Source organism: Halegenticoccus tardaugens, assembly GCF_004116405.1.
In the GTDB taxonomy this organism is placed as follows: Archaea; Halobacteriota; Halobacteria; order Halobacteriales; family Haloferacaceae; genus Halegenticoccus; species Halegenticoccus tardaugens.
This window is the reverse complement of sequence record NZ_SDIC01000010.1, coordinates 115,344-171,474: the sequence shown is the minus strand read 5'-3', so window position 1 is coordinate 171,474 and position 56,131 is coordinate 115,344. Positions and strand designations below refer to the sequence as shown.

At 58.5% G+C, this 56,131-nt stretch carries 53 protein-coding genes and 6 pseudogenes (1 of these 59 running past the window's edge); 36 read left to right on the top strand and 23 right to left on the bottom strand.

The features are described from left to right. Positions 1-132: 132 nt before the first annotated feature. The gene (locus C3L37_RS22200) at positions 133-366 is read right to left on the bottom strand and encodes a helix-turn-helix domain-containing protein (protein ID WP_129116722.1); all 234 of its coding nucleotides are present in this window, start codon (positions 364-366) and stop codon (positions 133-135) included. Between the two features lie 338 nt (positions 367-704). On the opposite strand from C3L37_RS22200, the gene C3L37_RS24615 reads away from it, so the two are divergent. The 5 genes from C3L37_RS24615 (at position 705) to C3L37_RS22185 (ending at position 4,823) form a co-directional block, all read left to right on the top strand. After that, on the top strand, positions 705-842 hold the full coding sequence (locus tag C3L37_RS24615) for a hypothetical protein (protein WP_164974846.1): 138 nt from the start codon (positions 705-707) through the stop codon (positions 840-842). 18 nt (positions 843-860) lie between these two features. Further along, complete coding sequence (locus C3L37_RS24610; RefSeq protein WP_146333960.1) at positions 861-1,214, top strand: hypothetical protein; 354 nt, start codon at positions 861-863, stop codon at positions 1,212-1,214. Further along, complete coding sequence (locus C3L37_RS22195) at positions 1,211-2,086, top strand: hypothetical protein (protein ID WP_129116721.1); 876 nt, start codon at positions 1,211-1,213, stop codon at positions 2,084-2,086. The genes C3L37_RS24610 and C3L37_RS22195 overlap by 4 nt, the downstream gene beginning before the upstream one ends. 1,345 nt (positions 2,087-3,431) lie before the next feature. Further along, positions 3,432-3,578: a DUF2080 family transposase-associated protein gene (locus C3L37_RS22190; protein WP_129113705.1), complete on the top strand. Its 147-nt coding sequence runs from the start codon at positions 3,432-3,434 to the stop codon at positions 3,576-3,578. Between the two features lie 9 nt (positions 3,579-3,587). Further along, positions 3,588-4,823 (top strand): RNA-guided endonuclease InsQ/TnpB family protein, encoded by a 1,236-nt coding sequence (locus tag C3L37_RS22185; RefSeq protein WP_129116720.1) that lies wholly within the window; start codon positions 3,588-3,590, stop codon positions 4,821-4,823. A 24-nt stretch (positions 4,824-4,847) separates the two neighbouring features. On the opposite strand, the gene C3L37_RS22180 is transcribed toward C3L37_RS22185, so the two are convergent. After that, the gene (locus tag C3L37_RS22180; protein WP_129116744.1) at positions 4,848-5,681 is read right to left on the bottom strand and encodes a TrmB family transcriptional regulator; all 834 of its coding nucleotides are present in this window, start codon (positions 5,679-5,681) and stop codon (positions 4,848-4,850) included. A gap of 550 nt (positions 5,682-6,231) precedes the next feature. Further along, positions 6,232-6,909: a helix-turn-helix domain-containing protein gene (locus tag C3L37_RS25950; RefSeq protein WP_129116719.1), complete on the bottom strand. Its 678-nt coding sequence runs from the start codon at positions 6,907-6,909 to the stop codon at positions 6,232-6,234. A 581-nt stretch (positions 6,910-7,490) separates the two neighbouring features. Here C3L37_RS25950 and C3L37_RS22170 point away from each other — a divergent pair. From C3L37_RS22170 to C3L37_RS22160, 3 genes are all read left to right on the top strand, one after another. After that, positions 7,491-7,985, top strand: coding sequence for an Lrp/AsnC family transcriptional regulator (locus tag C3L37_RS22170; RefSeq protein ID WP_129116718.1), 495 nt, complete (start codon positions 7,491-7,493; stop codon positions 7,983-7,985). Between the two features lie 746 nt (positions 7,986-8,731). After that, positions 8,732-9,034, top strand: a complete 303-nt coding sequence (locus C3L37_RS22165; RefSeq protein ID WP_129116717.1) for a transcriptional regulator — start codon at positions 8,732-8,734, stop codon at positions 9,032-9,034. Positions 9,035-9,535: 501 nt separating this feature from the next. Beyond that, positions 9,536-9,928, top strand: coding sequence for a hypothetical protein (locus tag C3L37_RS22160; protein WP_129116716.1), 393 nt, complete (start codon positions 9,536-9,538; stop codon positions 9,926-9,928). 8 nt (positions 9,929-9,936) lie between these two features. On the opposite strand, the gene C3L37_RS25615 is transcribed toward C3L37_RS22160, so the two are convergent. Beyond that, complete coding sequence (locus C3L37_RS25615; protein WP_323740476.1) at positions 9,937-10,131, bottom strand: PadR family transcriptional regulator; 195 nt, start codon at positions 10,129-10,131, stop codon at positions 9,937-9,939. Here C3L37_RS25615 and C3L37_RS25610 point away from each other — a divergent pair. Then, positions 10,123-10,350, top strand: a complete 228-nt coding sequence (locus C3L37_RS25610) for a hypothetical protein (RefSeq protein ID WP_323740477.1) — start codon at positions 10,123-10,125, stop codon at positions 10,348-10,350. The genes C3L37_RS25615 and C3L37_RS25610 overlap by 9 nt on opposite strands. Positions 10,351-10,564: 214 nt before the next feature. Here the strand turns inward: C3L37_RS25610 and C3L37_RS22150 are convergent, their stop codons facing one another. Next, on the bottom strand, positions 10,565-10,894 hold the full coding sequence (locus C3L37_RS22150; RefSeq protein ID WP_228546432.1) for a hypothetical protein: 330 nt from the start codon (positions 10,892-10,894) through the stop codon (positions 10,565-10,567). After that, positions 10,891-11,292, bottom strand: a complete 402-nt coding sequence (tnpA, locus tag C3L37_RS22145) for an IS200/IS605 family transposase (protein WP_129116715.1) — start codon at positions 11,290-11,292, stop codon at positions 10,891-10,893. The genes C3L37_RS22150 and tnpA (C3L37_RS22145) overlap by 4 nt, the downstream gene beginning before the upstream one ends. A 41-nt stretch (positions 11,293-11,333) precedes the next feature. On the opposite strand from tnpA (C3L37_RS22145), the gene C3L37_RS22140 reads away from it, so the two are divergent. Beyond that, entirely contained in the window at positions 11,334-12,650 is a 1,317-nt protein-coding gene (locus tag C3L37_RS22140; RefSeq protein ID WP_129116714.1) for an RNA-guided endonuclease TnpB family protein, read from the top strand. A 5-nt stretch (positions 12,651-12,655) separates the two neighbouring features. Here C3L37_RS22140 and C3L37_RS22135 read toward each other — a convergent pair whose 3' ends face one another. Then, positions 12,656-12,976, bottom strand: a complete 321-nt coding sequence (locus C3L37_RS22135; RefSeq protein ID WP_129116713.1) for an Lrp/AsnC family transcriptional regulator — start codon at positions 12,974-12,976, stop codon at positions 12,656-12,658. A 243-nt stretch (positions 12,977-13,219) separates the two neighbouring features. Between C3L37_RS22135 and C3L37_RS25205 the strand changes: the two genes are divergently transcribed. After that, entirely contained in the window at positions 13,220-13,636 is a 417-nt protein-coding gene (locus C3L37_RS25205) for a FaeA/PapI family transcriptional regulator (RefSeq protein WP_228546431.1), read from the top strand. A 7-nt stretch (positions 13,637-13,643) separates the two neighbouring features. Beyond that, a complete protein-coding gene (locus C3L37_RS22125; protein ID WP_129116712.1) occupies positions 13,644-14,033 on the top strand; it encodes a PIN domain-containing protein in 390 nt (129 codons plus the stop codon). Between the two features lie 540 nt (positions 14,034-14,573). Here C3L37_RS22125 and C3L37_RS22120 read toward each other — a convergent pair. From C3L37_RS22120 to C3L37_RS22110, 3 genes are read right to left on the bottom strand one after another with little or no spacing between them, the layout of a single operon-like run. Next, entirely contained in the window at positions 14,574-14,972 is a 399-nt protein-coding gene (locus C3L37_RS22120) for a diol dehydratase small subunit (RefSeq protein ID WP_129116711.1), read from the bottom strand. Positions 14,973-14,974: 2 nt separating this feature from the next. Next, on the bottom strand, positions 14,975-15,547 hold the full coding sequence (locus tag C3L37_RS22115; RefSeq protein ID WP_129116710.1) for a propanediol/glycerol family dehydratase medium subunit: 573 nt from the start codon (positions 15,545-15,547) through the stop codon (positions 14,975-14,977). Positions 15,548-15,553: 6 nt separating this feature from the next. Continuing rightward, positions 15,554-17,296, bottom strand: coding sequence for a propanediol/glycerol family dehydratase large subunit (locus tag C3L37_RS22110; RefSeq protein WP_129116709.1), 1,743 nt, complete (start codon positions 17,294-17,296; stop codon positions 15,554-15,556). Between the two features lie 221 nt (positions 17,297-17,517). Here C3L37_RS22110 and C3L37_RS22105 point away from each other — a divergent pair, with 221 nt between their 5' ends. Both C3L37_RS22105 and C3L37_RS22100 read left to right on the top strand, forming a co-directional pair. Further along, positions 17,518-19,422, top strand: a complete 1,905-nt coding sequence (locus tag C3L37_RS22105; protein ID WP_129116708.1) for a diol dehydratase reactivase subunit alpha — start codon at positions 17,518-17,520, stop codon at positions 19,420-19,422. Positions 19,423-19,556: 134 nt separating this feature from the next. After that, complete coding sequence (locus C3L37_RS22100; RefSeq protein ID WP_228546430.1) at positions 19,557-19,886, top strand: glycerol dehydratase reactivase beta/small subunit family protein; 330 nt, start codon at positions 19,557-19,559, stop codon at positions 19,884-19,886. A gap of 211 nt (positions 19,887-20,097) precedes the next feature. Here C3L37_RS22100 and C3L37_RS22095 read toward each other — a convergent pair whose 3' ends face one another. Further along, a complete protein-coding gene (locus tag C3L37_RS22095; RefSeq protein WP_129116706.1) occupies positions 20,098-20,508 on the bottom strand; it encodes a GlcG/HbpS family heme-binding protein in 411 nt (136 codons plus the stop codon). A gap of 713 nt (positions 20,509-21,221) precedes the next feature. Here C3L37_RS22095 and C3L37_RS22090 point away from each other — a divergent pair. Continuing rightward, entirely contained in the window at positions 21,222-22,445 is a 1,224-nt protein-coding gene (locus C3L37_RS22090; protein ID WP_129116705.1) for an RNA-guided endonuclease InsQ/TnpB family protein, read from the top strand. A gap of 119 nt (positions 22,446-22,564) precedes the next feature. On the opposite strand, the pseudogene C3L37_RS25945 reads toward C3L37_RS22090, so the two are convergent. Both C3L37_RS25945 and C3L37_RS22080 read right to left on the bottom strand, forming a co-directional pair. Then, positions 22,565-22,828, bottom strand: a pseudogene (locus C3L37_RS25945) (class I SAM-dependent methyltransferase); the annotation flags it as partial. 122 nt (positions 22,829-22,950) lie between these two features. Beyond that, entirely contained in the window at positions 22,951-23,244 is a 294-nt protein-coding gene (locus C3L37_RS22080) for a PadR family transcriptional regulator (protein ID WP_129116704.1), read from the bottom strand. 592 nt (positions 23,245-23,836) lie between these two features. On the opposite strand from C3L37_RS22080, the pseudogene C3L37_RS22075 reads away from it, so the two are divergent. Next, a pseudogene (locus C3L37_RS22075) lies at positions 23,837-24,202 on the top strand (DUF7567 family protein); the annotation flags it as partial. Further along, positions 24,189-24,428, top strand: a pseudogene (locus tag C3L37_RS22070) (hypothetical protein); the annotation flags it as partial. The pseudogenes C3L37_RS22075 and C3L37_RS22070, both read left to right, overlap by 14 nt. Positions 24,429-24,605: 177 nt before the next feature. Here the strand turns inward: C3L37_RS22070 and C3L37_RS22065 are convergent. Then, positions 24,606-25,016, bottom strand: a complete 411-nt coding sequence (locus tag C3L37_RS22065; protein ID WP_129116703.1) for a helix-turn-helix domain-containing protein — start codon at positions 25,014-25,016, stop codon at positions 24,606-24,608. A 121-nt stretch (positions 25,017-25,137) separates the two neighbouring features. Between C3L37_RS22065 and C3L37_RS22060 the strand changes: the two genes are divergently transcribed. Continuing rightward, entirely contained in the window at positions 25,138-25,728 is a 591-nt protein-coding gene (locus C3L37_RS22060; RefSeq protein WP_129116702.1) for a hypothetical protein, read from the top strand. A gap of 196 nt (positions 25,729-25,924) precedes the next feature. On the opposite strand, the pseudogene C3L37_RS22055 reads toward C3L37_RS22060, so the two are convergent. Further along, positions 25,925-26,637, bottom strand: a pseudogene (locus tag C3L37_RS22055) (RNA-guided endonuclease TnpB family protein); the annotation flags it as partial. Between the two features lie 3 nt (positions 26,638-26,640). Here C3L37_RS22055 and C3L37_RS22050 point away from each other — a divergent pair. After that, positions 26,641-26,751 (top strand): annotated as a pseudogene (locus C3L37_RS22050) (SHOCT domain-containing protein); the annotation flags it as partial. A 227-nt stretch (positions 26,752-26,978) separates the two neighbouring features. On the opposite strand, the gene C3L37_RS22045 reads toward C3L37_RS22050, so the two are convergent. Beyond that, positions 26,979-27,209, bottom strand: coding sequence for a helix-turn-helix domain-containing protein (locus tag C3L37_RS22045; protein WP_129116701.1), 231 nt, complete (start codon positions 27,207-27,209; stop codon positions 26,979-26,981). A 341-nt stretch (positions 27,210-27,550) separates the two neighbouring features. On the opposite strand from C3L37_RS22045, the gene C3L37_RS24600 reads away from it, so the two are divergent. From C3L37_RS24600 to C3L37_RS22025, 6 genes are all read left to right on the top strand, one after another. Continuing rightward, positions 27,551-27,688 carry a hypothetical protein gene (locus C3L37_RS24600; RefSeq protein WP_164974844.1) on the top strand — a complete coding sequence of 46 codons (138 nt, stop codon included), beginning with the start codon at positions 27,551-27,553 and terminating at the stop codon, positions 27,686-27,688. A 33-nt stretch (positions 27,689-27,721) separates the two neighbouring features. Continuing rightward, the gene (locus tag C3L37_RS24595; protein WP_146333962.1) at positions 27,722-28,060 is read left to right on the top strand and encodes a hypothetical protein; all 339 of its coding nucleotides are present in this window, start codon (positions 27,722-27,724) and stop codon (positions 28,058-28,060) included. After that, positions 28,057-28,908: a hypothetical protein gene (locus C3L37_RS22040; RefSeq protein ID WP_129116700.1), complete on the top strand. Its 852-nt coding sequence runs from the start codon at positions 28,057-28,059 to the stop codon at positions 28,906-28,908. Before C3L37_RS24595 ends, C3L37_RS22040 begins: the two co-directional genes overlap by 4 nt. 532 nt (positions 28,909-29,440) lie before the next feature. Then, positions 29,441-30,091 carry a helix-turn-helix domain-containing protein gene (locus tag C3L37_RS22035; RefSeq protein ID WP_129116699.1) on the top strand — a complete coding sequence of 217 codons (651 nt, stop codon included), beginning with the start codon at positions 29,441-29,443 and terminating at the stop codon, positions 30,089-30,091. A gap of 1,000 nt (positions 30,092-31,091) precedes the next feature. Next, positions 31,092-31,499, top strand: a complete 408-nt coding sequence (tnpA, locus tag C3L37_RS22030) for an IS200/IS605 family transposase (RefSeq protein ID WP_129116698.1) — start codon at positions 31,092-31,094, stop codon at positions 31,497-31,499. Further along, on the top strand, positions 31,499-32,734 hold the full coding sequence (locus tag C3L37_RS22025; RefSeq protein ID WP_129116697.1) for an RNA-guided endonuclease InsQ/TnpB family protein: 1,236 nt from the start codon (positions 31,499-31,501) through the stop codon (positions 32,732-32,734). Before tnpA (C3L37_RS22030) ends, C3L37_RS22025 begins: the two co-directional genes overlap by 1 nt. A gap of 11 nt (positions 32,735-32,745) precedes the next feature. Here C3L37_RS22025 and C3L37_RS22020 read toward each other — a convergent pair whose 3' ends face one another. Further along, complete coding sequence (locus C3L37_RS22020; RefSeq protein WP_129116696.1) at positions 32,746-33,294, bottom strand: hypothetical protein; 549 nt, start codon at positions 33,292-33,294, stop codon at positions 32,746-32,748. 297 nt (positions 33,295-33,591) lie between these two features. Here C3L37_RS22020 and C3L37_RS25940 point away from each other — a divergent pair. The 4 genes and pseudogenes from C3L37_RS25940 to C3L37_RS22005 form a co-directional block, all read left to right on the top strand. Continuing rightward, positions 33,592-33,798 (top strand): annotated as a pseudogene (locus C3L37_RS25940) (phage NrS-1 polymerase family protein); the annotation flags it as partial. Between the two features lie 260 nt (positions 33,799-34,058). Beyond that, entirely contained in the window at positions 34,059-34,367 is a 309-nt protein-coding gene (locus tag C3L37_RS22015) for a hypothetical protein (RefSeq protein ID WP_146333964.1), read from the top strand. Between the two features lie 335 nt (positions 34,368-34,702). Then, the gene (locus tag C3L37_RS22010) at positions 34,703-36,307 is read left to right on the top strand and encodes an alkaline phosphatase D family protein (protein WP_129116694.1); all 1,605 of its coding nucleotides are present in this window, start codon (positions 34,703-34,705) and stop codon (positions 36,305-36,307) included. A gap of 729 nt (positions 36,308-37,036) precedes the next feature. Then, positions 37,037-37,381 (top strand): toxin transporter, encoded by a 345-nt coding sequence (locus C3L37_RS22005; protein WP_129116693.1) that lies wholly within the window; start codon positions 37,037-37,039, stop codon positions 37,379-37,381. Positions 37,382-37,676: 295 nt separating this feature from the next. Here C3L37_RS22005 and C3L37_RS22000 read toward each other — a convergent pair whose 3' ends face one another. Continuing rightward, positions 37,677-38,051, bottom strand: coding sequence for a type II toxin-antitoxin system VapC family toxin (locus C3L37_RS22000; protein ID WP_164974843.1), 375 nt, complete (start codon positions 38,049-38,051; stop codon positions 37,677-37,679). Then, positions 38,041-38,274 (bottom strand): antitoxin VapB family protein, encoded by a 234-nt coding sequence (locus tag C3L37_RS21995; protein ID WP_129116691.1) that lies wholly within the window; start codon positions 38,272-38,274, stop codon positions 38,041-38,043. The genes C3L37_RS22000 and C3L37_RS21995 overlap by 11 nt, the downstream gene beginning before the upstream one ends. Before the next feature lie 841 nt (positions 38,275-39,115). Between C3L37_RS21995 and C3L37_RS21990 the strand changes: the two genes are divergently transcribed. Next, positions 39,116-40,375, top strand: a complete 1,260-nt coding sequence (locus tag C3L37_RS21990; protein ID WP_129116690.1) for an RNA-guided endonuclease InsQ/TnpB family protein — start codon at positions 39,116-39,118, stop codon at positions 40,373-40,375. 560 nt (positions 40,376-40,935) lie between these two features. Here C3L37_RS21990 and C3L37_RS21985 read toward each other — a convergent pair. After that, positions 40,936-41,859 carry a transcription initiation factor IIB gene (locus tag C3L37_RS21985; protein WP_129116689.1) on the bottom strand — a complete coding sequence of 308 codons (924 nt, stop codon included), beginning with the start codon at positions 41,857-41,859 and terminating at the stop codon, positions 40,936-40,938. Positions 41,860-42,077: 218 nt separating this feature from the next. Continuing rightward, positions 42,078-43,463, bottom strand: a complete 1,386-nt coding sequence (gene glmM, locus C3L37_RS21980; RefSeq protein ID WP_129116688.1) for a phosphoglucosamine mutase — start codon at positions 43,461-43,463, stop codon at positions 42,078-42,080. Positions 43,464-44,072: 609 nt separating this feature from the next. Between glmM and C3L37_RS25195 the strand changes: the two genes are divergently transcribed. Next, a complete protein-coding gene (locus tag C3L37_RS25195) occupies positions 44,073-44,636 on the top strand; it encodes a DUF7344 domain-containing protein (protein WP_394345825.1) in 564 nt (187 codons plus the stop codon). A gap of 395 nt (positions 44,637-45,031) precedes the next feature. Next, complete coding sequence (gene glmS, locus C3L37_RS21970) at positions 45,032-46,840, top strand: glutamine--fructose-6-phosphate transaminase (isomerizing) (protein ID WP_129116687.1); 1,809 nt, start codon at positions 45,032-45,034, stop codon at positions 46,838-46,840. A gap of 51 nt (positions 46,841-46,891) precedes the next feature. On the opposite strand, the gene C3L37_RS21965 is transcribed toward glmS, so the two are convergent. Next, a complete protein-coding gene (locus tag C3L37_RS21965) occupies positions 46,892-49,210 on the bottom strand; it encodes a right-handed parallel beta-helix repeat-containing protein (protein WP_129116686.1) in 2,319 nt (772 codons plus the stop codon). Positions 49,211-49,472: 262 nt separating this feature from the next. On the opposite strand from C3L37_RS21965, the gene C3L37_RS21960 reads away from it, so the two are divergent. Then, positions 49,473-51,104 (top strand): alkaline phosphatase family protein, encoded by a 1,632-nt coding sequence (locus tag C3L37_RS21960; protein WP_129116685.1) that lies wholly within the window; start codon positions 49,473-49,475, stop codon positions 51,102-51,104. A gap of 2 nt (positions 51,105-51,106) precedes the next feature. Then, complete coding sequence (locus C3L37_RS21955; RefSeq protein WP_129116684.1) at positions 51,107-52,153, top strand: lipid II:glycine glycyltransferase FemX; 1,047 nt, start codon at positions 51,107-51,109, stop codon at positions 52,151-52,153. Between the two features lie 13 nt (positions 52,154-52,166). Here C3L37_RS21955 and C3L37_RS21950 read toward each other — a convergent pair whose 3' ends face one another. After that, positions 52,167-53,801: a right-handed parallel beta-helix repeat-containing protein gene (locus tag C3L37_RS21950; protein WP_129116683.1), complete on the bottom strand. Its 1,635-nt coding sequence runs from the start codon at positions 53,799-53,801 to the stop codon at positions 52,167-52,169. 125 nt (positions 53,802-53,926) lie between these two features. Here C3L37_RS21950 and C3L37_RS21945 point away from each other — a divergent pair, with 125 nt between their 5' ends. Further along, complete coding sequence (locus C3L37_RS21945) at positions 53,927-54,625, top strand: hypothetical protein (protein ID WP_129116682.1); 699 nt, start codon at positions 53,927-53,929, stop codon at positions 54,623-54,625. Positions 54,626-54,699: 74 nt separating this feature from the next. After that, positions 54,700-56,131: the 5' portion of a hypothetical protein gene (locus tag C3L37_RS21940; protein ID WP_129116681.1), read on the top strand. Its footprint extends 395 nt past the window's final position; only the first 1,432 of its 1,827 coding nucleotides appear in the window; the start codon lies at positions 54,700-54,702; the stop codon falls past the right edge of the window.

The window sequence follows — 56,131 nt, the reverse complement described above, 5'->3', positions numbered from 1 at the left end:
GACTACTAACAGATAGTTTCAGAAAAACCCTTGTGGGGTTGCAGCAGCCGGCCGACTCCGCAGCCATCCGCAGTCGAACGTTTCAAAAGAATCTAGCGGGGTTGAATCCGGATAGAACGTTTCGTCCACTCACTATCTGTTGGTAGCTATCCGCCAGAGAAGTGCATTCCCGATTTTTCTACTGCCGAGACGACCTTCTTCTTCAAGAGCCTTTAAACGGAGATATGCAGTCCGTCGATCACACCCAATTCTCTCTGCAACTTCGGTTGTCGACGCTCCATCTAACTTCTGAACAGCAGCAACAAAGGCAGAATCATCGTACGTGTCGGTATATTTCCCCTCATCGTTTCTGTCCGCTCCCGGCATTAGCCTCAAATCGAAGACGGTTACACATACGTCTAACGGAGAACCAACTCAATTCCCCATTAGTCGTTAGTCTAATGGGAACGTTTAAGCCATTAGACTAACGACTAATGGTTGGGACAGGCCAGTTCTTTAGGACATGGAAATGTCCGAGTGCACCAACACTCGGACTGGCCTTCTCATGCAGCGCCCAAGAAGACCATGTCAACCCAAGACCGCAGCTCCCGTAAGCATAGCGCTTCGACGCACATCCAAACCCAGCTCCCTACGGGGTGCGACACCTGTGCCAAACTCGGTGCACTCCCCTGCTTCGAGTGTTTCTGTGTCATGGAGGGCCACGAATGAGCGCCCTCCACACCGAGTTCGCTCTCCCGTTCAGACGAACCCTCCGCATTGAGATCTACTTCGAAACCTCTCAGTTCCCCTCAGGGAAGCACCGCCTCTACACTGAATCAGCGCTCGAACTCCAGCGCAATTAACCCACTCCTCATACTCAAATGTCGCTTGAGCACGTACTCTGTGGCCTACACATCGACACCGGGACGACCACTACTTGCACCGAGTGTGATCGTGAACTCACCGAATGCGATCCCGTCACCATCCGCCTCCACCAGAACAAACAGGACACGCGGTGGCACCTCGCGGCGTGCTACTGTCTCGGGTGTGCGCCTACCTCCTTCGAGGAGCTCCCGCCCACTCTGGGAACGCAACTTCTGTGTGAAGGACGCATCGGGATCACCCAGGACGACCAAACGCAACAGACCTGGCCTATCCTCGTTAGTCCGACGATCATCGAGACCACCCGCCGAACACACGTCACCTACCACGCTACCCAGGAGGTGCCCGAATGAGCGCTCACTCGTCCACTGGTTACTCAAACTCGCACACCGAGGCCGATCTCCAGACGATCACAGAGCGACTCGAAGAGCTCGAAACAACGGTTGAGCACCTCCAGACCGAAAACGAACAACTACAGGCACAACTCGCCGAGAAGGACGCCCAACTCGACGCCTTCGAAGCACGCCTCGACGACCTCGAAGCACGCCAGCACGTCGAACTTCGCGACGTCGACGACGACGCCGATGCAACACTTGAGAACATCTGGATTGCCGACCAGCCTGTCGGCCGACTCCTCGATTCGAGTTGCAAGCGGTCCAAAGCGCTCTCCACTCGCGTCGATGACCTCGAAGCAGCCGATCTCGAGCAACTCACGGAGGACCTTCGACAGGAGCAGATTACACGGACGAAAGCTGACGCCCAGATCCGTGCTCGACTCTCCCAATGTGAGGATGACCTTGGCATTCAGAAGCCCGATGCACTGTCGACCGAACAGGGTGGTGAGGACGCCCAGCACCTCTCGAAATTAGAGCGGTTTATCCGCCATGGTGCAGAGGCCGTCGTCGACCGTGTCTATCCCGTGCATGAACGCGCGCGTGAGATCGCACTGCACTTCGGCGAATGGGGAACCAAGATCAGCGACGCCAACGGCAAACGTGTTCGGCTATGTTCGAAGAAGGACAAATTGAAAACGCATCTGGAGGCGGCGTTCGGCCAGCGCTTCCAGTGGGTCGAAGTGTACCGAGCAATCGAGAAGCTCGCGGAGTTTGCTCACGGCTCGCCGCTGCAGTGCAAGCGAGGTCGACAAGGCGAAGGCAAGTACGTCCTCGAACTCCGGCTGAGTGATGGTCGCGGTCCGTCGTTCGCACGGGGAGACGGCGAATGACTTCGAGGCTTACAGCTGTTGTAAGTCGGGTGCACCCTCGTGGGTGTAATCGCGGCCGGTTCGTCGGCCGCTTCACGTCACGCTAGGTTCACGATCCCTCGCAGTATGAGGACTGGGCGGGTGGGTTGGTGGGTTGGCTAGTGGTGAGTACGGCTTCTCGATCGGCAGTCGACGGCAGTCCAAGCGACAGCCACGGGAGAATGGTTGCTTACAGCAGCTGTAAGAACGAGTTACAAGGATCAGGCAATGAATCGTCTCACGAAAACGCAGGCTCGGCTTCGTCTTCACCACTAACCGAGAACGGATGGCTTCTATCTCTGTCTCCTCCGTATTTATTCTTCATGAAAGGCAGGGGTGACAAGGCCCCGTGTGGGTTTCGGACTCTCCAGATCCCGGCCATTCGAGAATGAAAGAACCAAGCCCACCCGACAAATAACGTCGAGATATGGGGCGACTGATTAGATCGCCCCTGACAACTTGAGCATGGTTAGAATCGCAACTCCAAGCTTCGCCAGCTTGAGGGCGCAATCTAACCAAACCCAGTCGTCGCCAGTGGGTTGGTTTTCATTTGGTGGAATGGTATCCACCGGTTCATAAGACGTTCTTCCCTGACTTAAAGTCTACCGATGGATTCTTTGTCCTGTGGGCTGTATCTGCGGGTACCCAGTGGGTTGGTACACTGGTGGAATGCCCGCGGGGCTGATTACCCCGCCCATTCGTTCTGAGAACCTTGTGTTGGAAAGTCCGCTCGTTCCACACACCCAGTTGCCGCTGTGTGGCGGTCTCTTGGAGATAATTAAGGACACAGGGCTTCGTCAGCAGACCGTTGGACCGCCAACTAACCCACGCTATCCTCAAAGGGCAGTCTATGGGTTAGGTAAGTGGAGCATCTCAAAAACGTAGCCGGCGTCTGGATCTTCTGTCTCTTAGGATAGAGGCTACTCGTCGGCTCTGTCGTCCTTCCAGGCCTTCTCCAGATAGGAGGCACATATTTTACCCATTCACTCACACCGCTGTGTATCTCGTAAGCTACCCACGACTTCAGTCGTGGGCTTTCCCCCACAGTGGGGTTTCGGCCCACGCTTCGTCCGCCGTCGAAGGCCCGGCTTCCTCTTACCGTCCTTGCCTCGGCGTGGGTGCATTGTTGATGCCTCCCACTCCGACCGAGGCCGGGATTGTCCCGCCGATTTACAAATCGAGGCGCTAAGTCCCCTTCCTCAACGAGCGCCGAAGGCGCGAGTAGGGATGGGATACAGCGCCGCACAGTTGTCAAATGTGTTCGGTAGCAGACCCACAGGCCCACGTACCGGCACATTTATGTCTATCCATGGTCTATACACTCGTAATGGATCGGTTCGAAATCGACGGCCACGAAGTCCTCGATGGCACCGCGAAACCATCCGGGAATAGCGCCCACGTCATCGTCCCGAAACGGTGGCGAGGTGCCGATGTGAAAGTCGTCCGTGTTTCCGAACCCCATTCAGACGAGTAGTCCACGTTCATGCAGTATAACTACAAGTACCGACTTACGCCGGATGAAGCCATCAGCAACGAGCTTTTGCGCCATATCGACGTGTGTCGGCAACTGTACAATCACTGCCTCTACGAACTCAACGAATCCACAGACGGTATCCCGTCCCGCTACGACCTTCAGGGCCAACTCCCCAACCTCAAGAAGTGGTGGTCCGACCTGAAAGGCGTTCACTCGAAAGTCCTTCAGATGGTTGTCAAGCGCGTCTACGACAACCTTTCGACGCTCAAAGCACAGAAAGACAACGGACGTACCGTCGGCATGTTGAAATGGAAACGTCCTCGGGACTACCGTTCGCTCACTTACAACCAGACCGGCTTCAAGCTCAAGAATACGAGCGGTCGGACCCAGTTGTGGTTGAGCAAAATTGGTGACGTGCCGATCCGACTCCACCGAGAGATACCCGACAGTGCGAGGATCAAGCAGGTCACGGTCAAACGCGAACCCACGGGCGAGTGGTTCGCCGTCCTCGGTATCGAAACCGAGAACGACGCATCGCCGAAACCCGAGAACCCCAAGAAGTGCGTCGGTATCGACGTAGGGATTCTCTCGTACACTCACGATTCGGACGGCTTCTCGGTCGGGTCACTCGACCTTTCCGATGAACGCGAGCGGTTGGAACGCGCACAACGGAAGCTCTCACGGAAGGAACACGAATCAGCGAACTACCGCACGCAACAGCGCGCCGTCGCCCGACGCCATGCCGACCTGAAACGGAAGCGCCGCGACTTCCTACACCGACTGTCCGCGTACTACGCTCGGGAGTACGACCTCGTAGCGGTCGAAGACCTCGACGTGAAGGGGCTGATGGAACTCCCATCGAACAGCCGTAACCGAGCGTCGGCGTCATGGGGAACGTTCTTGCGGATGCTCGAATACAAGTGCGACCGCGAAGGCACGCACTTCGTCGCGGTCGATCCGCGAGGGACGACCAAGGAGTGTTCGCAGTGTGGTGTTTCGACCGACAAACCGCTGTGGGTCCGTGAACACTCGTGTCCGTCGTGTGGGTTCGAAGCAGACAGGGACGCGAACGCGGCGCTGAACATTCGTTCTCGCGGTCTCGATCACGTAGGAGTGGTTCACTCCGATTCAATGCCTGTGGAGACTGCGCTCGCTACGGGAACCGAGTCGGTTCCTGCAAAGCGCGTCATGGAAGCAGGAAGCCCTGCCCTCACGGAGCGAACGGCGCAAGCCGTGAGCGAGTAGGGCAGGGTAGTTCACGGGTGGCCGTCAGTCTTCTAACTTCACAGGGTCAGCATTCGGTCCCAGTCCTGTTGCCATCAATCGCCGAGCAATTACTACGAGACCGTTGTCGAACCCCCTGCCGAACACTGCTTTCTCGGATTCGATCGCGCCGGTACTCGTTTCGTGAACCGAGCTCACCAGAATTGTGTTCCGGTCGATCAGCAGAAGGCGACTGATCGTCGTTTCGTCAGTGGAATCTAACGGAGAGCTATCCAGCCACTCTAATTGCGAAACGAACACCTCGACCTCGGGAAGTGCTTCTTGCAACTGTGTGCGTAGCCGTTCAGTGGTGGTTCCAATGATAACGCTGATATCCCGTTCTTGAGCACCTCGCAGGTGGTCGATCAACGGGTCGGTGACGATGTCCTCATGACCGATGACGAATATGATTTCATCGGCGGCGGCATCAATGAGTTGTTGTGTCCGATTTACGATCGGTGTGACCCCCGATAGTGCCCAGACCTCGTGCGTTACTTCCTGTTCACTGCTAGATAGTGCTGGTTCGAGCTCCTTTATTGCGCTGATGAGTGTCTCTGTCCGTGATTCGTACTCTTGACGAAGCGTCTCGGCCGCTTCAGTAATCGAAACAGCTCGAAACCGCTTGGGATTCGAGTGCTGAACTTCGACGAGTCCCTTCGTTTCTAACACTCTGATAGCATCGTAAACGCGCGTTCGGGGGACCTCGGATATCTCGCTGATCTCCTTGGCCGTCCCTTTTGGGAGCTGTGAGAGCGCCACGAAGCACTTCGATTCGTACTCTTTCAACCCGAGTTGCTGGAGCGTTTCGACCGCTCGTTGACGATTAGGTTTGTCGTTCATGGGTCCCAACCATGCTACCGGTGTACCCGGTACCGTCTCGCCTATTATGTACCCGCTCACAAGTCAGTTCCCTTCCTCCCCATCGAGATAGCCGATCGAGATTCTCTCCCATATTACGTAGTTCGTCTCAGAAACCATGAGCCTCACGTGTGGAATTTCTATCTTATTGCTGTATCCACATCGATAGGGCCACAAACTCGGGGAAATCACACTACAGAAGAGAAAACGCGCAGAATATCGGTTAATATCTGTTTATAAAGCAGAGCAAAATTATAAATTGATCTAGGGAAATTACGCATGTTTTGTACGACCAACCGCGACCCAGTTGGATACGTTGCAATGAGGCCGGATCTTCTCATCGGATCTCCGTACGCTTCTATCCGTACTCGTTCACCCAATTAATCACAGCAAGACTTTATGGGGTGCCCATCAATTAGCAGTTGGCACGCGGTTCAGATGGGTCCCAACCACTCTGTCGCCGCGTGCCACGACTACCCTATGCCCATAGGGTAGTTTCTGAGAGAGTCCTCATCATCCTATAATGTTCGTCTCAAGTCTGATAGGGACTATCGACCTTGTAGTCTCGGTACTCTGCGCCGGAATCCACGAGGGAGTTTGCTATCCCACGTCGGAGGCATTCCGACACAGCCTGACCCGAGACGTCCAATTCGCTTGCGAGATCGTTGAGGGTAGCCCGTCGCGGGATTTCGAAATATCCAGATTTCAGAGCAAGAGTCAACACGTGATGTTGTTTGGGAGTCACCCTCCGATCTGAACCCAGATCCTGGTGGGACAGTTCTCGCGAACGAATGCGACGAATAGAGAGCGGGGTGTCTGAGGCGTCGTAGTTCTCATAGAATTGCGACGCTGCGTGCCGGTTTGGAAATCGGAGGCTGAGACTCCACGAATCGTCGATGAGGATTGCCGATATGATTACGCCATTAGCATCCTGGAGACACTCAACCAGCACAGGCAGTTCTGGTCCCCACGTTACTTGGTAAATGGCTTCACCCTCAGTCTCGGTGATAAGATCAACATGGTCCACGTGAGGGTCTTTTTGAAACGCAGTTACACCTGTCGCTATGTTATTACCAGAAATCCAGACGATGGCAAAAAGGTGGCTATCGACTGGGACTGCGCTTTTGACATCAGCTCTGATTCCAGCCAGGACGCTATCTGCTTGACGAGGTAAAAGCACTCCAATTGGAGCAGTCACGTCTACGAACATATCTGTAACAACTCCTCAAAGCACTCGATAGGATGGTGCTGAACGACGGTACTGGTACGTGAAGGCGGTAAGACCCTCCCCTCAGCGATGTCACCAACGAATTTGCTGTTTCTCGTGGTTCCATTTGACTCACACACGCTATGGAGGACCCTTGGCCAGCGCAACTTGGTAGTCGGTCGAAACGTTGCGTCGAGCGAATTTGATTGTCTGTCTGTTGTTATCATTTGAATTCTCATGTTCAAGCGAGGCGAGTGGTGTGCCTAACATGTGATCCAGAGCGGAATGGGTTGGCGCGACACTAAAAGCCGGAGTATAACCTGGATAATCACACCACGGATTTGGTACTCCTCAATCGTGTATTAATGTCGTCTGTGGTCCGGCCACTGTTCCCGATATGCCCCCGATCCCCTCTGCCAACGAGCGAGCGCAATCCATCCGCAACGGGATGTTTGCTATCGTTCCCTCTCGGGGCTACAAATACCGTGTTGCTGGAATCCGGGCGTGGTGATGCGAAACGGCGTGTGATCACCGAGCCAGGTTCGTCCCCAAGACGTTTTGGCGCTGTCCCCCCTCTGAGACGCATGGTCGAACTCGACGACGTAGATCGTGGGGTCCTCCACGAACTCCAGGTAGATGCGCGAAAGAAAACAACCCAGGAGATCGCCGACAAGGTCGGCGTCTCGGCCAGCACTGTCCGCAATCGCATCGAGCACCTCGAAAACGAGGGCGTTATTGAGGGCTATTATCCCAAAATCGACTACGAAAAGGCCACTCTCCCGCTTCAGATTCTCTTCGTCTGCACAGCAGATCCCATTGAACGAACTTCGATGGTTGAGGACGTACTCGGCGTGCAAGGCGTCATCGACGTCCGCGAGATGTTGACCGGCCACCGGAACCTCTACGTCGAGGTTATCGGGACGTCGACTGAGGATATCACTCGCATCACCGACGCGATCCACGCGCTGGGCCTCGAAATCGAAAGCTCAGAAATCATGTGCCAACGCCGCGTCCAGCCATTTAACCACTTTCACTTGAGTGCCGATCACACCTCGGAGACTGAACCAGTAGACGAGTGAACTACCCCCACCTACCGCGCTCGGGGTTGCTCACCCCTCGCGTGGTGAGGTGGGGGCTTCCTCGGTCAGTGGCGCGACGTGCAGATTCACCGGGAATCCACAGCGGTCGCAGTCTCCGGAGGCGTCGATTCGGCCTGTCCCGTGCCTACGTGTCCGCACTGCGCAGTGCGTGCGAGGAGTTGAGTGTTCAACTCCTCTCCTATCACGCACGGTACCGCATTGGTGAGATAGTACACTACGCTATCGCACACGTCAGAAAGCCGAAGACGGCGAGCGTATCCCCTCCCTCCTCGCGGCTCCTTCGTCGCCGCTCGGTGAGGCAGGGGCCTTACCCACCTGCAATTCAGGTAATTATTGGATATCTATCTAATTGTAGGTGTAGCAGATTCTACCAGTCTATTTGGGATTCCCACAACTCACGTTGTGGGATTCCACAGTGAGCTGCGGGACATGCCGATAATCACAATGTGACAGAATAGTCATAGACAACGCTTTCAGTCTGGGCACTCGACTATGAGGTGATGACTACTCGTAATTGTTCAGATATTAAATTCAGTGATAAGATATTGGGTACCACCTTCGGTGTGCTGGCTCATCCACCACCGATTCTTACTGGCTCGACTCGACACGGAGGGGCGACCACTGATCATGGAGAAGGTGGTGGGGGGAGTGAACCATGGGAGGTGACTCGATCCAAGAAAGACCGCGAAATCATCGAACCATACCTCATAGAGTCGTGATCTAAAATGTCCAACAAACTAGTCAACGCGTTCCGCGCGGTATCCCAGCATCGAGTCGTGGTCGCACTCCGAGGTCACAACGCAGAGAGCGAGGCCGCTGTGCAGCGTCCGGATGACGAGCTTGTCTCGATTGAGGAGGCGGTCGTCGAAGAGGAACTAATCCGATCCACGCTTCCGACGTTGGTGGAGAGGGGTGTTGTCGACTGGGATCAAGAGACCGATACGGTTTCTGCGGGACCAACGTTCGAGGAGATTCAGCTGCTCTGGGATAGTCCATCACAGTCCAGAGATGAGCTATCAGACGAATAACCCCAGACAGAAGGGATGTGAACTGTTCCGTTTTACTTCTTTGCTCCGGTTTGTCTGTGAGGTTGAAAGTTTCGCCTGAGATCATACTGAAACCGGCTGTTGGGTTCAAAATGACTTCAAATGGGGAGAGAGCGCGTTACAACTCGGATTGGAGACGATGTAGTGGGACCGATCCCAGTGGGGTGAGTTGAACGAGTAACTACTTTCGTAATTAAATGTGAGACAAGGGCCCAACTAAGACCGGTACATTTAACACCAGGAGTGTATTACCTGCACAATAGCGAGATATGAGTTGGAGAAGTGTGGGGTATTATCGATCCCGTTGGCGGTGAGTGCTAGGCTGGGGGCACGCGCTAGCGACAAGCGATGATCGCGTAGGCAATCAGAGGCACCCAATGCGTATTCACCAAGCAACACTCGATTTTTCAGAATTCATCGGGCACGGGCACTGGCTGAGCCACCGGTTACGCTGTAAACACTGGCGTGGGCAGGAGGCCTAAGATGAGCGGACAGCGTGGCTCAGTACGAGAGACCGAACACGACCCAGACACACATGAAGACGATCTTTCGGAGATCCTAAGCGATGACCGATCACGAGCGGTAATCGAGGCGCTCGCAGCCAACGACGGCGAACTTCACGTCTCCGAACTCGTTGAGGAGGTCCTCGAAAGACAGGAGGATAGCAGCCAGCGAACAGCAGATGGAGTCGTACCTGTGGGAGTCTACACCCTTGTGAGCGGGGGCGGACTCGGAGGTATCGTCGGCTCGTACTTTGAACTCGGCGCTTTTGCGGCTCTTTCGGTTGTGGAGTGGGCAATCGGGGTCTTCGGGCTTCTTTTTGTGATCTCTGTCTATGCAACTATATCACGCAGGAGAAACCGGACCTGGTCGTGACGGGATAGTTAACCTGTAGCCGGAGGGTAGGCAAGCGCGGTCTCGTGGAGGTAGTGTGCTTTCCATTTACGGCGGTCTTTGCGGGCCTCTCGTCCGTTGTCGGTGATTTCGTAATAATTGGCTAAGCGGTCGATCTGGCTCCTCTTGACGTACCCGGTCTGGATGAGTACGTCGAGGTTGGGGTACAGCCGCCCATGGGTGATCTCTTCGTCGAGATTCTGTTCGAGGCCGGTCTTGATCTGGTGCCCGAGGGGTGGTCGTGGCCGACGGTGAGGAGGTCGCGCTGGAAGCCGCTGAGGGTGAAGAGTGTCTGGAGTTTCCTTCCGTTTCCTGTCGGCATAAGGCGTACTCCGCGGCCGCTTCTCCCGAGCCATCCGACATCGCGAATTGCGATTTTCGCAGAATTCCCCCCCCATGAGTGACATTTATGTAGCTCTATATTGTACTAGCTAGTGCGTCGCTACCCGCCCGCAGGAGCGAAAGGCATAGTGAGGTTCTCAGAGGCACCCTTTCTTCGCTCCCCGTGCCTTCGCCCCTGCGTATGGGTAGCACTGACACTTCGAGGGCCTGCACCATTAGTGTTGCGTGCTAACGCAGTGTTTTGTGTGGATATCGCAACAAATATGGCGAAAATCGCTATGTGTCGGGCTCTCGTACGTAATCGGGAGAATCGCCCTCGTCGGCTTCAGATTGAGACTGACTGTCCTCGAGGTAGTTGAACGGCTGTCTATAGGTGTTCGTGACGATCTGGGAGCTATGGATTGTTAGGTCGAGATTGCCGAGTTCTCGCGTGATCTCGGTGAGATCATGCGAATTCGCCGCGATGACCTCGATAAGGAGATTTCGTTCGCTGGTAACCATCTCCTGGACGGTGATGATGCCACCGATTTCTAAAGAAAAAGCAGCGAGAGGTCCACGGGTCACCTGACCCGTGGGTGAATCGCGTACACTGATTCGTCCGGTCATGTGTGTTTCGTTTCATCGATATACCGTTGAACAACATCCGCCGCGACGTTCCCCGTCGTTCCGACGTAGTACCCGTCCTTCCAGAGACCACTTCCCCAGAAGTATTCTTCTTTGAGTTCGGGATGTCGTTCCAGTAGTGTTCGACCCGAGTACCCTTTGAGCTGTTTGGCGACCTCTGCCGGACTCCACTTCGGGTCCACCTGAATGAACACGTGTACGTGGTCATCCGCGATTTCGAGCGAGAATATCTCATGCCCGAATCGTTTCGCCGTTTTGTGAAGCATCTCCGTGAGTTCGTCCTCGATATACTCCAACACAGAATGTCGATATTTCGGACACCAAACGAAGTGGTACTTGCACGTACTCACCGTATGCGCGTGCCTCCGGTACTCGGTCATCGAACCACAACGGTTATACAATTTCCTAATATATTAGAATTATGGGCAGCCCGCCAACCAAGACGAAGCAGTTCCGCCTTCATATCGAAGAAGGCGACCGCTCTTGGTTGAAGGACGCCCGCTTCACCTCCCGAGAGGTGTTCGTCCGGAGTATCGAACTGAAGCAACGAGGACTATCCCGAACCGACATCCAGCGGCACATCAAGCCCGACGACTACCTCGCCAATAACAAGTGCGCGGTCGTCGGGAAAGCGTTGGCAACATGGGGTTCGTACCAAAAGCTTCGGTCACAATGGCTTTCGTTAGACAATCCCGAAGACTATCCAGAACCGGGAGCGCCTTCGACGGATAGGAAAGGCGCGTTTCCGCTCGTCATGGCGCATGGCGAAGGATACCGCCTAACAGTGCGGGACGATGGTCGCGTAGGGTTCTCGATTAGTGCGAAGCCCTACAAGAAGGTCTCCGGGTTCCTCCGAGGTCGCCATTCAGACATCGGGTTGCTGAAAGACGCACTCACAGAAACGGATGGTGAATACGGATTCGGGCAAGCTGAAGTGCTGTATCGAGAGGGCGTGTACTACCTACACGTCCCGATACAGTACAATGCTGATATACCCGACAAATCGGACGCTGAAACGGTCATAGGCGTGGACATCAACGAACGGAACGTCGCACTTACCGCACTGAACCGCGAAACGCTCGCCACGAAGGGGACGCTTGTTTTCGACTACGGTCCCGTGAAGGGCGAACGTGCGCGGCTTCACGACATCAGCCGTCGGTGCCAAGAACGAGACCAACACTCGATATACCGGCGCATCGGTGACAAAGAAGAACGATACGTCAACTGGGTACTTTACCGCATATCGGCGGCAGTACTCGCGTTCGCCGAAACGTTCGACGCGCCGACAATCGTGTTCGAGGATATGAGCGGTATCCGCGACGGGATGGACTACGGGACGTTCATGAATCGACGCCTTCACCGCCTCCCGTTCCGGGCGTTGCAGGACCAAATCGAGCATAAGGCGGCGTGGAATGAAATCCCGACGTTCGAGGTTGATGCCTACTACAATTCACAGACCTGTTCGTGCTGCGGCGAACGCGGTACTCGCCGTAAGGGTCGGTTTACCTGCCGGAACGACGAGTGTTCGCTTCAGCAAGACCACGCGGACCGGAACGCGAGCGTGAACGTCGCATGGCGTGGCGTCCGGCGTATATCCAGCGACGACGAACCGGCTGATAATTACCGCACTCGCAAAACCCAACCATCGGTGAGGTTGGTGAGCCTGTGCGGGTCGGGGCGTGACGTAAACCGCCCGACCTCATCCGCGCAACTTGCGGCGCGTGGAGTGTTGAACTGAGGGAATCACAAAAGCCACGGGTCATCCGACCCGTGGTTGTTTACGGCGTTCTGAGCGGCTTGATGGCGGGTCTCCATCGATGCGGTGCAGACGAACTGCACTTGAAGCGCGAACCCAGCACGCTCGTAATCGAGTTCTGATGAGTACGCTTTGATGACGCCAGCCTCCTCAAGGGCAACGATTCGATTGCGGACAGTGCTTTGTGAGACACCGGCTGTGGCGCTGATCTCCTCGTGGGTAGTCCGTCGTGCATCACGCTGTAGCTCGTAGAGGATTGTTCGGTCGACATCGTCTAAGACGAGTGTGCCAGCGTGTTTTTTAGCCATAGCACCGAATTCGGCTCGCGATTGAAGTATGTTAGCGTGGGTGTGCCGGGAGCGAGATGATCATGGCATTGAGCGAGTAAGCTACCCACGACTACAGTCGTGGGCTTTCTCGCCCTGCAATCTTGTGATGTCCTCGACCATAGAGACGCTGGTATCCGATTCGGTGGTTTTGTCAACAGGGTTTGTCTCTACCACCTCATTCGTGTCAGATGGTAATGAAAACACCGTTCTCATACGCACGAAATGGTTAACTATCAGTGGTTCCAATTCATGCGCATGAGCCGAAGCCGCGGAGATGATGGGAGGTATATTGAGAAGGCGACGATCGATGATGTGATCGCGGTACTCACCGAGCGTGACGAGCCGCTCACCGGCAAAGAGGTTGGTGAAGAGCTCGGAATATCGAATCGATCCGCGCTCGATAAGCTCAACTCGCTCGAGGAGAAGGGCAACGTCGAACGAAAGAAGGTCGGGGCTGGTGCCGTCGTTTGGTGGCTCTCCGACGAGCAACGCGCTCGTGGCGGCCCCGTAGGTCCGCTATTCGACCTCGTCGGTCTGTTCGGAGACGACGATGAGGCGGCCGAACGCTCTCGCAAGCGTTCCGAGGAGTGGGGTGAGGAGTTTGACCAACAGATGCTGAGCGGGATCGACGAAGCGTAGGCGTTCGATGATCCTCGATTCGACCTTTGTTCATGACGTCCTTCGAGAGGATAGCGACGCAATCGAACGAGTAGTCGAGCTCCGCGATTCTGAGACTCCAGTAGCTCTCTCGGCACTCACCGTTTTCGAGGTCGGTGTCGGCCTTCGCGGGGAGAGCGCACAATACCGCGCGGAGTTCGACGAGCGTGTCGATGATCTCGTTGTTCTCCCGGTTACGGAAACAGTCGCTCGACGCGCGATCGCGATCCAGCATGACTTGCTCGACCATGGTCATCGTATCGGTGCTCGCGACGTCCTCATCGCGGGGACTGCGGTCGGCAGCCCCGATCCGCGAGTTCTTACTCGGAACGTTGATGAATTCGCGCGGGTCGATGGGCTCGACGTCCACGGATACTGAGGATGCGTAGGGTAGGGAAACAGTCGAGCTCGCCGCGCTCGGTGAGGTCGGTTGCGATGCGCCGTGTTTAACTAAATTGAGGCGCTAAGTCCCCTTCCTCAGCGACCGAGCGAAGCGAGGTCGCAGGGAGGGGAGACAGCGCTGCACGGGTCACGTTCACTGTCTGCGGCATCTGTACGACCTGCGCGGTCGAGGCGGGTAAGAAGATGCTCGCCACGGTTCCGCCGGTGTTCACACGTGGTTCGAAACGGCTTCGCCGTGTCGTGATCACGAAAGGCGCGTCGCGCCTTTCGAACGACGACGCGAAGCGTGCATCGGGTGGTATGGTCGGCGTGTCGAATCGGGAGGAGTGGGTCACTCCGACCCGCCCAGCGAGAGAACCGCCTGCGGAGTCTGGAACCGCTGTGGGAACGTTCCCTGCACGTTCCGACACAGAACCAGGAAGCCCCGACCCCAAGGACCGAGCGCCTTCGGCTCGAGGAAGTAGGTCGGGGTAGTTCACACTGAAGCCACGATATAAAAAGGCCGACGTGAGTAGCGCTAGAAGAGATCGCGCTGTTCGTAGACCTCTGCGGCTTCACGTACGTGTTCAGCGTTGATTTCTGCACCGTACTCGGTTTCGAGTTCGTCGGCGATTTCGTGGAGCTTCTCCTTTTCGGCACCGCTCGGACGAAGTGCGTTGTAGATCTCGAGGATGCGGTCGTCTGGAACGGCTGTGAGTTCGGCGGCCCGTCGAAAGTTTTGGGCAAGCTGTGGTCGCCCCGCGTTCTCTGCAATCTGAGCCTGCTTTTCGAGGGTTTCCGGCGCAATAACAAGCTCCTCGCCATCGATCTCACCCTCGACGACCTTTTCGAGTGTGATATCTGAGAGTTTTGTTCCCTTCGGCGTTTCAACTTGGTCTGGATAGTCAGCGAGTGGGTATTCGATGTTATCAGTCATAGTTATTCGAAGGCCACCTCCATCTCCATCGGTGGCTTGTCTTCGTCCTTGAGCTGCATCTCTTTGATATGCCAGAGCGCTGCGAGTGCCTGGTATTTCGGGCGTGTCATCGGATCATTCACGACTGGTACCGGCTCTGGTGTCTCACCTTTAGCGTACAGTGCGGCATTTTTGCCAATCGAACGGAATGTCTCGAGGTCGATAAGGGGAGCCTGTGGGAACAGTTCTAAGTTACTCAGTGGAACGAGATCCTCTTGATGGATCAGGGTCGTCCCCCGTGTTTGGATCCCAATCGCGATACCCGAGCCACTGAGTTTCGCCCCGCGAAGGCCGATAACACCGAGGTCGAGACTATCGGTGAAGCGAACGACACGTGATGTGAGTCCTTCTTCTTCGATGCCAGCCATCATCTCACGGAGGACATTCGCGAGTTTGACACCGGCTAACGTTTCGTCTTTCATCTCGTTGAAGCCAGCACTGATTGAGATAACTACCTCGTCAGTGTCGGTCCCCTCTTCTGCGGCCCCCATTTCAGTGAGCACCAGTTTCCGCTCCTGTTGTTGTGCTTGCGCCATGTCGAATCAGATGTCCTCCGGATCGACCGCGAATCGAACGTTCTTCTTTTCTTCCCATGCCCCGTCTTCGAGTCGGTGTCCTGTTCCGGGCCCCTGGTATTCGTTCGGGTCGTTGACGGCGCTGATGACGTCGAAGTCACCATCACCTAAGAAGACACTCGACGTCTGAATATAGTCGCCCGCAACCCGTCCCTTGAGCATGCCGAGCATGTTCTCAGCGATCCCCTCGAAGCCGTTTTGTGCTAAGATTGTCACGATATCCGCACCGGTGATCCCCTCCTCCATCATCTCTTCTGCGGCTTTGATGTCTTCGGCCGTACTCCGTTGGGGCATGTCTTTGCTACCGTCAGCATAGACTGCCGCTTCGACCTCTTCATCGGAAATCGGCGGGAAGCCAAGCTCCTCGAAGACGATCTGCAGTGCCTTCGCAGCTCGTTCCCGATGTTCGAGGACCGTTTCCTCATCGACTGGTTTCGTGCCCCCTTCGACCTGGAGATCCCGCTGCATGATGTTGTACTCGTCAAAGTCATAGGAGTCGAATGTCGATCCCGCGAACATGTTGTCGTAGTTCGGAACAGCGCTGTATCCCGAGAAAATAAAGTCTGTTCCCGCGAGGAACTGTGGCATCATGCGGGCTGTTCGACGCTTATCCGAGTGGGTAAACGTCTGGTCGTTCCCAGAGGCGACTTCGAGATCGGCCATCATTGTCACCAAGTTCTCGGCTGCGACTTCCTTCACACCGGCTGGGACCGACGTCGGAATTGCGATACAACTAATCCCCCCGTTCTGGAGTCCCTGAACACCACAGCCCTTCGTGACTAAGATACAGCGAGTCTCCAGATAGAACATCGATTTCCCTTCGGCCTGGCCCATATTGAGCTCAGACCCAGCGCCCGACGTGTACCGCATCTTCAGTCCACGCGATGCGTACCCAGACGCGAGGAACGCCTTGGACCACGGCGTGTCGTCACCATCTTTGAACACGTCTTCGGTCCCGTAGACGGAGACTGTCTCGGCGTATCCAGTCATCCCCCGCATCCCGAGTTCGAGTTCAGTTGCTTCTTCGACAGCACATTGGGTGATAACTCCGCCACGTCCACACTGTGCACCGATCTGTTGTGCGAGTGCAGTCAGCGGTGCCATCCGGGCTACACCAACCGTGTTCTCTGCTTCGTAGAAGCCACGGAGTCCGGCCTCGGCTGCGTCCGCTGCAATCTGCGCCACGTTGTCCTTAACGCTTGTGACATGACATTGATTGCCTGGTGTCTGCCGTGTTCGCATCTTCTTCATCGCCATGATGATCTCGGCCGTATCGAGATAATTGACGACGTCAACCAGTTTCGCGGGTGTCATGGCAGTCGACAACTCGACAATCTCTTCGCGAGGTACGTTAATATCGACGAGTTTCCGGGCAAACGTCTGTGAATCGACTCCAACTGCTTCCTCTGCTTTCTCAGTGTTGATTGCGTAGTCCGCGATGAACCGATCGATAAAGTCGAACTCGTCACGATCCTTTCCATCCATCTCGACAATCTGCCCATCTTCAACCGTCACACTTGGATCAGGATCGTTCGGGCTCTCCATAGCTACGAAGCCCACTTCGGGCCATTCGTTCACGAAGCCATCCTCGGTGATTGCCCGCTCATCTAACGCTTCGAATCGTTTCGAGCGTTTTGATGTCGTCTCTTCTACCTCCCCTGACCCATCGGTAAGGGTTATGTCTCTGTCTCCCGCGTCATCCTCTGACATCACACATGGTCATTCGAGGCGGATTGCATATATCTTCACATTTATTAATAGTATGTAACAATTTTGAATAAGATAGTACAAGTATGCTTGCCTTTGTTGAGTCTGGACACGCCACGTCTTCTCCACTGCACCAACGCACTCCTCCGTCCCTCTCGCTCGCTTCCGGCTCACCTTGTTGATGACTGGGAAAGGTATTTTTAACCCGCCTCAGATGCCATGTTATGGCATACATCGCAGGCGTGGACATCGGAAACTCGAGTACCGAGGTTGCGCTTTTGCGACAGTCGGACGATGGGACACACGAATTCATCTCTAGTGCACTGCACAGAACGACCGGATTGAAGGGGACACAAAAAAATGTTCCCGGGGTCGTGAACGCGCTCACACGAGCAGCGAAAAAGGCAGATATCGACATCAACCGAATCGATCGAGTCCTTCTCAATGAGGCTGCCCCCGTCATTGGTGACGTGGCGATGGAAACGATTACTGAGACCGTCATTACCGAATCAACGATGATTGGTCACGACCCCTCAACGCCAGGTGGGGTCGGGTTAGGAACCGGGACATCGATCGAGATTTCAGCGGATATGGACGACCACAATCGGACTGATCCACTTATCTTTTTAATACCCGAATCGGTCGACTTTGCGGTAGCAGCGGAACTTCTCAACGAATGGCACGAGAACGGATACGAAGTCAACGGGGCAATTGTCCAGCGTGACGATGCAGTGCTGATTCATAATCGGATCAACATCGAGATTCCAATTATCGACGAAGTTTCTCAAATCGAGCGGATCCCACGTGGCCAGCCGACCGCCGTCGAGGTCGCTCCACAAGCAACCGGAAAGACCATCGACGAGTTGTCAAACCCATACGGAATTGCGACGGTGTTTGATCTGTCTTCGGAGGAAACGCAGAAAGTCATCCCTGTCGCACGGGCCCTTGTCGGCAACAAATCTGCTGTTGTTATCAAAACACCGAAAGGTGACGTGGAGGAACGGACGATTCCAGCTGGAAGACTGCAAATCATCGATGAGCGTGGTTCCACGACCGAGGTCCCCGTCGATGAGGGCGCCGATACCATCATGGACGCTGTGATGAACAGTTGGCCTGTCTCAGATGTGCAGGGAGAGAGTGGCTCGAACATCGGTGGCATGTTGAACCGAGCACGGGATAGTATGGCAGAAGTTACTGATCAGTCTGTCGACACCATCGAAATTCGAGACATAATGGCGGTTGACACACTCATTCCGCAAGAGGTCCAAGGATCAGTCGCCGGCGAACATAGCATGGAGAGTGCGGTTGCTCTGGCAGCAATGGTCAAGACCCAACAACTGCCGATGCAACAAATCGCCGATGGGGTTGAGTCAGAACTCGATACAGAGGTTATCATTCAGGGAGTTGAGGCTAACATGGCTGTCCTCGGATCCCTTACCACTCCTGGGACGGCGACTCCCGTTGCGATTCTAGACATGGGTGGCGGATCAACCGATGCCGCATATATGGACGAAGACAAGGAGATCGAGTCGATTCATCTCTCCGGTGCAGGTGATATGGTTACCATGTTAATTGATTCTGAACTCGGACTCGAAGACCGAGATCTGGCTGAAGCAGTCAAAAAATATCCCTCTGCCAAGGTCCAAACGCTCTTTAGCATTCGTGAGGAGGACGGAACAGTCGACTTTCTTGATGAGCCTGTTGACCCGAGTCTCTTTGGTCGAACCATTCTGCTTGAAGACGATGGCGGGATGCGACCCGTTCCGGTGGACAAATCCCCCGAAGAGATCCGTCGCATCCGCCGGCAGGCTAAACGTCGAGTTTTCGTTACGAACGCAGAACGGGCGCTTAACCTGATTACTCCCACAGAGAGCATCCGTCAGATCCCGTTCGTCGTGATGGTTGGTCGCTCGTCGCTTGACTTTGAAATTCCAGAGATGATATCCGACGCACTTGCGGAGTACGGTATCGTCTGTGGTCGAGCGAACGTGCGCGGTGAGATGGGGCCGCGTAACGCAGTCGCTACCGGACTTGTCCTCTCTCACATCGGTGGCGGCGGCTACCTTGATTTCGGGATTCCTGCTGCACTGTCGACCTCACTTGAACGGGCACCCGCTAAGACTGACTGACGCGTTGCGAAACAAGGCAGCTCATTCTAGAACTGGACCGCAGGCGCGCAACCCAGCCCTTCTATTTATCGTTGTTACTGTACAACACCTCACACATGAGTGGATGCCGCGGATCAATCGACCAGGACGACAAAATGCCACGGATTCACGTTCGGTGTCTCGGTGAGGAAGAGCCGGAGTGGATCCCATCTCTCAAAAACGGACTCGAAGAAGAAGGTGTTTCATGGGTCGTTCAGTCTGGGTTCGAGGGTGATGGCATTGCGGTCGCACACGAGGCAGCAATCGAGTCATCACTAAAGATTGGTGTGAGCGTTCAGCACTCACGAATCGTCATCCACCACAAGCAACTTCCCACTGACAATCCCGTCTTCGACGTTTCTGCTGTCACCTCAGCATCTGCTCGGACGCTCGGTTCCAATTCGGCACGACTCGCGAAGGGCACACCCTTGAAGCCAGTCAATTGAGCGAGAGGGTCGAGCGAGAGGGTCCGACCAAAGTAACGGACTCCTTGTGTGACATCCTCCCCGCCGTAAGCGGCGGGGCTTCCCACACGGTGGGAATTCAGACATAGTGCGAGGCGGAACCCCACGACTGTAGTCGTGGGTAGCTTACCCGATTAGATCGCTATTCAACACGGCAAATACATCGAATACAGTGACTTTGGTCTTGGGAGGTCTACAGCGATTCGAACGCTTCGACGGCAGCCGACGCGACACTTACGTCTTCCTCCGCGCTTCCACCTGAGACACCAACAGCTCCGACCACGCGTCCGTCAACCTCAAGCGGAATTCCGCCACCGAACGTGACGATTCGACCGTCGTTTGTGTTGCCAAGCCCGTACAGTGATTCACCGGGCTGTGAGACCTCCCAGATCGTCTCTGTGTCGAGTCTGAGCGACACCGAACTGTAGGCCTTATTCTGGGCAATGTCAACACTCGCGAGCAATGCATCATCCATCCGGTGGAATGCGACGAGGTTTGCCCCCACATCCATTACTGCAATACACATCGGGACATCGATCTCCTCGGCTTTCTCTTCGGCAGTGTCCACGAGCTGTTTGGCGACGTCAAGTGTTATCTCTGTCATCTCTGCTGGTCTGATGACCGCATCTATCTATAACGAGTTAAAATTTTGTGCGCTCGAGGACCGATTGACTGTGGCGTGGACTCGTGTTCGTGGCAATGAGTGCCCACAGGGAGTGTGCTACGTACCGAGCGAAGCGTGACGCCGACGTTCGCTTCTATCACACTGCTGTACTGATTCTTTCAAGGTTATCGGTGTGTTTCTCCCCATGGTCAGCATTCTTGGCTCGATTGGCGAGAACGTCCACTCGGTGTCGCCTTTTTCATCACACCCGTTGTGATTGGCTTAGAACGAGCAAACCACTCAAACTCGTTTCATCCACCACTACTACTCCTACAACAACCAAGGCTCTCCCGAGTGCTGCGGCTAATACTACCGTACGTCCCCGCGATTGGTGTTAGTCTCCTATCGTGTTGGTGGTGGTGATTCGGCGGCTATCACGTCCTCACTGTCTCCACCACGTCACAACGTCTGTGATACTGCGGGAGTCCCCATCCATCGCCGACTCAAGTTCCGCGAACGCTTGCTCTGTGAAGACGACGCGTTTCGTTCCGCGGCGTTTCACCTAAATTGTGAGGCGGAGGCCCCTTCCTCAACGGAGTGAGCGAAGCGAACGGAGTAGGGGGGCAAGGAGCCGACAACTCCGTGACGAACTACGTTCTCAGGCAGCACCACTCCCAAACTTTAAGTAACACCACGCGGTTATGTGAAACGTCGTGGAATACCGTCGTACCGCCGTAATCAAGCTCGACGTGCCTCAAGACGCCGATGCGTCCCTCCGTGAGACGGTCGAGCAATTCAAACACTGTGCGAACACCGCGAGCGAATGGTGTTGGCACGGCGACGACGGATACCACGTTACCTCGAAGGCCAAAGCAGAACGTGCGTTGTACGACCAACTACGGGATGAAACCGACCTTACCGCGAACCTCGTGCAGAAAGGGGTTCGGCGAGCGGTCGAAGCCGTCAAGAGCGGTGTGGCAAGACTGCAACGCGGTGAACGAACGTCGCAACCCTACTTCTCCGCCGAGAGCGCGGTCTACGACAAACGCAGCGCGACGTTCCACCGTGACTATGTTTCGCTTTCGACCGTCAACGGGCGCGTCGAGTGCGACTACATCCTTCCCGATGACCCCGACCGCTATCCACGGACGTACCTCGATGACGAGGACTACGAGTTCCGTATGGCGACCCTACAGCGTCGGGATGGTGAGTGGTTCCTTCATGCATCAATGCGGAAGGTCGAAGCCGACGACCCCGAGCCCGACACCGAGCACAGAACAGTCCTCGGTGTGGACCTCGGGGCGAACAACATCGCCGTTTCGTCCACCGGTACGTTTTGGTCTGCCGATGAGTTCAACCACTGGCGTCGGGAGTACGAGAAGCGCCGTGGCTCGCTTCAACAGTGCGGGACGCGAGCCGCACACGACGCCATCGAAGGCGTCGGTCGCAAGGAGTACGGGCGCTTTGAGATATACCTTCATGGCGTAGCGAACGAACTCATCGAGGAAGCCGTCGAATACGGCTGTTCGCACATCGTTTTCGAGGACCTGACGCATATCCGCGAGACCATTCCGCAGGCGACGTGGCACCACGTCTGGGCGTTCCGCCGGTTATTCCAATACGTTGAGTACAAGGCGGCAGAGCACGGCGTCGAAGCCGTACAAGTCCCACCGGACCACACGTCCCACCGCTGTTCGACGTGTGGCTGTACTCATGAGGACAACCGCGACGGGGAGCACTTCGAGTGCTTAAAATGCGGGTATCAGAACCACGCGGACTATAACGCGGCAAAGAACATCGGTTATCGGTATCTCCGTCGGAGGCAAAATGCAGCCGACGGAGGCGCACCAGTAGACGTGCGCTTGAATCGCGGGACGTTGAACGTAAGTGGGGAGTACGTCCCCCCTGCTACCACGGGCGGTGTTCGCAAGACGTAGTCTTGCGCAACCCACCAGATCCGGAGGATCTGGGGGTGGCATAGAACGGGAGTCCACGCGAAAGCCCTCCCCTCACCGAGCGAGGTCGTCAGACCGAGCGAAGTAGGGGAGGGTAGTTTACTGATCTCGATTGCAACGGTTTCGAACTGTTCTTGGAAGTAGAGCGCATCTCGGCCAGCACCTGCCCCGATGTCAAGCAATGGGCCGTCGAGCCAGGAGGCGACCCACGCACCAGCGTCGCTTTCAGGATCGAACTCGCCGAAATAGAAGTGTTCGATCGGCTGTTCACGGGTTTCGGTGCCGTCTTGGTCAATGAGCGGTTCGTCTTGGTCTCCGTAATAGTGGTCGTGGATCGCGTGACCAAGGGGATCGTCTCGTGACACAGTCTGTGACACACTAGCAAATATAATAAAACTGGTCTGTTGGCTGGTACCGAATGTCGAAGGCTGCGGCGACAAGCACTACAGATCGATTCGAAGGCGATCTAGCAAACGTTATTGCACGCTTATGCGAGTGCAGCCTCTTGGAGATACTGATCTTCCCATTCACGGCGCTCTCTGAGGCCGGTGCGACCTTTGTCGGTGATCTGGTAGAAGTTGGTGCGCCTGTCGATCTCACCTTTCTCGACGTAGCCCTTGTCGACGAGGGTGTCGAGGTTGGGGTACAAGCGCCCATGATTGATTTCTTCGTTTCGGACGTCCTCGAGCTCTGTTTTGATCTGCTGGCCCGAGGGCTGGTCATGGCCGGCGATGACGGTCAGGAGGTCGCGCTGGAACCCGCTGAGGGTGAAGAGGGTCATCATGCAGAACATCATTACCCAGATATTTATACGCCTGCATTTTACTTATCTCGTGAAAAACCGGTGGAGTAGATAGTTGTTGCTTCAGTCAAGGCTAATTTCAAGCGTGGAAACATCGCTGCGTGGCATTCCCTTGGAGGATAGCTGTAGCAAACTATTGGGATATGGGACAGTCTCTCAGCGGCTTTGAGTCGACTATAGATGACTTTGGGTGTTATCAAGCGACATTCGCACACCGAAGAGAATAGGCAGCAGATTGACCCTGAGGTAGCCGGAAGGGGTGATTTGCGATGCGCGGGCACCAGACGAACTCATAGGAGACGGCGCGGAGTGAGTTGAATAGCCGAACAACTTCCCCACCGGAACCAATGATCCACAGTGAGGTCAATACATACGAGTTAGACTGTATCGCCTGCTCATATACCAATATCGTCGATGGGATCAAGCCTGCACTCGCGACGAGCACCGCCCACGAAGAAAGCCATGGTGAGGATCACTTCGTGGAGCTTGAACTGATCGAACGAGAGCGCTGACTGAGGCGTACTCGCTCGATGAAGACCGGTTTTTCTGTGCTGGCCCGAATCGATTTCAAGTGCGTTCTTCAGCTGCGTTTCATAGTGAGGCACTGTTCGAGTTCCTGTGGTGTCCAGTCTGCGGGCACGAAGAGTTCAGCTACACCCCCTTCGGGGGCGTGTTCTGTAAGCACTGCAATACGCAGGTCGAACTCCAGAAGTCGCGAGAGACACGCGGTTACGAGGAGGCCGTCCTCGCCTGCTTCGACACCGACACGACTTGGAACCTACACGTCGACGAGAAGTTGCGTCGCGATCTCCCTGACGGGTCGGCACGGGTGAAGATCTTCGGTGCACCGGGCGCCTACGAAGTGGACTGGTGGAGTCCCAAGTCGAGTGCCGAGTGGGAGCCGGTCAAACGTGGTGAGTTCGATGACGTCGAGGACACAGTCAGGCGAGATCGAGTCTGCAAAGGTACTTGCGGAGATCGAGTCCATCACCCGCGGACTGGCGAGCGAACAGCCGCCGACGAATCCTCTCATCATTCTCAAAGCGGCTCGGTGGTGGTACATCCACGGGAAGGGCGGGTCCGATCCAGTCCTCCAGTGGGCCATCGAGTGGGCACGCCATCTCGCAACCGACGTAGAGCGGTTCGATGAGTTCCTCAAGTATCACGATCAAGGAGATCAACGACAACCGCTACTACTACTGGCAGTGGCGGGACGGCGACAAGATTCGCTCTCAGTACAAAGGTCCCGTCAATCCCGACGAATAGACGAAATAACGTCACAGTCGGATGGCCGGTGGTTCGGGGTGACACCCCGTCTGCAAAGTGAAAGACAGGAGCTGTTAGCGCTCGGGTCGCGGGGCAGTCTCGTACCGTTCGATGTCGTCGGTCTTCTCCACCCGGTCGTAGATCTCGCGAAGCGTGTCTTGTGCCCGGAGGAGCTTGTGCTCCTCGAGGAACTGCCGACCACTCTCACTGATTCCGTAGAACTTGTACGGGAGGTCGTTCTTCCGGCGGTCCTTGGGCAGGAGGACTTCCTCGACGATGCCAGCGTCGACGAGTTGCTGGAGGTGCTGACGAATCGTCGTCTGGCTCTTGCTCGGGTTGACGTAGTCGAGTTCCTTCAGCGTCGGCAGTTCCGACGGATGCCCGAGGATGTCTTGGAGGAGCGCGAATCGCGTCTCCTGGGTGACGACGTTGAGCCGCTCCCGAACGGACTCCAAGTCGCTTGGCGGATGATCGGACGTACTCATTACACCACAATTCGTGTAGTGTGTGCAAAAGCGTTTCGCTCAAATACGAATCGGTCTATTACGTTACGGTCACCGATGCATTCGTCACATTGAAGCGGGGTACGGGAGAAGTCCCGGTTAGATGAGTGAGGAGCCGGTCACTGTCGACGAACTCGCCGAGAAAGCCGACGAGTATCTGCACGAGGCCTCACTCACGCCGGAGGAGTACGAAGCGCTCAAACAGAGTGTTGCGGAGCTCACGCCAATCTTCTCAGCTGAGACTTCGTACTTTGTCCTCGGCAGTTACGGGAAACCCGAAATCCGTCGTCTCCAGCTCGTGAAAGATCGATTCAACCGGCAGCCCGGTGCATACGCGTTCCTGATGGTCGACATTCGAAGCGAGTGGACGAATACCTACCTCAAGTTCCGGCTGCTCGCCGATTACACGGACATCATCGTGGGCGTCGCCGAACACGCCCAGGGCGGCTTCCTCGTCGAGCAGGGCTACTTCACAGCCCTCGAGGAGTACTTCGCGAAGACTCGCGTGTTCAAACGCGAGTACAATACGGTAGATGCGGACGCGATCGACACGAACGTTGATGTCGAGAATCCCTACAGTGGAATGCAGACCGCGATCTTCGAGATGCTCGACGATGCTGGTCGTCTCTGCCAGTGGACGACTGAGGACGACCTGATCGAGTGTGCCGAGGCTCTCATGGGTGATCAGGAATAACCGTAGACAGAGACGAATCAGTAACTCACACCCCCGACGTTTCTGTCGTTTCTCCACGAAATCCTGTTCATCGATGGCCCAGACAGCGAATGAACTCGAACAGGAAGACACCCCCGTTTTCGAGTATTGACATCCTCCCGCGCCTGAAGACGCGGAAATCCCACGGCATCGCACCGCTGAGTTGGGATATTAGGGTTTACGGCGTTACGTGTTCTTGAGGTGCGAAAGCACCAGTTTCCTTGTCAAACAAGAACGTCGATGGCTGTGCCAACCAGCCGTTACTCCTATCACCGCCATCCGTGGCAGGACTCGGAGATACTTTCTGTCGAATGTTCTCCGCACCGTTCACGTCCGCGTTTGCTACCGTCTCACACTCATCACACACGTACAGGCCGCGTTCAACACGGTTCGCGTCACGTTTGCGCCCACAGCATGAACACGACTTCGATGTATCACATTCGGACACCTGTTCGACCGTGATGCTTTCCATCTCCGCTTTGTATTCGAGAAGGTCGGTGAAGCGGTCGAACGCCCACGAATGTAAGTCAAAGTTGCCGTGTTTACCCAGTTCTTTGACTCGCCGTTCTCCTCATCCTCGCGGATGCCACTAAGGTCACCCACCACAATCGTTCCGACACCTTCGTCGACGCACCGTTGAACGATGTGTTTGGAGAGTGTGTGGAAGTAGTGGGTGCGGCGACCCGATTTCTTTTGGTTCAGCCGCGTGGATTGGTTGGAGTCCGAGTCGTCACACCGGGCGATGCGTTTGCTGAAGTAGTAGTCGTCCTGCTTCAAGCAGTTCAGCGGGTAGAGTTCGCTGTGACCATCTTCGTAGGCGAGTGCGGCGAAGTTGTTGATGCCGAGATCAACACCCACCGTCTTCTCACCGGCCTCGTCGGTCGCGTCGACGACGGATGTTCCGGCGATCGGGCGCTCGAAGAACTTCGGCTGGCCTACGCTCGCGGGGAACTTTCGGATCAGGAGTACGAGGAGCGCCGCGAACGGCTTCGAGCGGGGGGCTAGGATTCGCCGAACTCCATATCCATTCGGTGGGTTTCGTTTTCGACGGACGACGGTGGCGAAGAACGAGAGCGCGCCGCTCTCGACCGGGACGAGTCGAACCCGACGTGACGAACCGGCGTCAGTGCAGGCCGGACATTTAAAGCATCCAGCGCCAGCCGGTGGGGCGATAGAAAGGTTCGTCCCCGGAAGCTATGGTCAACCTTCTACTTGAGTGAATAAAATTCGATTCAGTCGAGCATCCATAATACTGAATCTCCGACCCTCTTTTGGCGGAGTTGTCCCTGCTCAACAAGAATGTGTAGCCGGCGTCGTGCAGTGTCTCGGTGACAGCCAACTGTCTCGGCAATTTCTCGCGTTCCGGCAGCACCACCGAGATCCTGAATAGCCGTCAGGAAATCGTCGTCTGTATAACTTGCTGTGTATTGCCCGCTTTCATCATTGCGCTCTTTGCCGGGCATTATACCACCATATCGGACTCACCGCATAGTGTTTAGGGATCGAAGTCGTCGAGCCATTCGTAAGTTGCCGCATGGTAAGCTTTTTATCCATACGGCATCCTACGGAGGGTAGAGAAGCTCTGTTCCACAGGGCATTGGTCAGGATAACGCCCGGATGGGTCCAGCATCCGGAGCGGGGCTTCTCGGAAAGACCCAAAGCCCATGTCAACACACAACTGCAATACCCGTAAGCATAGCGCTTCGAACCACATCCAAACCCAACTCCCCACGGAGTGCGACACCTGCGCTGCACTCGGCACACTCCCCTGCTTCGACTGTTTCTGTTTCAGGGAGGGCCACGAATGAGCGCCCTCCACACCGAATTCACCTTGCCCTTCAGTCGAACCTTCCGCGTCGAGATCTACCTCGAAACCTCTCGATTCCCCTCTGGGAAGCACCGCCTCTACACTGAGTCCGCGTTCGAACTCCAGCGCAACTAACCCACTCCTCATACTCAAATGTCGCTTAAGCACGTGCTTTGTGGCCTACGCATCGACACCGGGACGACTACTACTTGCACCGAGTGCGATCGCGCACTCACCGAATGCGATCCCGTCACCATCCGCCTCCACCAAAACCGGCAAGACATTCAATGGCACCTCGCGGCGTGCTACTGTCTCGGGTGTGTCCCGATCTCCTTCGAGGGCCTCCCGTCCACTCTGGGAACGCAACTTCTGTGTGAAGGCCGCATCGGCATTATGCAGGACGGGCAGACTCACCAGACCTGGCCCGTCCTCGTCTCGCCCACGATCATCGAGACCACGCGCCGAACGCACGTCACCTACCACGCTACCCAGGAGGTGTCCGAATGAGCACTCACTCCCAGGCTATCGCGGAGCGACTCGCCGACCTCGAAGCAACGGTCGAACATCTCCAGGCCGAAAACGAGCGTCTACGAGAGCAACTCACCGAGAAGGACGCTCGACTCGACGCCTACGAAGTACGCCTCGACGACCTCGAAGCACGCCAGCACGTTGAACTTCGCGACGTCGACGACGACGCCGATGCAGCACTCGAACACATTTGGATTGCAGATCAGCCCGTTGGGAGACTCCTCGATGCAGGTCGGAAACGCACGAAAGCGCTCTCGAAGCGCGTCGATCTCGACACAGAGAACGATACACTTCGCGACGAGTTCGAGGAGTACCGTGAGCAGAACGAGAAAGGAAAGGCGGATATCCGACGCTGGGTCGCCGATCTAGAGGATTCGCTCGGTGAGACGCCTGGGAGCGGGACGGATGCGGACGTGTCTCAACCCACCTCCCTCAGTACGCCGTTAGAGCGGATCGTTGCGCTCCCCGACACAGTGGCCGCCGAGGAGCTAACGGCAAACCAAGAGCGCGCGCGATTCATCGCCACGGACGTCACGGACTACGCGCGGAAGGTGCCGGCGGGCTTCATGATCGAGTCGAGTTCACTCCGTCGAGTATTAGCCGCAAAGGAGGACGGGAGTGTACATACGGAGACGGTCAGCCGCGTCATGGAGTTCCTCGATCGGTTTGGCGAGGATGATGTTGAGCTCGTGAAGCGGCGCGGGACACGGCGCGTCGTCTTTTCGCCCCGGCTCGTCGAACGATTTCGTCGGCTCGGTTCAGAGTCGCAGACAGCGGGGACGAATACCGCGAGAGATAATCACGGCGTTGTGATCGGGAGCACGTAGGAGGGGCGTGATAGCCGCCACGGCGAGAGCCTCTACGTCTCTCGGACCTGCCACGACCGGCCTTTGTTTGCCCTTGCTTGAGTGGTGACACTGGAGGAACCTCCCGTGAGTACAGAGTAGTAGACAAGGAAGAAACGGAATGCGGGCAAAGCGGTCGATTTCTCGGATCACACACGGTGTGATGAGCGAGAGTCGGGAGGGATCGCCAGCCCTGCTGTTAGCGGAGAGAGTGACCGAGGATAGCAGTCAGCGTGGACGACTCGGGCTCGCGCCAGCTACACGTGAGACCGAGTTAGGATTCCTAGCTACCCTCAAGGGTGTGTTCTCTGCCGAGATTGTCCGCTAGCGTCGACAGTAGTGTATGGTCGGAAAGGCTACGCATGCCATCCTACTCGCCGAGTTGCACGCCGCAGAGGGGTACCGTTGCTTCCCATCTACGAGGAAGTGATACGCGAGCTAAAACTGGACGTTCATCCATTTTCGAGTGGATCATTCGAATACTGTCTTCTTCATAGAGTGCCTCTCTCAGAGTATGAGTGTCATAGTCGAATTTGAGATCAAACCTGCCCAGTTTCTCCTCGCGGACATACTCACAGAGCTTCCGGAGGCGTGGGCGCAGTTTGAACGCGTCGTCCCGTCAGGGGAGCGCCCAGTCCCGTTGTTGTGGGTCTATGGTGCGGATCCCGAAACGAGTGAGCATCACTTGTCGAGTCATCCGATGATCCATAATATAAAGCAGGTTGAAGCATCCGAAGAACAGGCCTTATACGCCGTTGAGTGGGCAGAAGAGCCCGATAGTGTTCTTGAAGGAATTGCCAAGCAGGACGCTGATATTTTGGACGCCGCTGGCTCAGCAGATCGCTGGCGGTTCGAACTCCGATTTCCATCACATAAAGCGCTCTCGGCGTTCAAAGCTCACTGTGACGACACAGGCGTTCACATGACGCCCATACGTATCTCTCACACCACAGAGACCGATCTGAGCTTCCGCTATGGACTCACTGAGCGGCAGTTTGAAACACTTGTGTATGCTGCCGAAGCGGGATACTTTGATGTGCCACGTCAACGTTCGATGGATGAGGTAGGCGACCATTTTGGAATTTCTGGTCAGGCTGCCTCAGAACGGGTTCGACGAGGAATCAAAACATTCGTCATGAACGTCCTTGTTGAAGCAGGAGGTTGATCGACTAGTGATAAGTCAAGTCGTTCGAGTGACTCCTCCACACTCTAAGAGAGGTTTTGACATCCTCCCCGCCCTGAAGGACGAGGATTTAGGCGGTGGAGTAGGATCAGGATATGAGGAAGGTTCACCGTGTATTCACCATCGCGAAAAGGTTGTGCGACCCTCCCCTTTCCCTTCTCTTCGCTTGAGGAGGGTAGGGTAGTTCACCACCATAGTGCACTGACGGTCTCAGATCCCACGCTGGGTTTGACACACCACTCGACTATGAAGACCACAGGCGCCAGGAGAGTAGCACGCAGCACTCTCAGACGCCTACTTCTCTTCTGAGAGAGAGGTTCAAGACCTCAGAGGCACCTTAGCGGGGCATTCCCCCCCGCCCATAGATCATGAGACGTTGAGCAGTTTGTGTCTCTGCCTGTCTGTACAAGTTGTTTATCCATCTTATATATGCACCGTGAGAATGTAAGACCGGATTTTCTCATCAACTTCCAAATCAGTTTTCAAACGAGAATGTATATAAATGATAGTATAGATATATACTAGAAAGACTTGAGACGAGAAAGATCGCTCTCCGCTACGCTCACGTTGTAAACTACCCCGCCCTACTCGCTCACGGCTCGCGCCTTCGGCGCTCGTTGAGGAAGGGGGCTTAGCGCCTTAATTCAGCTAATCAAAATATGTTTTGCGATCTCGATCTCTATAGCTCACGCCGAATCTCTATGGCAACCGTCTCCGAGACTGGTAGGCCAACGAGGGACGACTCGAACAGTTGCTCGGTACGGCCAGTTACGAGCTTCGATCTATTGGACTATTGACGCGTGAACCTTAGCTTAATCGAGGCGCTAAGCCCCCTTCCTCAACGAGCGCCGACCAATGGGAGGGCGCGAGTAGGGAGGGGATACAGCGCCGCACAGTTCTCAAACGTGTTCGGTGGTAGGACCATAGGCCCACGCAATCGGTAGCTTTTTGCGTTAGGGTGTCGTACTAACTACCGAACCCAATGCAGTACGACCTCGACTCAGGTTCGCATTCGGTCTACTCGCTCCACTACCATCTGATACTCACGGCGAAGTATCGGCGAGGAGTGCTAACCGAAGAACGGACCAATTTCATCCGGGGCGTCATCGAAGGGTTCGCGGACAACTACGGCGTCGAACTCGTCAATCTCGACGGCGAGGACGACCACATACACGTCCTGTTTCGAGCGAAGCCGACCACGGACCTCGTGAAGTTCATCAACACCGTGAAGGGTGCGACCGCTCGTCGTCTCCGCAACGAGTACGAGGATGAACTCAAGAACGAACTGTGGGGTGACTCGTTTTGGAACAGTTCCTATTGCCTCCTTTCGACGGGGCAGGTGTCGCTCGACGTGCTGAAGCAATACGTCGAAGAACAACGAGAGTCCTGATGTACTACTCCTACAAGTATCGCCTCACGCCGTCCGACGCCCACCGCGAGGAGTTGGACCGCCACCGCGACATTTGTAGGCAAACGTACAACCACTTCCGGTACCGGCTCGGAGAGTACCGCGAGGAGAACGGCGAACTGCCGTCCATGACCTCGCTTCGGTCGGAGCTACCCGACCTCAAGAAGTGGTGGGATGACCTCACGGACGTGTACTCGAAGGTCCTTCAGACCGTCGTAGAACGGCTATTCGACAATCTCAAGGGCCTCTCAGCGCTCAAGCGGAAGGGGTACGGCGTCGGGATGCTCACGTGGAAACCGCCACGGGAGTTTCGTAGTTTCACGTACAGTCAATCCGGCTTCAAGCTCGACAAGAAGGGCGGTCGGACGCGACTGCGCCTCTCGAAGCTCGGCGACATACCGATACGGCTTCACCGCGCCATCCCCGACGACGCGACGCTCAAGCAGGTCACGCTCAAGAAGGAGCCAACCGGCGAGTGGTTCGCTACCTTCGGCGTCGAACGCGACCGTGAGCCGCCGCCGAAGCCCGAGAATCCCGAGCGGTGCGTCGGCATCGACGTAGGGATTCTGAAGTACACTCACGATACCGACGGTCACGCCGTCGGGTCGCTCGACCTCTCGGACGAACGCGAGCGCCTTGAACGCGAGCAACGGAAGCTCTCGCGGAAGGTGTACGGGTCGAACAACTACGAGAAGCAACGGCGGCGAGTGGCGAAGTGCCACGCCGACCTGAAGCGGAAGCGCCGCGACTTCCTTCACAAACTCTCGGCGTACTACGCTCGGAAGTACGACCTCGTCGCGGTCGAAGACTTGAACGTGAAAGGGATGCTCGAATCCCCATCGAACAGCCGCAGCACCGCGTCCGCCGCGTGGCGAACATTCCTCTCACTACTCGAATACAAGTGTGAACGGAACGGGACGCACTTCGTCGCCGTCGAACCGGCAGGGACGACGAAGGAATGCGCGGCGTGCGGTGTTTCGACCGAGAAGCCGTTGTGGGTCCGCGAACACTCCTGTCCCGCCTGTGGTTTCACGGCGGATCGGGACGCGAACGCGGCGTGGAACATTCTTTCTCGGGGCGTCAAGCAAGTAGGAGTGGGACACTCCGAATCATCGCCTGTGGAGACTGCGCTCGCTGTGGATACGTCCGTATCTGCAAAGCGCGTCGTTGAAGCAGGAAGCCCTCCCCTCAAGCGCGAGCCGTCAGGCGAGCGGTAGGGTAGGGTAGTTCACGTAGTAGTACACACATTCGACACAAAGGTTTTCAGACGCCGACGGACCGCAGCGCCGTGCTTTCCAACGACGAGAGCACGTGCATGTGCCTCACCAGGATACGTCTGGAGTTCCTTCGGTTCAGGGGCATTCTCAGCGAGTTCATGGCCGACGCGTACATACTTGGGGTGCTCGTCGTCGCTAATCATGATGAGGAGCCGCCCTTGGAGGTCCGACGCATCTTCTTCGCCACCGTTTGCTGACATCGCAACCGTACCATCGACCAGACCAGACTTGGCTTCTACATTTGCTTCGAGTGCTGCTTTGCCGCCAGTGCTCGCCCCGATGAGGAGCAGACGCCTCACGTTCGGTTCGTGGTGCATGTACTGTATCGCACCGAGGACAGACTCAGCGCGGTAGTCGGGGTCCACATCGATCGTCAACGCCAGATGACCTATTCGTGCGTACGTCTTCGCCTGCGGCCTCCAGATTCGGCGTTCTTTATTACTTTGGGGAATCAGAATAATGCCACAGTCACCCGCCCCATAGAGTGTTCCGTCTGTCATGGCTCCATGCGTCGCTTGGAAAGAGACCTGTCGAGAGTGAGGCTCTGATGTATGTGGTGGTTGGGTATCTGTGGTCGTTGAACGTGATGTCTGGGTGGAGGCCGATTTCTCGGCGGTAGGAGTCTCCTGAGAGCGTAGAGAGTCGCGTGTGTCGAAGATACAGCCGCTGAGCCCACCGCTCATGACGAGTGCGCCACTCGTTGCGAGTAAGTCTCGCCGATAGAGTACTCTACGGCTCACACTGAAATGCACGTATTCGCAGGTATTGTATATTCTGGGAGATATTCTCTTCGTAGAGCGAGCGGTGGGGCCGACAACGAAGCGTCCGATCTTATTGATGAGGAACTCCTACGGAAAGCGAGGATCACGTTGAACGGAGCGAAGTCCGATCATCCGTGGAACAGTAACATGGCCGAGAATGACAGCCATTCAGAGACCGATATGGCCTTGTGCTGTCTGCTGGCGTTCTGGACTGGTGGCGACCGGTCGTGGATGAATCAGTTGGTTGTCTGAAACGTCCATACTGCTTTTTGATGGTTTGGCCAAAAGTAACTTCAGCACCAGCGTGGTTCGTCTGAAACCAGTATCTTACTGAACTGCTCCTCAATAGCGAAACCGGTCAGAGAGACGCTGTATCGCTTTCGGAAGACCATGTCGGGTTTCTCCCGCGCCGTACGGCGCAGATATCCACCTTTTGGTTTGTATGACTAGGAGGACGAGGGAAGGGACGTTTTTGCATCCTGACGACGCAGTGGTTCATGGACATGGAAGTGTCGATGAACATGTCGAACACGAACGCCGATACAAAGGTCGTCCAAACCGAATTCAATCCCACTGAATACGCCCGCTTTCGTCGTCTCGCGCAGGACAAAGGAAAATCGCTGAAAGAGGCGTTGCGCGAAGCCGCTGTCGAATACATTGACGCGCATGATGAGCCAGATCCGAGTGATCCATTCTTTGCGGTCGCCAATGAGATGGCCGCACTTAATGAAGGCCGACGTGGTGAGCCGCTCGCCCCCGATGAGCTTGACGACGCCCTCTACGAGCGTCCGCATGGGGATAGCGATGAGTGAAATTTGATTATGGTATAATTCCTTTGCTGGGAGCATATCGTCGGCACTGTCTAGTTAATGACCTCCTCAACCGGAGTTCGTTCGTCGAGCGCTTGATGCGATCGTTGTTTGAATTCCGCCGCAAAGCACTCGCTGAGCAGGTCTGCGAGCGTCATTCCAAACTAACTCAACGACCTGCTCGTTCCTCAAACTGGCTTAACTAGACAATGCCCTGCTAACGATTTTGTATAGCAGTAAGGAGAGCCACAGAGATTAATAGTAGTCTGCCAAGCCTTTTCTCACGTTATTTATCAAAATTATAATGATTTAAATAACTACAATAATCTCCGGATTATATGGAGTTAGACAATAATCAGACTCCTGATCCGACTGCGTATAGCCGACGACGATTCCTGAAACAAACTGGCGGAGCGACAACACTCGCTGCAATCGGCACGTCAGGCACTGCCACTGCGGTGGACGACAATGGTCAGTTCGAAGACGATCCATTTTCATTAGGGGTTGCCTCTGGTGATCCACTGCCGACTTCTGTGATTCTCTGGACGCGGCTTGCGCCGAATCCCCTTCAACGCGGTGGGGGGATGCCTCAGAAGAAGATCCCTGTCCAGTGGAAAATCTCATCTACGGAGACCATGACATCTGTCGAGCATGTAGGTGTTGCCTTCGCGAACCCCGAACACGCACATTCCGTCCATGTGAATGTGACGGATCTCGAACCCGGCACAGAGTATTACTACCAATTTGAGACCGCTGGGCATCAGAGCCCCGTTGGGCGGACGAAGACTGCTCCGGCACCTGATGGCAACCCTAAGGAGTTCACGTTCGCGTTCGCTTCCTGTCAGGCGTGGGATGACGGGTTTTATACGGCCTACGACTACATGGCTACGGATGAGCTTGATCTAATCATCCATCTTGGAGACTACATCTACGAATATGGTATTGGGCCGAATGGTGGAGCTCGAAATGTCTCAGTTCCGCCGGTCTATCGCTCTGAGACGGAGACACTTGACCGCTACCGTCTCCAGTATGGTCTCTACAAATCTGATCGCAATCTGCAAGCCGCTCACGCAAGTGCACCGTGGCTTGTCACGAGAGACGACCACGAAGTCGATAACAATTGGGCCGGTGATGTACCGCAGGACCCAGACAAACAAACGCGCGAAGCATTCCTGAAGCGCCGAGCTATAGCGTTCAAAGCGTACTTTGAACACATGCCGTTCCGGATGGCTCAGATGCCGGACGGATCGAGCCAGAAACTATACCGGAACTACACGTTTGGCGATCTGGCCGAGTTCAACGTGCTCGACACGCGTCAGTATCGGACTGACCAAGCATGCGACGACGCGTTCAGTGTAGTAGGCTGCACTGAGCGATTCAGCGAGGACCGAACCATCCTCGGCGACGCTCAGGAGCAATGGTTAGTAAATAACCTCGAGACATCGAGCGCGATCTGGGACGTCATCGCGAATCAGGTGCCCATGGCATCCATGGATTTCGAAGAAGGACCTAAGGAAGGCTACCGTATGGATCAGTGGGACGGATACGTTGCAGACCGGAACACAGTCCTCGAAGCCTTCGAGCAACACGCCCGCAACCCTGTTGTCGTCACCGGGGACTTCCACGCAAACTTCGCCAGCAATATTAAGAGGAATTTTCAGGAGCCTGACTCGGCATCAGTCGGCGTTGAGTTCGTCGGAACGTCTATCAGCTCTGGCGGGGATGGCGTCACTATGGACGATTTTGGCAGGCAGGTATTATCCGAAAACGAGAACGTCAAGTACTATAGTAACCAGCGTGGTTACGTCCGCTGCACGCTCACCCCCAACCAGTGGCGGACCGATTATCGTGTTGTCGACTGCGTAACACGTAAGGATGCCCCGATTCGTACGGATGCAAGTTTCGTCATCAATGACGGAACTCCCCATCTCCAAAGTCGATGACATCCTCCCCGGCGTGAACGCCAGGGTTTCCTCGCGCTGGGGGTATCGCTTACCGACCCACGGAGGCAACTTGCGGGTTCGTATGCTCCTCGTTGGGACGGAGAGAGCGTGGTGACTCCGACCATTCGTGGTCGTGTTCGAACCGGCTTCGCCGTGTCGTGATCACGAAAGGCGCGTCGCGCCTTTCGAACGACGACGCGAAGTGTGCATCGGGTGGTGTGACCGAGTGTCGAATCGGGAGGAGTGGGTCACTCCGACCCGCCCAGCGAGGGAACCGCCTGCGGAGTCTGGAACCGCTACGCCCGTCCGTGCGACGGGTGCACGTTCTGTCGCAGAAACAGGAAGCCCCGACCGCACCGAAGGCGCGTCGCGCCGGAGGAGGTCGGGGTAGTTCACATGATTGCAGGGCAAGGAAGCCCACGACTGTAGTCGTGGGTAGCTTACCGCCTGAAATTCAAATAACCTTTGACGGAGAGAATCGGTACGGCGATCACCGACGAAAGCGGCTCGTTTACGCCAGACATACGCCGCTGAACGGCGATAAGTGCCGGCATTTTCGCGTGAAACAGACCACGTCGCCGGTAACGTTCAGTATGTTTGGTACAACGGTTCTGGGGGTTGAATACGGACGTCCCCGACAGCACGAATCGAGTGGTGAGCGCTCGGATGGGGTCAGCTCGGGTCGACGCCCCGGACCTCCGACCGGGCGGTCCCGCTCGTGATACAACAATGAAAAAGGCACTTCGCATCCTGATGGCCATCATGGTCGTCGGAACCGTCTTCACGGCCGGGTTCGCCGGCTCCGCAGCGGCGCTGGACTTCGAGTGGGAGGAGGAAGAGGAGATCGAGCAGGAGCAGGAGCTCGAACAGGACGCTGAGGCCGAGACGAACCAAGAGCAGGACGTCGACCAGGATAACGACAACATCCAGGCTGCTGGGAACGCCGCTCTGTACAACGACGGCGACCAGGACACTGACGCCGACCAGAGCAGCTACCAGGTGAACTACAACGACCAGGAAGGCGAGTCTGAGGCCGAGAACGAAGCCGAGCAGGACCAGGAAGCCGAGACGTAATCCCTCGGGCACTTCCGACGCGAACCCATTTTTTGTACCCACACCCGCCGCGAGCGCCGCGGGCGGACGGCTCGAAGCGGTAACTACTCCCACGACGACCGTGTACCGCCACGCGTGCCGCTGGCATGGTTCCAACACCAACATCGCTCATTCGGAGCAGTTGCTTCTGTCCAACCTCGGGAAGTAGCGGAACGACCTAGTGCGATTTTATCTGAATTGAGGCGCTAAGACCCCTTCCTCAGCGAGCGCCGAAGGCGCAAGCCGTTCGCTCCGTGAGGGCAGGGTAGTTCACTAGTCAGTAGTTCTCCACGGGCAGGTTCCGGATGTGGTCGAAGTCACGATCCCGCGTAACGACAGTACCACCGACTGACCGTGCAATAGCGGCAATCATCACGTCAGGGGTTTTCACAGGTGTTTCGTCCTCTTGTAACTCCCGCTGTATCTGTGCTGCTTCACGAGCGGCTGTCTCGTCGAACGGCATGACAGTTGCCCAGTCGAACATCTCAAAGACTTCGTCCATCGTCATCGATGAGACGGCCCAGAGGACACCACGATACGTTTCGTACAGTGAAATCGTACTTGCCGAGATCGGTGTGTCTTCGTGCGCATTGAGCCACGCTTGCGCCCCGTCGTCACCCTCAAGGTAATCGATGAGGTAGCTACTGTCCAAGCAGTTCATCCTGCTTCTCGTCGAAATCGCGGTCAAACTCTGCACGCTGTTCTTCGAACGCTTCCCGAAGTCCCATGCCTTCGAGTTTGCCGAAGCCTTTCCAGACGTCTTTTTCCCCACCGAACTCGCGGAGGACGACGTCGGTGAAACTTTCGTTAGGGCGTTTCCGTGCCTTGAGTGTTTCATAGGCCTCTTCTGTGAGACTGATGTTCTTTGTACCCATACACATACACAAACACATTTCCTCGGGGTTTCGGGCGTGCGTCGGCGGATTCGGAGGTACTTGGGTCTGTAGCGTCGGTACCCGACGTGAGGTATCCCGACGGGGTACCGTCGGGTCTCGGTCGGGAGGTCCGAATGTGTCCGATTGTCCCGGTATGGGCGCGGACGTGCCACGTCGGATAGGTATAGAACCGCGCGGAGAGCACCTAAGACTATGCCACACACTGAAAGGAGACGATGACGGCGATTCATCCCACGACTCAAGTCGTGGGCTTTCTCGCCTGAATTCCTGTAACGGCGGACAGGGTGGTGTTAATCACCTCCTGTAAACGGTTCACCGAGGTATCCTTTGAACGGCTCGGGGGACCCGATCGGCCGCCCGTCTGTCCATCGGTGTCGAGCCCTGGAACTTCTCCGCGATAACACCGCCATGTCCGCAGTAATTTCCCGTTACCGGGGAGAACAGCGGACACGGTGGTGTCGTTCGCGGAGGAACGAGCGGGAGCATCGAGGAGGCGATCGAACGCCATTCTATGGTCTGCGGCGTTCTATCGTTCTGTGAGATTCCGCGCACACGAAAAAGCGAGCAGATGGCTTGCGAGCCGACATCCGGGCACGTGTCGGCACGGCGTCCGACGCGCTACCGACGGACGCTATCGAAGCGTTGCGGCGCATCTCCCTTTGTTATGTGAACCGCAGGCGCAAAACCTCGCCCTTCAGGGCGGGGATACGCGCCGTAAGTTGTTCTTCGCACCCGGCGGCGAAAGCTGGGCTGGGATATTCCACGCCAATCGTAGTATTATGTTCTCGGACCTCATAACTGGTTATGAAGCCAGAATACGATGCGAACCCACCGAACATTCGAGGCGTCGATCACCAACCCGCGACAGGTGAGTGACGACCTCGATCAACTCGGACGGGCAGCATCGAAACTCTGGAACGTCGGTCGCTACTACGCACAAGAACAGTGGGACGATACGGGCGAGATCCCCGATGACGGGGAACTCAAATCCGAACTCAAAGGCCACGAACGCTACAGGGACCTCCATTCTCAGTCCAGTCAGCGCGTTCTCGAAGAACTCGCTGAAGCGTTCAACGGCTGGTTCGCAAAGCGTCGGAACGGCGATGGCCGTGCCCGACCGCCCGGCTACCGCAAACGCGGCGATTCGCACCCACGTTCTACCGTGTCGTTCAAAGCGGCTGGCTTCAAGCATGATGCACAGTTCAACCGCGTTCGCCTCTCGAAAGGCCGAAATCTGAAGGAACATCGCTCGGACTTCGTTCTGTGCGAGTACGAGCTACGTCCCGACGTGGATCTCTCCGAGTGGGACATTCAACAGGTTCGTGCCGTCCATAAGTACGACGAGTGGCGGCTTCACTTCGTCTGTCGGAAGGTAATCGATCCTGAACCGCCGGGCGACGAGACTGCCGGGATCGATCTCGGTATCTCGAACGTCGCCGCACTTTCGCTCGGCGGTGAATCGATCCTCTTTCCCGGCAACGCGCTGAAGAAGGATGAATACTACTTCGGACGGAAGAAAGCGAAGTGCGGCGATAGCCGATCCAACGAGCGGCTTCGGCTGGATCGGAAGCGCACGGAACGCCGAACCCACTTCTTGCACACTCTCTCGAAACACATCGTTTCGGAGTGCGTCGAGAGGGGCGTCGGAACGCTCGTCATAGGCGACCTCGGTGGTATCCGAGACGACGAGAACGGTGATCCTCGCAATTGGGGCAAACACGGCAACCTCGACCTTCACGGGTGGGCGTTCGACCGCTTCACGTCGATACTCGACTACAAGGCGGAAGCCGAGGGAATCGACGTAACGGTAGAGTCAGAACGCGACACCTCGAAAACGTGTTCCGCCTGTGGAACCACGGACGGCAACCAGCGCGTCGAACGCGGGTTGTACGTCTGTGAGGAGTGCGATACGGTTGCGAACGCGGACGTGAACGGTGCGGAGAATATCCGACGAAAAGTAACTCCGAGTCCCGCGAAGGATAGGAGTAACGGCTGGTTGGCACAGCCTTCAGTCCATCTGTTCGATCGTAGCGAGGGCCGTTTCGCCCCGCGAGAACAGGTCGTGGACTGTAAACCTTAATATCCCAACGCGGAGGGAATCTCGCCCCTTTAGGGGCGGGAGGATGTCAACCCCCATCTACCCGGTCGAATCTCTGTCGGTCTGTGAGTGGCTTCTATCCGGTCGAATCGATCCTCACCCCGTCGAGCGACCGCCGCCTCGTAATCTCTCGTGATAGAGTTGCGAGCGCATACCCCCGTCTTCTGGCGGGGGTCGAGCGACACTCGGCCTCGTTCTTTCACCGGAATTTCTTTGTTGTGGCCCCATAAAGCACGAACTGCGACGGATTCGGTGAGATGCCGTCCCCGAACCACACGGGGTGGCGAACCAGCGGTGGTTCGCACGGCGATGACATGGAATCCGATGGGGCCTCAGTGGCCGGGCCACAGCCCTCCGAGGGAGACAAACGAGAGTTCCTCCGGTGTCTCGCGAGAGCAACGCTCTCGCGGACTCGTCGGAAGACTGTGTCTTCCGAGATGTCGCCGGTTCCCTCCGAGTGCGGGTTGGAACCCAAGGGCGTCGACCGCCCGAATCCGATGGTCGGATTCCCGCGTCTTCAGGCGCGGCAGGAGGTCAATCGATCAGGAGACCGCTTCCATCTGCTCGCGGTAGTGGTTTCGGATCGTCACGTCCGTCACCTGCGCGACGTCCGCGACTTCCTTCTGCGTCAGGTGTGCGTCGGCAAGGACCGCCGCGGCGTAGATCGACGCGGCAGCGTACCCCGACGGTGATTTCCCCGAGTGGAGGCCGCGCGAGGTCGTGTGCGAGAGGATCTCGCGTGCCTGCGCCTGAACCTCGTGACTGACGTCGAGCTTGGAGCAGAACCGCGGGAGGTACTGACCGGGGTCGGTTGGTTCGAGCTGTAGGTCGAGTTCGTTCGCGATGTAGCGGTACGCGCGCCCGATCTCGCGCCGCTCGACACGCGACACGGACTCAACCTCTTCGAGGCTGCGCGGGATGTCGCTCATCCGGCACGCAGCGTACAGAGATCCGGTCGCGATCCCCTCGATCGAGCGACCGCGGATCAGATCCTTCGCGAGCGCCTTGCGGTAGATGACGGCCGCTGTCTCCCGAACGGAGTCAGGAATTCCGAGCGCGCTCGACATGCGGTCAATCTCCGTGAGCGCGCACTTGAGGTTTCGCTCGTTCGCGTTTCGGGTGCGGATGCGCTCCTGCCACGTTCGCATCCGCGAGAGGCGACGGCGCTTTTCGGAGTCGATGATCCGGCCGTTTGCATCGCGGTCGCCGTAGCCGATCGCCGTCGTCATCCCCATGTCGTGTATCCGCTGTGAAACGGGCGCGCCGACCCTCGATTTGTTGTCGCGCTCCTGCTCGCTGAACGAGCGCCATTCTGCCCCGCGGTCGATCGCGCTCTCGTCGACGACAAGCCCGCACGACTGACAGACGAGCTCTCCGCGCTCCGTGTCCGACACCAGCTTTCCTTCACAGTCTGGACACCCTTCCTGCTCTTTAGCCGGATTCGGCTGTTCAACGGTCCGCGTCATTGTTTTCGAAACCGTAAAGCGTCCTTGTAATAGCGTCAGTCGGTTTCAGGAGAAACGCGAGCTTACCGCAAAATAAGCCGACTCAACGCCAGTCGACGGTTCCGGATTGTGGCCATTGCCCGCGAACCGCGACCGTTTCCTTCGGCTGAAACTGTTCATCCGCAGTCGCCGGAGACGACTGCCGCCTTGGCCAGGAGCTGTTCACCACGTCCCTTGGGCTAGATGCCGTTTACCGACCCCCCCTCGGCCGACAGCGCTGTCGTTTCCGCGCGTCCACCCGTCTCGCGGTCCCGGATCGCCCGCGCGACGATTTCACACGCTTCGCCGAAGAGCACCCGCGATCGCTCGTCGTCCGTCGCCTCGGCCGTAACTCGGATCACCGGCTCGGTGCCGCTGGCGCGGATCAGGAACCAGCCGTCGTCGCGGTCGACACGAACGCCATCCGTTCTATCGACGGAGCGGTGCGTCGCGACCACCGACTCGCGGACTGCCTCCATGGTCGCCAATTCGTCGTCGACGGCGAACGTTCGCCGGCGGATCGGGTACGCCTCGATCTCTTCGATCAGCGCCGACAGCGGCCCTCGACGGTCGATCAACGCCGCGAGCTGCGCCGCAGCGAACAGTCCGTCGGGGCAGGGCGCGACCGCGGGCCAGATCCACGTCCCGCTCGGCTCGCCGGCGAACGTAGCGTCGCACTCGATCGCTCGCGCGGCGACGCTCACGTCGCCGACGGCGGTTCGAACGACCTCGCCGCCCGCCGCCGCCACGGCGTCGTCCACTGCTCGGCTGGCGTTTATCGGCGCGCACACGCGCCCCCCGGACTCGACGAACTCGCTCGCGAACAGCGCGAGCAGTACGTCGCCGGGAACGAACGTCCCATCGTCGGTGACAGCTATCATCCGGTCCGCGTCGCTGTCGTGGGCGATCCCGAAGTCGGCGTCGGTCGCCGCGACGGTCCGACATAACGTCGCACAGTGCTCTGCGGTCGGTTCGCTCGGTCGAGCCGGCGTCCGGCCGTCCGGTCGGGCGTTCAGCGTTTCGACGGTGCAGCCGAGCGACGAGAGCGCGCGGGCGGTTCCGCCGCCGCAACCGCTACCGACGTCAACGACCGCGGAGAGATCGTCGACGCGATCCACTGCCCCCACGATTCGGCGACGGTGCGTTTCGGTCGCGTTGTCCCACGTCCGTTCCGTCCCGTATTCGTCCCAGTCTGCGCGGGCGAACGCCCGTCTGTTGATCCGCCGTATCACCTCGTGTCGGTCCTTGCCGCGGAACGCCTGCCCGCCGTCGGTCCACAATTTCAACCCGTTGTCGCTCGGGGGGTTGTGTGAGCCGGTTATGGAAACGCCGGCGTCGGCGTCGAGCCACCCGACGCTCCGCGCAATCGTTGGCGTCGCCGCCACGCCGACCCGAACGACGTCGCCGCCGCACTCTCGGACGCCGGCGCTCAGCGCATCCGCGAACGTCGCCCCGCTCGGCCGAGGATCGCGACCGACGACGACCGTCTCGGCTCCTTGCGACGCCAGCGCCCGACCGACGTTCAGCACGAGGTCGGTCCGAATGACCTCGCCCACGGGACCGCGAATACCGCTCGTTCCAAACATTACCGTCGGGAAACGGCCGGCGTCGCCATTAGTACACGTCACCTACCATCCCGAACCGATCGTCGGCGCAAACGCCAACCGATCCGATTCGATACGCTCGTCCGATGGCGCAGCCTACGTTGCGGTCAATCGCATGTTCGACTGATGAATCCGGCCATTTGTCGTTCTCTCCCACGAAAACGCGTGCCTTACCCGATTGCCTCTCCCGTTAGTCGTTAGTTACGGAAGATGAGATGTGTTGAGGAGGAACCACGGAAAACGCCGTGAAGAGGGGATATTGACGGGTTTTGTGGACCGTATCGTTCTGTAATCGAACCGTGATATCCGTTCGAATACGGTTATCCTGGGAATAACTAGTCGCACAAAATGATTAAATCCCTAGTTTCAAATGATGAAATTCCTCGTGGATGTTTTTGCATGGCATGAAACGAAGGGTCGTGTTTATATCATAACCAGTGTGACTGTCAATTGGTGTGTCAAAGCCATGCAAGTAAGCAGCCGGTCGCGTAAGCGACAGCTACCATCGACCGTCACGCGTTCGCTCCGACCCGTTTCGAAACCGATCCCAGCGTGGGGAGGGAGCGACCTGTGAGCTACGCGGACGTTCTCATGCAGCGGAAGAGTGATCGCCGGGAAGTGCCGTCGGACGTGCTCTCGATGGACGTCATCTTCGAGTTGCTGAAGAACCGTCGCCGGCGAGACATCCTTCGGTACCTACTCAGCACGGAGCGAACTGTGACGCTCTCGGAACTCGCAGAGCAGATCGCGGCGTGGGAAAACGACATCGAAGTTCGCGAACTCGGTTCCGACCAGAGAAAGCGCGTCTACGTCGCGCTGTACCAGACGCATCTTCCCAAAATGGACGACGCAGGGATCATCGACTACGACCAAGATCGCGGGAACATCACGCTCTCAGAGAACGCGGACTTGCTGAACATGTACCTCGACACCGGGACCGAAAGTGACACCGAGTGGGAAAAGCGATACATTGGGCTCAGCCTGACGGGCGGGACGCTCGCGCTGTTCCTTCAGTTCGTCGGTCTCGGTGCCGTCCCGGAGGTGGGTCTGGCAGCAGTGTTCGCGAGCATCTTCCTGCTCGTCTCGCTCTTTCACGCGTACGACGCGCACCGGACGCGACAGGCGCGTCGGTCGAAGCTCTCACGCATCGAGTGACGATCGAGACGACGACCGACTCCGGCGAACGGATCCGTTCCGTCGGGTGTATTTCGTCGGACGACGCGTGAGATTTATATTCGACGAATGAATAAAATCAAATGCTCCCGGTGGCCGGCGTCGTGTACCACAGTTCGCGTGCCAGCACTGTGGGATGCGGCCAACGGGAGGCGTTCGTCGCAGATTGTCGTTCGATTCGTAGCATCATTTTCTCGACGTTAGGGCGAACTTGCAACCCGTCAACCTCCCTATAACAATGCCCGCTTCGGGATTATGGAAGTCCGTTCAGCGGTCTTCGAGCCATCGAACGATAAAATCATGATATCTGGACTGTTCGAGCCGGCGACACCCCGCGGTCGCACGGTCGACACGAACGTGGACGGAGGTGGAATCGGATGTGCGGAATAATCGCCCGAGTGGGACGCGACGACGGCGTCGACGAGCTCCTAAACTCGCTTTCGAACCTGGAGTACCGGGGGTACGATTCAGCGGGTGTCGCGGTCACCAACGGCGACCTGCGACCGACGGTCATAAAGAGCGAGGGGAGGATCGACGATTTGGCGGCCCGGATCGACGGTCAGCTCGCGGGGAGCGTCGGAATCGGTCACACGCGTTGGAGCACGCACGGGCCGCCGACGGACGCGAACGCCCACCCCCACACCGGCTGTGACGGGCGGGTCGCGGTCGTTCACAACGGCATCATCGAGAACCACGAGTCGCTCCGCGAGCGGCTCGTCGCGGCCGGCCATCGTTTCGAGAGCGAGACGGACACCGAGGTCGTCCCGCACCTCATCGAGGCGCACCTCGACCGCGGCTGCGACCCGGAGACCGCGTTCCGTCGGACGGTCGACGAACTCTCGGGGAGCTACGCGATCGCAGCCCTCGTCGGCGACGACGACACCGTGTACGCCACCCGATCCGGCTCGCCGCTCGTGCTCGGCGTCGGCGACGAGGGGTACTACCTCGCGAGCGACGTGCCCGCCTTTCTCGAATACACGGACCGCGTCGTCTACCTCGAAGACGGGCAGCTTCTCACCGTCACCCCATCGGGCTACCGCGTGACGTCGCCCGACGGTCGGACGCTCGACCCGCCGATCGAGACGGTGAGCTGGGACCCCGAGGAGGCGGGGAAGGGCGCGTACGACCACTTCATGCTGAAGGAGATCTACGAACAACCGAACGCGCTCCGGCAGGCGATCAAGGGACGCTTCGACCCGAAGACGGGCGACGTGACGCTCGACGCGTTCGACGAGGGAGCGTTCGCGGACGTGCGGGACATTCAATTCGTCGGCTGCGGCACGTCGTACCACGCGGCACAGTATGGCGTTCAGCTCTGTGCGAACCGGCGGCTCCCCGCCGGGGCGTACCTCGCGAGCGAGTACGCGACGGTGCAACCGCGCATCTCCGAAGATACCCTCGTCGTCGGCGTGACACAGAGCGGGGAGACGGCGGACACGCTGAACGCTCTCCGAGAGGCAAAGCACGCCGGCGCGCGGACGCTCGCGCTCACGAACGTCGTCGGCTCGACCGCCGCCCGAGAGTGCGACGACGCGATGTTGATCCGCGCCGGTCCCGAGATCGGTGTCGCCGCGACGAAGACGTTCTCCTCGCAGGTCGTCTGTCTCACGCTGCTCGTCGAACGGCTGGCGCGCGATCGAGGACGCAAGCCGTCCCCGCCGGCGCTCTTTTCCGCGCTCGACGCCCTGCCCGACGCGGTTCAGCAGCTCCTCGAGGAGACGACCACGCAGGAGATCGCACGACGCTTCCGCGACGCGAACTCGTACTTCTTCATCGGTCGCAACACGTGCTATACGGTCGCGCTGGAGGGGGCGCTGAAGTTCAAGGAGATCACCTACGAGCACGCCGAGGGCTTTGCTGCGGGCGAACTCAAGCACGGCCCGCTCGCGCTCGTCACACCGGACACGCCGATCATCGGCGTTCTCGACGGTCCCGACCGCGAAAAGACGCTGCACAGCCTGGCCGAAGCGCGGGCGCGGGGCGGGCCAGTAATCGCGATCACGAGCGATCCGGCGTCCGTCGAAGACGTCGCCGACCACGTCCTCGAAGTACCCGAGACCCACGAGGAGCTCGCGGGCGTCCTCGCAAACGTTCAGCTGCAACTCCTGTCGTATCACGCGGCCGCGATGCTCAGCCGGCCGATCGACAAACCGCGAAACCTCGCAAAAAGCGTTACCGTGGAGTGATCGCGCGAGCCTCCCTCCCCCGCGTTTCCGAGCGTGGGAGGAAGCGCTCGACTACTCCGCCGACTTGTCGCCGAAGTTCACCGTCGCGCTCCCGGAGAGACGGAACCGCGTGACGTCCCCCGAGAAGCAGTACGCGTCCTTGCCGCCGTAGACGGAGCCCGACACCGTCGATCCCTCGACGGTGTCGTCCTCGTCGACGGTCGCGCCGTCGGTCTCGGTCTTCTCGACCGAGCCCGAGACGCTGAACTCGTACTGGCTTTCGCCGTTCTCGCCGGTTCCGTCGATGACGACGACGTTCGAGCGTTCGTCGCCCTTGCCGCCGGAGCCGAGCGCGTCAGGGTTGGCTTCCTCGCCGTCCAGGAAGACGGTCGCCGATCCCTGGATGAACCGGAAGTCGGTGAGCTCGCCGGAGATGGCGTAGCTGTCGACGCCGCCGTCGACGGCCCCCTCCGCGGTCGAGCCCTTGATGTTGTCTTCGCTGTCGACCGCACCGCCGGCGTCGCTCGCTTCGAGCTTCCCGTCGACGGTCAGCTCGTAGCTCGCGAGGCCCTGATCGCCCCGGATGCTGAGCACGCTCGACCCGGCCGACTCTGACGAGCCGGTCGACTCCGACGAGCCGGCCGACTTCCCGTTCGATCCGAGCGACGCCGGGTCGGCTTCTTCGCCGTTGACCACAACGGTCGCCGACCCCTCGGTGAACTGGAACCCGGTGATCTCGCCGGAGAAGGCGTAGCTGTCGACGCCGCCGTTGACAGCCCCTTCCGCGGTCGAGCCCTTGATGTTGTCTTCGCTGTTGATCCCGCCGTCAGCCTCGTTGGATTCGAGCTTCCCATCGACGGTCAACTCGTAGCTCGCGAGGCCGTTTGCCCCCCGGATGCTGATGGTATTCGAGAGCTCCGAACCGTCGGAACGTCTTGATCTCGAACCTTCAGCCTCCGAAGGGCTATTCAGATTTCCCGAATCAACGGGTTTGCCGTCGAGTTTCGGAACCGGACAGCTTCCGCTTTCGCTGATGTTCTTCGTGTCGACGTCCGCACTGCTGAAGTTCGTCGCACCTTCGGGCACGTTGATGGTGGAGTCGGCGACCGTGACGCCGCTCGCGCCGCTGATCTGGATACCCTCTCCACTCTCCTGCTGGATGCAGACGTTCCGGATTTCGGAGTCGTCGCGCGAGATGTTGATCGCGGCGCCCGCGTTTTCGCCGCCCGTGATGCTCACGTTCTCGACGACGACCTTCCGCGACGGCGCCTGCGAGTCCTGCGACGGCGCGCGGAACGGCCACTCTTTCGGCGACTTGGCCTGAATCGGATAGACGGCCGAGTGATCCACTTTGATGCGCGTGTTCTTGATGTGCATCTCGCCGCCCTCGGTGCCGTTGACGATCGCACCTTCTGACGAGGGGACGTCGGTCATGACGATGTCGCAGTCTTCCACCGTCATCTTGTGACCTTCTTTCATCCAGATACCGCGGGTATTCTTTTCCTCTTCGGTCTTGCTGGAGTCGTCGCAGACGATCTCCACGCCCTTGACGAGCGAGTTCTCCCCACCGACTCGGACCTGTGCGAGGTTGCTGTTTGCGTATCGCCCTCCGATGACGTTCGTGTCGCCGGGATGGGGGCTGGCGTACAACCCTTCGTCATTCCAGTTCTCCATCTTGCAGTTGATGAAGTTGATCGTCCCGGACGGTTCGACTTCGACGACGTTCTCCCCCGACGGGTAGTCGCCCACGATCGGCGGTCGGACCCACGTCGCTGTCCCCGCGCCGCCAGCGGAGAAGTCAACGTTCTCAAAGGTGAGTACCGTGTCTTCGTTGACGCACTGCACGACCGCACCGTGCGAGTCCTCGCTCATCGACTCTTTCACGCGCCAATTCTTCAGTGTGTTCTCACCTCCTACCGCGTAGAAGATGACTCTCGCGGCTCCTTCGACGTCGAATCCTTCGATATGGACGCCTTCAGCGTCCGAAACTCGGATAATATCTCCCTCAGACTCTGGGAGAAGTGATGCACCTTCGGGCGCGACCATCGCGAAGTTCTTGAGACCGCTCAAGCTGATCTCACCGACTGCGTACTTCCCTTTCGGGAACTTCAACAACGTATTGTCGTTTGCGTTCTCTTGGACAACGTCTTCGATCGAACTGCCACCGGAGTTGTCCGCGCCGGCTTCGACCACGTCCACGACATTGCCGTAGTTCTTCTCGGACACTCCGGACGGCGCGGCGGCCGCGACTCCGGTCGCCCCGGTCGCGAGCGCCGCCGCGGCGGCGCCCGCCATCTGCAGATACGATCGGCGTTCGAGCAGTAATCCCTCATTACCGCTGGAAATCGGCGGTTTATCGTCGTCGTCGTGTACCTCAAGTTCGCGTGCCATGCGTTCGTTAACCTGCGGCTACTACACATAAATCTTTCCAAAATTAAAGCGTTTATTCAACCTAATCTCAATACTTACTGAATATACGTTCAGTGAATCAGAACAGTTTCTTCACAAACTCATATACGTATTCCATTTTTCCGTAGCCGCCGGTAATCCGGCATTACCCGGACGGTTCGGCGGCCGACGCCCCGATTCGTGTTCTTTTCTGTAGTCAATCGGTACATAACAAAGCACCCGACGGGCCGAACAGCGAACGCTCATGACGGATCGGTCTGACGGCATGCGGACGCTTCTCGTCGGACTCGACGCGAGCTGTCTTTCGGTTCTCGAACCGCTGTTCGCGTCCGGGTCGCTGCCGAACTTGGCGTCCGTATTCGACGAGGGGGTTTCCAGAGCGATGGAGTCGCAAGTTCCGCCGTGGACCCCGAGCGCGTGGCCTTCGCTGTACACCGGGGTGAACCCTGGGAAACACGGCGTGTTCGGTTTTCTTCGATTCGAGGGCTACGACTGGGACGTGGTGAACGCGACAGACGTGCGTGCCCGGACACTCTGGGAGTATCTCGACTGCCACGGGCTGACGAGCGTCGTCGTCAACGCGCCGGTGACGCACCCGCCGCCGGAGATAGACGGCGCGGTCGTCCCGGGCTATATGGCCCCGGAGAATCCGACGTGTCACCCGCGCGGCTTGCTCGACGAACTCAAATCGGAACTCGGCGACTATCGCGTGTACGCGCCCCCGCACGACGGCGACGTCGACTCGCGAATCGACGCCTACTGCACGCTCGTCGGGATGCGAGGGCGGGCGTTCCGACATCTCGCGGACGAGTTCAATCCGGACTTCGGCTTCGTCCAGTTCCAGCAGACGGACACCGTCTTCCACGAGTGTCCCGGAAATGACCGCGCGATCGAGGCAGTGTACAAAGCGGTCGACGAGGAGGTCGGTGACATCCTCGACGCTTGCGATCCAGAGACGGTGATCGTCGCGAGCGACCACGGCATGGGAGAGTACCGCGGCGGCGAGATCAGGGTCAATGAAGTCCTGCGGCGAGGGGGGTTCGTCGAGACGAGGCGCGGCGGCGAGGGGATGCCCTCGTGGAACGCGATCGCGACCGAGCGGCTCCAGCGTGACGACGACTCCGACTCCGAGGGAACCGCCTTCCTCGCTCGACTCATGTCCGGGCTCGCGGCGGTCGGCCTGACGAGCCAGCGGGCCGGTGCGATACTCAAATCGATTGGGATCGACGGGTTCGTCCTCAAACACTGCCCGCGAAGCCTCGTCCGGGCGGCCAGCGAACAGGTCGATTTTCCGAACTCGACCGCGTACATGCGCTCTCGCATCGAGCTCGGGGTCCGCATCAACCTCGAAGGGCGCGAGCCCGCGGGCGTCGTTCCACAGTCGGAGTACGAGGAAGTTCGGGGAGCGCTCGTCGATTACCTTCGCGCGCTGACGACGCCCGCGGGCGAACCGGTGTTCGAACGCGTCGAACCTCGCGAAAACCACTTTCACGGCCCATACGCTGAGGAGGCGGTCGATGTGGTCACGATTCCCACCGACTACGACCACTTTCTCACGGCCCAGCTCCGCGGGGACGAGATCTTCCCGGTCCCGCAGGAGCCGTGGAACCACAAGTACGAGGGCGTCATCGCGATGGCCGGCGAGGGCATCGACCCGGATCGGGACCTCGGCGCGCCGACGATCTTCGACGTCGCGCCGACGGTGCTGTCGACGCTCAACTTGCCGTACGACGACGACATGGACGGGGAACCGCTCGGTCCGGTGATGGCGACCGATTCGAAGGAGTACCCCTGCTTCGAAGCTCATCGGACGCGCGAGACCGACGACGCCGCGGTCGAGCAGCGGCTCGCCGAACTCGGCTACCTGGAACGGTGACTATGGCACAAAAGGAGCGACTTTCGCACGAGACGGTCGAGAGGCATGGCATCCGAGTCGGTCCCGCGACCGACGAGCAACTCGAATCGTGGGACAAGAACGTGGAGCGGTCGCCGCACGGAACGGTGTACCACCAGCTCGAAGCGCTGCGCGTCCAGGCGGACCACTCCGGGACGATGCTCCACCCGCTCGTCGGATTCAAGGGGCAGGAATCCGTCGGCATCTTTCCACTCTTTACCCGGTCGAAGGCGCGGGTGAACGCCGCGTTCTCGCCGCCACCGAACCTGTGGGTTTCATACCTCGGCCCCGCGCTGCTCAACTTCGAGGGGCTCAAACAGCGCCGCCAGGAGAAGCGCCACCGCCGGTTCATCGGCGCAGCGCTGGAGTGGCTCGACGACGCGTACGATCCAGCGTACACGAATGTCAGAAGCGCGTGCACGTACACCGATCCCCGCCCGTTCAAGTGGAACGGATTCGAACTCACGCCGCGGTACACCTACCACGTCGACCTGACGCCGACCAGGGAGGAACTGCTCGCGTCCTTTTCGAGCGACGCCCGCCGGAACATCCGAACCGACGAGGACCGCTACGAGATCGAGGAGGTGGGCCCGCGCGGCATCGAGCGCATCATCGCGCAGGTCCGAAATCGTCACGAGGAGCAGGGCGAGTCGTACTCGGTCACGCCGGCGTTCGTCGTCGACCTCTACGAGCGGTTGCCCGACGGACAGGTCCGACCGTACGTCTGCCGCGTCGACGGTGAGTTCGTCGGCGGCATGGTGACGCTTGCGTACGGTGACACGGTCCACCGCTGGCAGGGCGGCGCGAAGACCGACAGCGACGTTCCCGTCAACGACCTGATCGATTGGCGGATCATGACCGACGCGATGGACGCCGGCTACGACTGCTACAACCTTGTCGGCGCGAACAACGAGCGCCTCTGCAGCTACAAGGCGAAGTTCTCGCCCACGGTGGCGCAGTACTACAGCCTCGGCCGTCGCTCGGTCGGGATGCGGATGGTCGCGGAAGTGTACAAGCGGTTCCTCCGGTGATCGCGTCCGTCGGCTATGATTCCGGCCCGCCACGTTCCCCGTTCGCGGCGGCCCTGCCCCGCGTCGGCTCCGCGTCTCTCGGATCCTCGTAGACGACCTCGCCTTCGAGGCCGTACTCGGTCACCCCGGTTATCGCGAGCGCCGCCGCCCCGTCCCAGTCGCCGAGGAGATCGCTGTCCAGACAGAACGGTGGGGATGCGCCCGGGAGAAAGGGCCGCAGCTCCCGCACCTCGTGATCCGTCGAGAGCTTCTCCACCGCTTTGAGGGTGACGGCGCACGCATCTTGTCTCGACCGCACGCCGACGAGGAGGGGGTACCGACCCGTCTCGGCGGCGAGGCCCGTCACCGTCGTCTCCAGCGAGTCGCTCACCGCGATTCCGTCGCGGTCGCGCCCGCGCTGGCGGATCTCCACGTTCCGGAACGCGCTCTCTCCCCGTCCGATGAGTTCGATTGCGGCGCTTCCGGTGGCGTCGCCGACAACCCGCACGTCTTCGAGCGTCACGTCCCACGCCCCCGGCCGGCGCGTGAGGCTAGGCGCATAGAAGTCGCCCGCCTTCGGCCGACGCACCTTGACCCCGTACGTTGGCGCGTCGATCCGAACCGTCGTGTCGCGGACCGTCGTGCGTCCGTGTTCGCCCCCGACGACGATCCCACCGGAACTCGTCGTCCCCGTGAGATCTGTGATCCGGACGTCGCAGTTTTCGACGAGCGTGCCGTCGCCCTCCTTCAGCCAGATACCTCGCATGTTCGCCGTCCCGGGACGGGGGTCGTCCACCCGGACGGTCGCGTCGCGGACAATCGCGCGCGTGTCCGCGTCGCCGCCGCCGACGCGGATCTGCGAGAGGCCGTTGTTCGCGTACTCGCCGCCGACGATCCGGAGCGGCCCGCCGTGCGCGGAGGCGTACAATCCCTGGTTCCCCCAGTCGACGACCCGACAGTCACGGAAGGCGAGCGAACCAGGATTCGACGTCGGGTTGACGAACACGGCGGTTCCGTTCACCGCGCCAGCGGACATATCGACGTTCGAAAGGGACAGGTGCGTCCCCGCTCCGCTCACCTTGAGCGAGAACGCGCGCGTGGTGACCTCGGCGACGTCCTGTCGTCCCGCGACGACTACGTCCCGGACGACGTTCCACCCGCCGTCGCAGACGACCTGCACCCGGCCCGCCGTGCGCGGGGGCGTGTTGTCGAGGGCGAACCCATCGAACCGAAACGAGCTGACGCCGTCGGCGGCGATCCAGAGCCCGACGGTCCCGGGCGGCATCCGGAGGGTCGCGCCGTCGCCGACCATCCCCACGTTCCGGCCGCGCAGCACCCACGGGGCATCGATCAGGTACGCTCCCTCGGAAAAATACAGCAGAGTGTCGTCGTCGACGAGCGCGTTCAGCGTTCGGTTGATCGGCCGCCGACCGGTCGCGTCGACCCCCGCCTCTGCGACGTCGACGACGGCGTCGTAGTCGTCGGCGTGGGGGATCTCTCCCTTCTGCCGACTCCCCGGCAGATCGGACGGATCCGTCGGGCTCGGGGAGCCGCCACAGCCGGCCAGCGCGGCGCTCGCAAGCGCCGCGCCGACCGCTTTCAGGTACGATCTCCTCGTGGACGGCGGCCTTCGACGCTCCGGAGAGCCGTTCGACGTCTCCCCCGACACGGCCCACTGTCGGTCCGTCGACCGGTTTGTTATGCGACTCTTACGGGCCGAAATCTGCCGCTTTCGATCGCCTCGAGGCGTTAACCACCGCATTCCAAAGTCATCCGACCGCCGACTCTTCCACAATGGAGTTTACATTCGAACGGTACGGCGCGCTCCTTGACTCGCTCACGGCCGCCGACCGGTCGTTCACCGGCTACGAGCGCTCGCTCTTGGATGGCGAAGTAATCTTGCGCCACGACGTCGATTGGTCGCCGGAGAAGGCGCGCCGGATGGCGGAGATCGAGGCGGAGCGGGACGTGACCGCGACGTACTTCGTCCTCGTCACGAGTCCCTTCTACAACGTCCACTTCGGCGAGATCCGCGACTGTCTCGCCGAGATCGAATCGCTCGGTCACACCGTCGCGCTCCACTTCAGTACGCACCAGTACTGGGACGGCGAACCCGCCGACGTGGAGCTTCGCCGGCGGATCCGCGAGGAACAGTCCGTGCTCGACACCGTCACCGAGTCGATGGGCAGTGCGATCTCGTTTCACATCCCGCCGAGCTGGACGCTCGACCGCTCGTTCGAGGGCGTCACGAGCGCGTACGAGCCGCGCTTTTTCAGCGAGATCGAGTATCTGGGCGACTCCGGTCAGCGGTGGCGGACCGAACACCCCTTCGCGGACGGGATCCCGTCGCAGGCCCAGATCCTGACGCACCCGGGACTGTGGGGCGAGACGGACGCCTCGTTCGAGACGCGGCTGCGCCAACAGGAAGGCCAGCGCTTCGATGCGACCCGCGAGTTTCTCGCCTCGGAGTTCCTTGAAGAGGGGAGCGCGTGATCCCGGGAAGGCGGCATGTAGCCCCCAGGGAAAGTGGCGCATAACAATAGGACGAGGAGGCGACCACCGGATCGATGAGTGTTTCCCGAGCGAGACAGCGCCCGTCGGACGCGGTCGAACTAACGCTCGCAGGCGCGCTGGCGATCGGTTTCTTCGCGCTCACCGGCGCGATCCTGTTGGCACGCGGTGCACCCGCGACCGGGTACGAACTGTCGATCTACGCCGGCACGCCGATGTTCGTGTGGGTTGGCGTCGGCATCGCGATGGTCGTCGCATTGATCTGCACGTTCCTCTCGCCGCCCGGACCGGTCCGTCGAGCGGCGTTGTTCCTCGGCGGCGGCGGCATCATCACCGTCGTCGCGCTGCCGCTCCTGCGCGGCTACTGGTACGTCGGCGTCGGCGACTCGCTCAGCCACCTCGGATGGGCGCGGTCGGTCGTCGACAACGTCGTCGACCCGGCGAGCCTCTTCTATCCGAGCATTCACACGGCGGCCACCGCCCTCAGCATCGTCACTGGGAGCCCGCTCAACCGAACCTTGCTACTCGTCGTCGTCTGCGCGATCGCGGTCTTCCTCCTTTTGATTCCGCTCGTCGTCCGGGAACTCGCGGGCGACGACCGTGCGTTCGTACTCGCGGCCGTCTCGGCGTGGCTGCTCCTGCCGGTGAACCACGTGGCGGTCCACATGACTCCGCACCCGAGCACGCAGGCAATCTTCGTCTCCGCGGTTCCGATCTTCGCCCTGATCCTGTATCTCAGTCGGGCCGACGCCGCGTCGCGGTCGCTGTTCTCGTCGTACGGCGCGCTGCTTTTCGTCACGGCGGGCGCGCTCGTCCTGTTTCACCCGATGCAGGCGCTGAATCTGTTCATGGTGTTCGGGACCGTCTGGATCGTTCAGATCGTCGCTCGCCTGCGAAACGCCGACTCGACCATCGGCTCGCATCCACCCATGGGCGCACAAACGTTCGCACTCGGATCGTTCCTCGCCGCGTGGATGGTCTCCCGCGAGCGCTTCCAGCGAGCCGTCGTCGGCGTCCTCGCCGACGTCTTCATCCCGGGGGGCGGATCCGGGACGCAGGTCAGCCAGCGGGGCGTCTCGCTCACGGAACTCGGTGGCGGCATTGAGGTACTGTTCTCGAAGCTGTTTCTCGTCGGCGCGCTGTACTTCGCGCTCGCCGCCCTCGCCGTTCTGTGGGCCTGGTTCGGCTCCGCCGACGACTCGACCGAAACCCGCGCGCTGGTCACGTACCTCGGCCTGTCGTTCGTACCGCTATCGGCCCTGTTCGTCGCCTACTACGCCGGCTCACCGACGCTCGCCTTCCGTCAGCTCGGCTTTCTGTCCGTGCTCGCGACGATCCTCGGGGTGATCGGTTTCTGGTGGCTCCTCGGCGGTCTCAGGAGGCTCACCTCCTCCGGCGCGGCGAACACCGTCGCGGTCGTCGTTCTCGTCTGTCTGCTCGCGCTTTCGCTCGTGATCGTCTTCCCCTCGCCGTACATCTACAAGACGA

Coding starts and splice junctions, on each gene's coding strand:
- C3L37_RS22200 (WP_129116722.1), bottom strand. CDS start 366: ATGCCGGGAGCGGACAGAAACGATGAGGGGAAATATACCGACACGTAC.
- C3L37_RS24615 (WP_164974846.1), top strand. CDS start 705: ATGAGCGCCCTCCACACCGAGTTCGCTCTCCCGTTCAGACGAACCCTC.
- C3L37_RS24610 (WP_146333960.1), top strand. CDS start 861: ATGTCGCTTGAGCACGTACTCTGTGGCCTACACATCGACACCGGGACG.
- C3L37_RS22195 (WP_129116721.1), top strand. CDS start 1,211: ATGAGCGCTCACTCGTCCACTGGTTACTCAAACTCGCACACCGAGGCC.
- C3L37_RS22190 (WP_129113705.1), top strand. CDS start 3,432: ATGGATCGGTTCGAAATCGACGGCCACGAAGTCCTCGATGGCACCGCG.
- C3L37_RS22185 (WP_129116720.1), top strand. CDS start 3,588: ATGCAGTATAACTACAAGTACCGACTTACGCCGGATGAAGCCATCAGC.
- C3L37_RS22180 (WP_129116744.1), bottom strand. CDS start 5,681: ATGAACGACAAACCTAATCGTCAACGAGCGGTCGAAACGCTCCAGCAA.
- C3L37_RS25950 (WP_129116719.1), bottom strand. CDS start 6,909: ATGTTCGTAGACGTGACTGCTCCAATTGGAGTGCTTTTACCTCGTCAA.
- C3L37_RS22170 (WP_129116718.1), top strand. CDS start 7,491: ATGGTCGAACTCGACGACGTAGATCGTGGGGTCCTCCACGAACTCCAG.
- C3L37_RS22165 (WP_129116717.1), top strand. CDS start 8,732: ATGTCCAACAAACTAGTCAACGCGTTCCGCGCGGTATCCCAGCATCGA.
- C3L37_RS22160 (WP_129116716.1), top strand. CDS start 9,536: ATGAGCGGACAGCGTGGCTCAGTACGAGAGACCGAACACGACCCAGAC.
- C3L37_RS25610 (WP_323740477.1), top strand. CDS start 10,123: ATGGGTGATCTCTTCGTCGAGATTCTGTTCGAGGCCGGTCTTGATCTG.
- C3L37_RS22150 (WP_228546432.1), bottom strand. CDS start 10,894: ATGACCGGACGAATCAGTGTACGCGATTCACCCACGGGTCAGGTGACC.
- tnpA (WP_129116715.1), bottom strand. CDS start 11,292: ATGACCGAGTACCGGAGGCACGCGCATACGGTGAGTACGTGCAAGTAC.
- C3L37_RS22140 (WP_129116714.1), top strand. CDS start 11,334: ATGGGCAGCCCGCCAACCAAGACGAAGCAGTTCCGCCTTCATATCGAA.
- C3L37_RS22135 (WP_129116713.1), bottom strand. CDS start 12,976: ATGGCTAAAAAACACGCTGGCACACTCGTCTTAGACGATGTCGACCGA.
- C3L37_RS25205 (WP_228546431.1), top strand. CDS start 13,220: ATGGTTAACTATCAGTGGTTCCAATTCATGCGCATGAGCCGAAGCCGC.
- C3L37_RS22125 (WP_129116712.1), top strand. CDS start 13,644: ATGATCCTCGATTCGACCTTTGTTCATGACGTCCTTCGAGAGGATAGC.
- C3L37_RS22120 (WP_129116711.1), bottom strand. CDS start 14,972: ATGACTGATAACATCGAATACCCACTCGCTGACTATCCAGACCAAGTT.
- C3L37_RS22115 (WP_129116710.1), bottom strand. CDS start 15,547: ATGGCGCAAGCACAACAACAGGAGCGGAAACTGGTGCTCACTGAAATG.
- C3L37_RS22110 (WP_129116709.1), bottom strand. CDS start 17,296: ATGTCAGAGGATGACGCGGGAGACAGAGACATAACCCTTACCGATGGG.
- C3L37_RS22105 (WP_129116708.1), top strand. CDS start 17,518: ATGGCATACATCGCAGGCGTGGACATCGGAAACTCGAGTACCGAGGTT.
- C3L37_RS22100 (WP_228546430.1), top strand. CDS start 19,557: ATGCCACGGATTCACGTTCGGTGTCTCGGTGAGGAAGAGCCGGAGTGG.
- C3L37_RS22095 (WP_129116706.1), bottom strand. CDS start 20,508: ATGACAGAGATAACACTTGACGTCGCCAAACAGCTCGTGGACACTGCC.
- C3L37_RS22080 (WP_129116704.1), bottom strand. CDS start 23,244: ATGACCCTCTTCACCCTCAGCGGGTTCCAGCGCGACCTCCTGACCGTC.
- C3L37_RS22065 (WP_129116703.1), bottom strand. CDS start 25,016: ATGAGTACGTCCGATCATCCGCCAAGCGACTTGGAGTCCGTTCGGGAG.
- C3L37_RS22060 (WP_129116702.1), top strand. CDS start 25,138: ATGAGTGAGGAGCCGGTCACTGTCGACGAACTCGCCGAGAAAGCCGAC.
- C3L37_RS22045 (WP_129116701.1), bottom strand. CDS start 27,209: ATGCCCGGCAAAGAGCGCAATGATGAAAGCGGGCAATACACAGCAAGT.
- C3L37_RS24600 (WP_164974844.1), top strand. CDS start 27,551: ATGAGCGCCCTCCACACCGAATTCACCTTGCCCTTCAGTCGAACCTTC.
- C3L37_RS22040 (WP_129116700.1), top strand. CDS start 28,057: ATGAGCACTCACTCCCAGGCTATCGCGGAGCGACTCGCCGACCTCGAA.
- C3L37_RS22035 (WP_129116699.1), top strand. CDS start 29,441: ATGAGTGTCATAGTCGAATTTGAGATCAAACCTGCCCAGTTTCTCCTC.
- tnpA (WP_129116698.1), top strand. CDS start 31,092: ATGCAGTACGACCTCGACTCAGGTTCGCATTCGGTCTACTCGCTCCAC.
- C3L37_RS22025 (WP_129116697.1), top strand. CDS start 31,499: ATGTACTACTCCTACAAGTATCGCCTCACGCCGTCCGACGCCCACCGC.
- C3L37_RS22020 (WP_129116696.1), bottom strand. CDS start 33,294: ATGACAGACGGAACACTCTATGGGGCGGGTGACTGTGGCATTATTCTG.
- C3L37_RS22015 (WP_146333964.1), top strand. CDS start 34,059: ATGGAAGTGTCGATGAACATGTCGAACACGAACGCCGATACAAAGGTC.
- C3L37_RS22010 (WP_129116694.1), top strand. CDS start 34,703: ATGGAGTTAGACAATAATCAGACTCCTGATCCGACTGCGTATAGCCGA.
- C3L37_RS22005 (WP_129116693.1), top strand. CDS start 37,037: ATGAAAAAGGCACTTCGCATCCTGATGGCCATCATGGTCGTCGGAACC.
- C3L37_RS21995 (WP_129116691.1), bottom strand. CDS start 38,274: ATGGGTACAAAGAACATCAGTCTCACAGAAGAGGCCTATGAAACACTC.
- C3L37_RS21990 (WP_129116690.1), top strand. CDS start 39,116: ATGCGAACCCACCGAACATTCGAGGCGTCGATCACCAACCCGCGACAG.
- C3L37_RS21985 (WP_129116689.1), bottom strand. CDS start 41,859: ATGACGCGGACCGTTGAACAGCCGAATCCGGCTAAAGAGCAGGAAGGG.
- glmM (WP_129116688.1), bottom strand. CDS start 43,463: ATGTTTGGAACGAGCGGTATTCGCGGTCCCGTGGGCGAGGTCATTCGG.
- C3L37_RS25195 (WP_394345825.1), top strand. CDS start 44,073: ATGCAGCGGAAGAGTGATCGCCGGGAAGTGCCGTCGGACGTGCTCTCG.
- glmS (WP_129116687.1), top strand. CDS start 45,032: ATGTGCGGAATAATCGCCCGAGTGGGACGCGACGACGGCGTCGACGAG.
- C3L37_RS21965 (WP_129116686.1), bottom strand. CDS start 49,210: ATGGCACGCGAACTTGAGGTACACGACGACGACGATAAACCGCCGATT.
- C3L37_RS21960 (WP_129116685.1), top strand. CDS start 49,473: ATGACGGATCGGTCTGACGGCATGCGGACGCTTCTCGTCGGACTCGAC.
- C3L37_RS21955 (WP_129116684.1), top strand. CDS start 51,107: ATGGCACAAAAGGAGCGACTTTCGCACGAGACGGTCGAGAGGCATGGC.
- C3L37_RS21945 (WP_129116682.1), top strand. CDS start 53,927: ATGGAGTTTACATTCGAACGGTACGGCGCGCTCCTTGACTCGCTCACG.